This window comes from Paenibacillus sanguinis 2301083 = DSM 16941 (assembly GCF_000374825.1).
Taxonomy (GTDB): Bacteria; Bacillota; Bacilli; order Paenibacillales; family Paenibacillaceae; genus Fontibacillus; species Fontibacillus sanguinis.
On sequence record NZ_KB895382.1, the window covers coordinates 55,505 to 112,326 of the forward strand.

General features: G+C 49.9%; 64 protein-coding genes (2 of these 64 running past the window's edge). 27 read left to right on the forward strand and 37 right to left on the reverse strand.

Annotated elements, in window-relative coordinates:
* The 7 genes from C557_RS23465 to C557_RS0112395 all read right to left on the reverse strand — a co-directional run.
* A protein-coding gene (locus C557_RS23465; protein WP_018752184.1) for a minor capsid protein crosses the window boundary here: on the reverse strand, positions 1-284 show its 5' end (the start). Its footprint begins 712 nt before the window's first position; the window shows 284 of its 996 coding nt (coding positions 1-284); the start codon lies at positions 282-284; the stop codon falls past the left edge of the window.
* The gene (locus C557_RS23470; protein WP_018752185.1) at positions 284-1,645 is read right to left on the reverse strand and encodes a phage portal protein; all 1,362 of its coding nucleotides are present in this window, start codon (positions 1,643-1,645) and stop codon (positions 284-286) included. Before C557_RS23470 ends, C557_RS23465 begins: the two co-directional genes overlap by 1 nt.
* Before the next feature lie 13 nt (positions 1,646-1,658).
* Positions 1,659-3,131: a phage terminase large subunit gene (terL, locus tag C557_RS0112375; RefSeq protein ID WP_018752186.1), complete on the reverse strand. Its 1,473-nt coding sequence runs from the start codon at positions 3,129-3,131 to the stop codon at positions 1,659-1,661.
* 21 nt (positions 3,132-3,152) lie between these two features.
* Positions 3,153-3,722 (reverse strand): phage protein Gp27 family protein, encoded by a 570-nt coding sequence (locus C557_RS0112380; protein ID WP_018752187.1) that lies wholly within the window; start codon positions 3,720-3,722, stop codon positions 3,153-3,155.
* On the reverse strand, positions 3,719-4,033 hold the full coding sequence (locus C557_RS0112385) for a hypothetical protein (RefSeq protein ID WP_018752188.1): 315 nt from the start codon (positions 4,031-4,033) through the stop codon (positions 3,719-3,721). Before C557_RS0112385 ends, C557_RS0112380 begins: the two co-directional genes overlap by 4 nt.
* Positions 4,033-4,302, reverse strand: a complete 270-nt coding sequence (locus C557_RS0112390; protein ID WP_040676908.1) for a hypothetical protein — start codon at positions 4,300-4,302, stop codon at positions 4,033-4,035. Before C557_RS0112390 ends, C557_RS0112385 begins: the two co-directional genes overlap by 1 nt.
* Positions 4,303-4,648: 346 nt before the next feature.
* Entirely contained in the window at positions 4,649-5,071 is a 423-nt protein-coding gene (locus C557_RS0112395) for a hypothetical protein (protein WP_018752190.1), read from the reverse strand.
* Between the two features lie 126 nt (positions 5,072-5,197).
* Here C557_RS0112395 and C557_RS0112400 point away from each other — a divergent pair, with 126 nt between their 5' ends.
* Positions 5,198-5,587, forward strand: a complete 390-nt coding sequence (locus C557_RS0112400; RefSeq protein WP_169338229.1) for a hypothetical protein — start codon at positions 5,198-5,200, stop codon at positions 5,585-5,587.
* Between the two features lie 54 nt (positions 5,588-5,641).
* Here the strand turns inward: C557_RS0112400 and C557_RS0112405 are convergent, their stop codons facing one another.
* The 19 genes from C557_RS0112405 to C557_RS23485 form a co-directional block, all read right to left on the reverse strand.
* Complete coding sequence (locus C557_RS0112405) at positions 5,642-5,842, reverse strand: hypothetical protein (protein ID WP_018752192.1); 201 nt, start codon at positions 5,840-5,842, stop codon at positions 5,642-5,644.
* A 114-nt stretch (positions 5,843-5,956) separates the two neighbouring features.
* On the reverse strand, positions 5,957-6,235 hold the full coding sequence (locus C557_RS0112415; protein ID WP_018752193.1) for a hypothetical protein: 279 nt from the start codon (positions 6,233-6,235) through the stop codon (positions 5,957-5,959).
* Positions 6,210-6,623, reverse strand: a complete 414-nt coding sequence (locus tag C557_RS0112420; RefSeq protein WP_018752194.1) for a regulatory protein GemA — start codon at positions 6,621-6,623, stop codon at positions 6,210-6,212. The genes C557_RS0112415 and C557_RS0112420 overlap by 26 nt, the downstream gene beginning before the upstream one ends.
* Positions 6,616-7,242 (reverse strand): glycosyltransferase family protein, encoded by a 627-nt coding sequence (locus C557_RS0112425; RefSeq protein ID WP_018752195.1) that lies wholly within the window; start codon positions 7,240-7,242, stop codon positions 6,616-6,618. The genes C557_RS0112420 and C557_RS0112425 overlap by 8 nt, the downstream gene beginning before the upstream one ends.
* Positions 7,239-7,742, reverse strand: a complete 504-nt coding sequence (locus C557_RS0112430; protein ID WP_018752196.1) for a hypothetical protein — start codon at positions 7,740-7,742, stop codon at positions 7,239-7,241. The genes C557_RS0112425 and C557_RS0112430 overlap by 4 nt, the downstream gene beginning before the upstream one ends.
* Positions 7,735-7,998, reverse strand: coding sequence for an AbrB/MazE/SpoVT family DNA-binding domain-containing protein (locus C557_RS0112435; RefSeq protein ID WP_018752197.1), 264 nt, complete (start codon positions 7,996-7,998; stop codon positions 7,735-7,737). Before C557_RS0112435 ends, C557_RS0112430 begins: the two co-directional genes overlap by 8 nt.
* Positions 7,991-8,788: an ATP-binding protein gene (locus C557_RS23475; protein ID WP_205621618.1), complete on the reverse strand. Its 798-nt coding sequence runs from the start codon at positions 8,786-8,788 to the stop codon at positions 7,991-7,993. The genes C557_RS0112435 and C557_RS23475 overlap by 8 nt, the downstream gene beginning before the upstream one ends.
* On the reverse strand, positions 8,685-9,077 hold the full coding sequence (locus tag C557_RS24190) for a hypothetical protein (RefSeq protein WP_018752199.1): 393 nt from the start codon (positions 9,075-9,077) through the stop codon (positions 8,685-8,687). The genes C557_RS23475 and C557_RS24190 overlap by 104 nt, the downstream gene beginning before the upstream one ends.
* Positions 9,067-9,414 (reverse strand): hypothetical protein, encoded by a 348-nt coding sequence (locus C557_RS0112450; RefSeq protein WP_018752200.1) that lies wholly within the window; start codon positions 9,412-9,414, stop codon positions 9,067-9,069. The genes C557_RS24190 and C557_RS0112450 overlap by 11 nt, the downstream gene beginning before the upstream one ends.
* Positions 9,407-9,820, reverse strand: coding sequence for a hypothetical protein (locus C557_RS0112455; RefSeq protein ID WP_018752201.1), 414 nt, complete (start codon positions 9,818-9,820; stop codon positions 9,407-9,409). The genes C557_RS0112450 and C557_RS0112455 overlap by 8 nt, the downstream gene beginning before the upstream one ends.
* Complete coding sequence (locus tag C557_RS0112460) at positions 9,817-10,284, reverse strand: ASCH domain-containing protein (RefSeq protein ID WP_018752202.1); 468 nt, start codon at positions 10,282-10,284, stop codon at positions 9,817-9,819. The genes C557_RS0112455 and C557_RS0112460 overlap by 4 nt, the downstream gene beginning before the upstream one ends.
* Complete coding sequence (locus C557_RS0112465; RefSeq protein WP_018752203.1) at positions 10,281-10,817, reverse strand: hypothetical protein; 537 nt, start codon at positions 10,815-10,817, stop codon at positions 10,281-10,283. Before C557_RS0112465 ends, C557_RS0112460 begins: the two co-directional genes overlap by 4 nt.
* Positions 10,814-11,047 carry a hypothetical protein gene (locus tag C557_RS0112470; RefSeq protein ID WP_018752204.1) on the reverse strand — a complete coding sequence of 78 codons (234 nt, stop codon included), beginning with the start codon at positions 11,045-11,047 and terminating at the stop codon, positions 10,814-10,816. Before C557_RS0112470 ends, C557_RS0112465 begins: the two co-directional genes overlap by 4 nt.
* On the reverse strand, positions 11,044-11,922 hold the full coding sequence (locus C557_RS0112475) for an AAA family ATPase (protein WP_018752205.1): 879 nt from the start codon (positions 11,920-11,922) through the stop codon (positions 11,044-11,046). Before C557_RS0112475 ends, C557_RS0112470 begins: the two co-directional genes overlap by 4 nt.
* Entirely contained in the window at positions 11,919-13,862 is a 1,944-nt protein-coding gene (locus C557_RS0112480) for a transposase domain-containing protein (RefSeq protein ID WP_018752206.1), read from the reverse strand. The genes C557_RS0112475 and C557_RS0112480 overlap by 4 nt, the downstream gene beginning before the upstream one ends.
* A 594-nt stretch (positions 13,863-14,456) precedes the next feature.
* Positions 14,457-14,873 (reverse strand): hypothetical protein, encoded by a 417-nt coding sequence (locus tag C557_RS0112485; RefSeq protein ID WP_018752207.1) that lies wholly within the window; start codon positions 14,871-14,873, stop codon positions 14,457-14,459.
* A 1-nt stretch (position 14,874) separates the two neighbouring features.
* A complete protein-coding gene (locus tag C557_RS0112490; RefSeq protein WP_018752208.1) occupies positions 14,875-15,186 on the reverse strand; it encodes a hypothetical protein in 312 nt (103 codons plus the stop codon).
* Positions 15,187-15,200: 14 nt separating this feature from the next.
* A complete protein-coding gene (locus C557_RS0112495; protein WP_018752209.1) occupies positions 15,201-15,347 on the reverse strand; it encodes a hypothetical protein in 147 nt (48 codons plus the stop codon).
* A gap of 7 nt (positions 15,348-15,354) precedes the next feature.
* Entirely contained in the window at positions 15,355-15,756 is a 402-nt protein-coding gene (locus C557_RS23485) for a hypothetical protein (protein ID WP_018752210.1), read from the reverse strand.
* Between the two features lie 209 nt (positions 15,757-15,965).
* On the opposite strand from C557_RS23485, the gene C557_RS23490 reads away from it, so the two are divergent.
* Entirely contained in the window at positions 15,966-16,370 is a 405-nt protein-coding gene (locus C557_RS23490) for a helix-turn-helix domain-containing protein (protein WP_018752211.1), read from the forward strand.
* Between the two features lie 452 nt (positions 16,371-16,822).
* Positions 16,823-17,386, forward strand: a complete 564-nt coding sequence (locus tag C557_RS0112515) for a TlpA family protein disulfide reductase (RefSeq protein ID WP_018752213.1) — start codon at positions 16,823-16,825, stop codon at positions 17,384-17,386.
* 17 nt (positions 17,387-17,403) lie between these two features.
* Here C557_RS0112515 and C557_RS0112520 read toward each other — a convergent pair whose 3' ends face one another.
* Both C557_RS0112520 and C557_RS0112525 read right to left on the reverse strand, forming a co-directional pair.
* Entirely contained in the window at positions 17,404-19,035 is a 1,632-nt protein-coding gene (locus C557_RS0112520) for a response regulator (protein ID WP_018752214.1), read from the reverse strand.
* Between the two features lie 3 nt (positions 19,036-19,038).
* Positions 19,039-20,772, reverse strand: a complete 1,734-nt coding sequence (locus C557_RS0112525; protein ID WP_026263448.1) for a cache domain-containing sensor histidine kinase — start codon at positions 20,770-20,772, stop codon at positions 19,039-19,041.
* 433 nt (positions 20,773-21,205) lie between these two features.
* On the opposite strand from C557_RS0112525, the gene C557_RS0112530 reads away from it, so the two are divergent.
* The 9 genes from C557_RS0112530 to C557_RS23500 all read left to right on the forward strand — a co-directional run bounded on the left by C557_RS0112530 (position 21,206) and on the right by C557_RS23500 (position 31,881).
* Positions 21,206-22,843: an extracellular solute-binding protein gene (locus C557_RS0112530; protein WP_018752216.1), complete on the forward strand. Its 1,638-nt coding sequence runs from the start codon at positions 21,206-21,208 to the stop codon at positions 22,841-22,843.
* Positions 22,844-22,887: 44 nt separating this feature from the next.
* Positions 22,888-23,145, forward strand: coding sequence for a LacI family DNA-binding transcriptional regulator (locus C557_RS0112535; protein ID WP_018752217.1), 258 nt, complete (start codon positions 22,888-22,890; stop codon positions 23,143-23,145).
* Between the two features lie 46 nt (positions 23,146-23,191).
* Positions 23,192-25,267 (forward strand): pullulanase-associated domain-containing protein, encoded by a 2,076-nt coding sequence (locus C557_RS24195; RefSeq protein WP_018752218.1) that lies wholly within the window; start codon positions 23,192-23,194, stop codon positions 25,265-25,267.
* 35 nt (positions 25,268-25,302) lie between these two features.
* Positions 25,303-26,226: an ABC transporter permease gene (locus tag C557_RS0112545; RefSeq protein WP_018752219.1), complete on the forward strand. Its 924-nt coding sequence runs from the start codon at positions 25,303-25,305 to the stop codon at positions 26,224-26,226.
* Between the two features lie 15 nt (positions 26,227-26,241).
* Complete coding sequence (locus C557_RS0112550) at positions 26,242-27,162, forward strand: carbohydrate ABC transporter permease (protein WP_018752220.1); 921 nt, start codon at positions 26,242-26,244, stop codon at positions 27,160-27,162.
* Positions 27,163-27,206: 44 nt separating this feature from the next.
* On the forward strand, positions 27,207-28,835 hold the full coding sequence (locus C557_RS0112555; RefSeq protein ID WP_026263449.1) for an extracellular solute-binding protein: 1,629 nt from the start codon (positions 27,207-27,209) through the stop codon (positions 28,833-28,835).
* A 362-nt stretch (positions 28,836-29,197) separates the two neighbouring features.
* Positions 29,198-29,779 (forward strand): DUF4269 domain-containing protein, encoded by a 582-nt coding sequence (locus C557_RS0112560; RefSeq protein WP_018752222.1) that lies wholly within the window; start codon positions 29,198-29,200, stop codon positions 29,777-29,779.
* A 729-nt stretch (positions 29,780-30,508) separates the two neighbouring features.
* Positions 30,509-31,030, forward strand: coding sequence for a YfiT family bacillithiol transferase (locus tag C557_RS0112565; RefSeq protein WP_018752223.1), 522 nt, complete (start codon positions 30,509-30,511; stop codon positions 31,028-31,030).
* A gap of 17 nt (positions 31,031-31,047) precedes the next feature.
* Entirely contained in the window at positions 31,048-31,881 is an 834-nt protein-coding gene (locus C557_RS23500; protein ID WP_018752224.1) for a CPBP family intramembrane glutamic endopeptidase, read from the forward strand.
* Between the two features lie 96 nt (positions 31,882-31,977).
* Here the strand turns inward: C557_RS23500 and nrdG are convergent, their stop codons facing one another.
* Positions 31,978-32,490, reverse strand: a complete 513-nt coding sequence (nrdG, locus tag C557_RS23505; RefSeq protein ID WP_018752225.1) for an anaerobic ribonucleoside-triphosphate reductase activating protein — start codon at positions 32,488-32,490, stop codon at positions 31,978-31,980.
* Between the two features lies 1 nt (position 32,491).
* A complete protein-coding gene (gene nrdD, locus C557_RS0112580) occupies positions 32,492-34,672 on the reverse strand; it encodes an anaerobic ribonucleoside-triphosphate reductase (protein ID WP_018752226.1) in 2,181 nt (726 codons plus the stop codon).
* Between the two features lie 360 nt (positions 34,673-35,032).
* Between nrdD and C557_RS0112590 the strand changes: the two genes are divergently transcribed.
* The 3 genes from C557_RS0112590 to nagZ all read left to right on the forward strand — a co-directional run bounded on the left by C557_RS0112590 (position 35,033) and on the right by nagZ (position 37,709).
* Entirely contained in the window at positions 35,033-35,578 is a 546-nt protein-coding gene (locus tag C557_RS0112590) for a hypothetical protein (RefSeq protein WP_018752228.1), read from the forward strand.
* A 170-nt stretch (positions 35,579-35,748) separates the two neighbouring features.
* Positions 35,749-36,327: an LOG family protein gene (locus C557_RS0112595; RefSeq protein ID WP_018752229.1), complete on the forward strand. Its 579-nt coding sequence runs from the start codon at positions 35,749-35,751 to the stop codon at positions 36,325-36,327.
* A 65-nt stretch (positions 36,328-36,392) separates the two neighbouring features.
* Positions 36,393-37,709, forward strand: coding sequence for a beta-N-acetylhexosaminidase (gene nagZ / locus C557_RS0112600; protein WP_040676973.1), 1,317 nt, complete (start codon positions 36,393-36,395; stop codon positions 37,707-37,709).
* 26 nt (positions 37,710-37,735) lie between these two features.
* Here the strand turns inward: nagZ and C557_RS0112605 are convergent, their stop codons facing one another.
* A complete protein-coding gene (locus tag C557_RS0112605) occupies positions 37,736-38,050 on the reverse strand; it encodes an MGMT family protein (protein WP_018752231.1) in 315 nt (104 codons plus the stop codon).
* Between the two features lie 205 nt (positions 38,051-38,255).
* On the opposite strand from C557_RS0112605, the gene C557_RS23510 reads away from it, so the two are divergent.
* Complete coding sequence (locus tag C557_RS23510; RefSeq protein ID WP_154656227.1) at positions 38,256-38,999, forward strand: DUF1361 domain-containing protein; 744 nt, start codon at positions 38,256-38,258, stop codon at positions 38,997-38,999.
* Positions 38,996-39,571, forward strand: a complete 576-nt coding sequence (locus tag C557_RS0112615; RefSeq protein ID WP_018752233.1) for a GNAT family N-acetyltransferase — start codon at positions 38,996-38,998, stop codon at positions 39,569-39,571. The genes C557_RS23510 and C557_RS0112615 overlap by 4 nt, the downstream gene beginning before the upstream one ends.
* Before the next feature lie 143 nt (positions 39,572-39,714).
* On the opposite strand, the gene C557_RS0112620 is transcribed toward C557_RS0112615, so the two are convergent.
* Together C557_RS0112620 and C557_RS0112625 are read right to left on the reverse strand one after the other, a co-directional pair.
* Positions 39,715-40,524 carry a histidinol-phosphatase gene (locus tag C557_RS0112620; protein ID WP_018752234.1) on the reverse strand — a complete coding sequence of 270 codons (810 nt, stop codon included), beginning with the start codon at positions 40,522-40,524 and terminating at the stop codon, positions 39,715-39,717.
* A 62-nt stretch (positions 40,525-40,586) separates the two neighbouring features.
* The gene (locus C557_RS0112625; RefSeq protein WP_018752235.1) at positions 40,587-41,489 is read right to left on the reverse strand and encodes a LysR family transcriptional regulator; all 903 of its coding nucleotides are present in this window, start codon (positions 41,487-41,489) and stop codon (positions 40,587-40,589) included.
* A gap of 277 nt (positions 41,490-41,766) precedes the next feature.
* Here C557_RS0112625 and C557_RS0112630 point away from each other — a divergent pair, with 277 nt between their 5' ends.
* From C557_RS0112630 to C557_RS0112665, 8 genes are all read left to right on the forward strand, one after another.
* Positions 41,767-42,225: a chemotaxis protein CheX gene (locus C557_RS0112630; RefSeq protein WP_018752236.1), complete on the forward strand. Its 459-nt coding sequence runs from the start codon at positions 41,767-41,769 to the stop codon at positions 42,223-42,225.
* 79 nt (positions 42,226-42,304) lie between these two features.
* On the forward strand, positions 42,305-43,081 hold the full coding sequence (locus tag C557_RS0112635; RefSeq protein ID WP_018752237.1) for an SDR family NAD(P)-dependent oxidoreductase: 777 nt from the start codon (positions 42,305-42,307) through the stop codon (positions 43,079-43,081).
* A gap of 443 nt (positions 43,082-43,524) precedes the next feature.
* Complete coding sequence (locus tag C557_RS0112640) at positions 43,525-44,103, forward strand: TetR/AcrR family transcriptional regulator (RefSeq protein WP_026263452.1); 579 nt, start codon at positions 43,525-43,527, stop codon at positions 44,101-44,103.
* Between the two features lie 182 nt (positions 44,104-44,285).
* Positions 44,286-46,220: a bile acid Fe-S flavoenzyme BaiCD gene (gene baiCD / locus C557_RS0112645; protein ID WP_018752239.1), complete on the forward strand. Its 1,935-nt coding sequence runs from the start codon at positions 44,286-44,288 to the stop codon at positions 46,218-46,220.
* A 59-nt stretch (positions 46,221-46,279) separates the two neighbouring features.
* Positions 46,280-48,184 (forward strand): NAD(P)/FAD-dependent oxidoreductase, encoded by a 1,905-nt coding sequence (locus C557_RS0112650; protein WP_240472965.1) that lies wholly within the window; start codon positions 46,280-46,282, stop codon positions 48,182-48,184.
* A 226-nt stretch (positions 48,185-48,410) separates the two neighbouring features.
* Positions 48,411-49,808, forward strand: a complete 1,398-nt coding sequence (locus C557_RS0112655) for a DEAD/DEAH box helicase (protein WP_018752241.1) — start codon at positions 48,411-48,413, stop codon at positions 49,806-49,808.
* Positions 49,809-49,845: 37 nt separating this feature from the next.
* Positions 49,846-50,592: an ABC transporter ATP-binding protein gene (locus C557_RS0112660; protein ID WP_018752242.1), complete on the forward strand. Its 747-nt coding sequence runs from the start codon at positions 49,846-49,848 to the stop codon at positions 50,590-50,592.
* A gap of 2 nt (positions 50,593-50,594) precedes the next feature.
* Entirely contained in the window at positions 50,595-51,809 is a 1,215-nt protein-coding gene (locus C557_RS0112665) for an ABC transporter permease (RefSeq protein WP_026263453.1), read from the forward strand.
* A gap of 113 nt (positions 51,810-51,922) precedes the next feature.
* Here C557_RS0112665 and C557_RS25460 read toward each other — a convergent pair whose 3' ends face one another.
* Together C557_RS25460 and C557_RS0112670 are read right to left on the reverse strand one after the other, a co-directional pair.
* Positions 51,923-52,039: a hypothetical protein gene (locus C557_RS25460; protein WP_018752244.1), complete on the reverse strand. Its 117-nt coding sequence runs from the start codon at positions 52,037-52,039 to the stop codon at positions 51,923-51,925.
* 118 nt (positions 52,040-52,157) lie between these two features.
* Entirely contained in the window at positions 52,158-53,456 is a 1,299-nt protein-coding gene (locus C557_RS0112670) for an aminotransferase class I/II-fold pyridoxal phosphate-dependent enzyme (RefSeq protein ID WP_018752245.1), read from the reverse strand.
* A 287-nt stretch (positions 53,457-53,743) separates the two neighbouring features.
* Between C557_RS0112670 and C557_RS0112675 the strand changes: the two genes are divergently transcribed.
* Together C557_RS0112675 and C557_RS0112680 are read left to right on the forward strand one after the other, a co-directional pair.
* Complete coding sequence (locus C557_RS0112675; RefSeq protein WP_018752246.1) at positions 53,744-54,529, forward strand: helix-turn-helix domain-containing protein; 786 nt, start codon at positions 53,744-53,746, stop codon at positions 54,527-54,529.
* A gap of 116 nt (positions 54,530-54,645) precedes the next feature.
* The gene (locus C557_RS0112680) at positions 54,646-55,542 is read left to right on the forward strand and encodes a hypothetical protein (RefSeq protein WP_018752247.1); all 897 of its coding nucleotides are present in this window, start codon (positions 54,646-54,648) and stop codon (positions 55,540-55,542) included.
* A 65-nt stretch (positions 55,543-55,607) separates the two neighbouring features.
* Here C557_RS0112680 and asd read toward each other — a convergent pair whose 3' ends face one another.
* Both asd and C557_RS0112690 read right to left on the reverse strand, forming a co-directional pair.
* A complete protein-coding gene (gene asd, locus C557_RS0112685) occupies positions 55,608-56,429 on the reverse strand; it encodes an archaetidylserine decarboxylase (RefSeq protein ID WP_018752248.1) in 822 nt (273 codons plus the stop codon).
* Positions 56,430-56,511: 82 nt separating this feature from the next.
* Positions 56,512-56,822, reverse strand: the end of a protein-coding gene (locus C557_RS0112690) for a YheC/YheD family endospore coat-associated protein (protein ID WP_018752249.1). Its footprint extends 826 nt past the window's final position; only the last 311 of its 1,137 coding nucleotides appear in the window; its start codon lies off the right edge, out of view; it ends in the stop codon at positions 56,512-56,514.

A 56,822-nucleotide genomic window follows, 5' to 3' on the forward strand; every position in this document is an offset into this window, starting at 1 on the left:
TGCTGCTGTGTGCCAAAGAGGCGGTCAAAGTCCTTCTCCAGCCGTGCCAGCAGCTCCTGCTGCCTGGTCAGCTTGCCCGTTGCCCGCTTACGCGCCTCGGTAACAGGCACTTTACCATCCTCGCCATAGGTACGATACCAGGCGGCAATACGCTGCTGGACCGTTTTCATTGCCCGCTCGTACTCCCGCCGCAGATCAGCCAGCTTACGCTCGGTATAGTTATAGGCCTTGGTACTATCGGCCAGGCTACGCTGCATCCAATACTGATCCGATGGGAGAGCCATCAGCCATCACCCACACCGATCAAATCCTCATTTACATTCCCCAGCTCATCCTCCTGCTGAAGCTCGTCCAAGAGCTGCTGAAGCTCCGCTGGGGCATCCTTAACAAAGGGCAACAGCTCCAGCAGGGTTTGCTTGGACACGCTGCCGCGCAGCTTTAAAATGACATCTGCCAGCTCGGCCAGGTTGTCCGTCATGTTGCGGTCAAATTTGACCTCCACGCTGGACGGATCAAAGCTGCGAGATAAGCGCAGATTGAGCTGACTGGTGATGAGCCGGATCTTTTTCCTGTAAGCGGGAAGAAATTTATTTTCCTTAATCGCTGCTAACTGCTCCAAGCCAATCAGCTTGTAACGGATCGCTACGCCGGAGAGATTGCCCGCAAAGGATTCATCTGTCAAAGCCGGGACTTTGGCAAGAAAGAAAATATCGTCACGCACTCGGTTTTTAAAATTTTCGACGGCGGTATCATTGATCTGCTTCACAAGCCACTGCGCTTGGCCTTGCTGATCCAGTAGCAGCACACGCTCTTGCTTAAGAGTGCGAATCGCGTCTTGATCGTCATCACTGTCACCCTCTGCCTTGACCAAGCCAGCCCCGGCCCCGATCAGCACCAAGTAAGCATCTGTAAAGTATTCAAAGTCATTGGCCGTGTCCGACTGTGCTTTGTCATAAGCGTCAATCAGATCAATGACATCCTCGTAATCGCCGCTTTGCTCTTCGTTATTCCAATAGACGATCATCGGCACATCACCGAAGTAATGCGGCAGGCGCTCCTGCTCCCGGTAGATGCTGCCGTTCTTGGCATATATGATGATCTCATCCTTTGTGTAGACCTCAGCATAGTGGCTGTTTTTGTTGGTGATCAGATCCCGCTCTGTCCAGATCCTCACGGCAAACTCCAGAAACTCCCCAACAGAAAATGAATACACCGGAATAATATCCTCCGCCGAAAAGCGCTTGAACCGGATGTCTGCCTGTTCGTTAAGGTACAGCAGCTCATAGGAAATACCCTTTTTAGAGGCTTCCTTGGCCGTTTCAAAGTTTGTATCGGCCGCCGTGTTCTGCTCCAGCACCTTCAGCAAATGCTCCTGATACTCTTCATCCTCTGTACTAACCCGGATTCCTTCGCCCATAAAATAACCGGTTGCCATATCTGTGATGTACTTTGCAAATCCATGAGCGATTCTGTTGTTCGGCTTTTCCGGGGCCAATCTCCGGGAGCGAATCTCGTTCTGACTTCTGTAATACCCCTCCAGCTTTCGATAGTGAGGGAGCTGACGGGAGCAGAACACAGATATAATTTTTGTCACCAGCTCATTGGTCGGTGCAGTGCCTGGCCGCACCTTGATACTTTCAATCATTCGTCATTCCCCCTTAAATCCCCAAACGGCGGCGGGACAGCACGGTAGCCTTACGCCGCAGCTTAACGTCACCGTTAACCAGTTCTACTAACCCGGTCAGCGTGTCCGGTGCATCGTCATGCTCGTTCTTGCCCTTGCGCTGGTACTTCATCACCGCTTTATAAAATTCCGGCCATTTCTTTTCCCAGCCTTCTGGCATAATAACCTGTTCCAGTACATTGGATGCGTTGACCAGGATGCGAGTCCGCTTATTTTTCGATTGGTGAAACCAAGTCACTTGACACTTCCGGTTCTTCAGCTTTCGCAGTTGACTCTCTACATTACGAGCAAAGCCCCGGCCACCGTTATTGCTCTCAATGGCCGCCTCCCGTACTTTATGCAAATCCAGCCTCCGGGCGGTCTCTGGCTCCGTGGTCTCCATGCTGTCCTCGGTGTAATAGACATCCTTGACATAGGCATACTTGTCAATCACGTCCGCCGAAATGGAGCAAAGGAAATCCGCGCCCATATCAGCGGTATCCGTGTAGTTAATGACTCGTTCAACGGCATCCTCGTCTACCACTTCATAGGTTTTAAAGCCTGTAGCGTAGAGACTGCCGCGAATATCAATCGGCTCCTGCATGTAGTTGGCCAACCAGATATGTTCATCCAGTGTGGCTTTTTTCATTAACAAATCAGTGGTTGAATAGAGGTCTTCGCATAAACTTGTGCCATCCTCTGTCAACGCTGGCATACGCAGCTCATAGCAGCGGTCCGGGAACTCGGACAGCAGTTTGCCTGCCAGATCGTCCGTTGCCCAGCGTGTTTGTATGATGATTTGTAACGCGCCGTCAAGCATCCGCGATACAAAGGTATTTTTATAAAAATTGAAATGTGCTGCCTTTACATTCTCATTGACTGCTTCAGCAGCGTTTTTAATGGGATCGTCAATAATGCCGATATGCCCCCGCATCCCGGTCAGTGATCCGTCAAATCCCGTTGCAAGGTAGGACATATATGACCCTTCCAGCGCCCAGCGGGTAGCAGCTCCATCTCCGTGCTTGATCTTCAGCCCCGGGAAGAAGCTGTTCACCACATACGACGATTCGTCGCCGTGGATCTCTTCATCTCGAATCGCTTCCCGTACTGCCTTAGAAAAGGTCTCGGCCAGCGTCTGATTGTAAGAGACTTCGACAATCTGACTTTTTGGATTTTGCCCGTAAGCCCAGGTTGCAAACATAACTCCGGTGAAGGATTTGCCAAAGCCCGGCGGGAGATTGATAATGAGGATGTCTATGGGCTTGCCTGTATTTGGATTCAGCAGCCGCTTCTCGTAGGCAGACTGTATGGTGTTACATAATACGTCCTGATACCTACGATGAGATTTAAAAAAATCCGGGTGTATGGTGTTGCAATACTCCCGGAAATTTCTTTTGCCCAGCGAGATAACGGTTTTACGTTCCTGCTGGCCGCTATTCTGTTTGAAGTCTTGAATAATGCTATTCATTCAATCCACCTGCCATAGCCTTTATACAGCCGACTGGCCGACCTTCCCCAGCGTCTCGTCCGCAATCCGGATAAGCTGTTCCACAATTTCCGGATGACTCGCTTCCAGCTCCGCATAGACAGCCTCCTTGAATCGTTTGTGTGCCAGGTCAAACTCGCCTCGCAGATCGGCATATACTTTGTCCTTATACGCTTTAGCCCGGGATAACTTGATCATCAGGTCAATAGCCTTTTCGGGCGGCAGATCATCCAGTTCTTCCTCAAGCAAGGCAATTTTTTCAGAAAGCTTGCCCACCGCAATCTGTAATGCTCCCTCGGTCAGCAGCTCGTCGTCCTGCGTGTTCTTGGCAATCTTCATCATCTCGCGCACTCGGGTCTGTGTCTCCATGAGACGGTTTGCAAGTTGCTTACTCTCAAGAGAATACCTTCCGATGGTAGACTTGGAAACCTCATAGCCTTGGTTCAGCAGCCATACGCTAATATCAGAGTAAGTAATGCTTGTATCCAGCAGGCGGCGATCAACCTCGTCGCGGATCTCTTCGGGCAGCTCGTAGACCTTGTTATGCTTGCGGTACTTCTTGTACTGACTCATAGCAAGATGTCTTCATCCTGTACGCTGCCTTCTACAAGCTTGATCCCCGCCCGGGTGATATAGATTTTGTCATTGTCGTCCAGCTCTCGCAGGAAGCCATCTGTGCGCCGGATGTAAGGAGGAGACTCCTTGTCACTGTCATCCGCCAGATAGTGCAGATGCTTGTCCAGATCCGCGCTATACGTCAGGCCATACTCTTGCAGACCCAGCTTGAGCTGCTTTACCGTCACGGGATCAGGGTAAAACATGGAGACGATCCGCATAATCTGCCCCCGGTACTGCCTGTTTTTAAGAATTTCACGTTGATCCACTAGCTCCGCCCCCCGGATAATTTAATAATCTCGTCGTATATCTTATCAAGCTTCCGGTCCGTTTGAGCGGTGGCCCTGATAAAGTCGTCTTTATGTACGTATTGGTCCGCTGCCAACAGTCGGAATGCCTGGAATTCTGCTTCTGTTTTATCAATCTGAGCTTGCAGGATCTCATTCATCTTGTCCTGCTGGGCTTTGTGGCTTTTGAGAAAAAATCCAATGATACCAATCAATGTTGCTAACGCAAACTGCACCAGCCAATCCGGCACATTCATTCCTCCTAATTACACTACAAATTCCCAAACAATCTCCGACAGGATAAAGGAAAGATAGTTCAGGAGGAATACACAACCTGTAAACCAACTACCTTCGCCGTATCGCCCGCCGCAACGTCTACTTGCTACTTGTGCTAGGCTCCGCCAAATACCCCTACTACCCATCCTGCCTATCCCAAGGTAGTGCTAGTATCCGCATCAACGCCATTCGGTACGTACCGCTATGCCCGATATGGGAGGCGACCCGAAAACCAAAAAAGACCAGCTCGGCCTGATTGGCTTTACTGGTCTATCGTACTATGGTATTCGGGGCGAAAAGTCCGCACTTTATTTTGGCATTTTAAGGGGGTAAAGCGTGGCGGGGAACAAGGTTTTTCGCCCGGAGTAGCACGAAAAGTTTCCCCACGGCTTTGGCTTTGGTCGTAAAGTACAACGTCCGGCCAATGTGTAATTCCTGCTCGTAGATCCGCCACGGTGGTAATCGCACAGGCGAGAGATAGAAGGCCTTAATAATTCGCTGCTCTGCTGACGATAGCTGTCTGATGCAGGACATTACCGCCTCATTATACGCTTTTGCCGATTTTGCATCAAGCACGTAATCGGCCACAACGTCCAACTGACCATCGGCAGCTAAAGCAAAGCCTAGTTGATACTGATCCGGCTGCTCGTTCTGGAGACGCTTCAGCAGTTCCTCATTCTCCCTGTACCGCCTGAAGGCCTCTTTCACGGTTCGCCATTCCAGCTTTTCCTCTGACATCTCCACGTGTTCACCTCCAATTACCAATTATTGATTTTGTTACATGTATTTTAATAATGTGTATTGATTACACTATCGTCGATTAAAATAATCCGAAAGAAAGAGAGCGTGACAGATATGGGAATGAGCTTAATGGGACCAACTAAACAACAAACAATTGATGAAAAAAGAATGTTTGAGTTAAACGTTTACCCCGGGTACAGATTGAAATTGCAATTTGGATTCAATGCTGGACATCACAATACAGTTATCGTTTATAATCAGGAACTCACGGAAGTGCTCAGAAGGGATAATCGGAATGTAGGGAATAGTGATTGGATTTCCGAAAAAAACACGGGTCAAAACCCAATTAGACTCTTTGTTACGGGGTGGAATCTAGATCCACGAGACAATCAATGGAAACAATCCCCATACAGAGAGCTAACAAGATCATATGATATGGCATTCGTTCAAGTGGGTTTTGAAGATTGGAGTGACAATGATTATGACGATGCAGCAGTATTAGCCCAAACTATAATTTAGTTTCACCTTCAGCGATTGAGTTAATGAAGTAAGCCCCTTGCGGGGCTTTTTTCATTATCCCCTTGCTGGCCAATTCCACTGTTCGCAACCATGACCTTGACGTACATTCAAAGCGTTGCATTGCTTGCCGAACTCGCTCCAAACCGCTAAATTCACAATTGCATTTTCTTCATCCATAACAGCTACTACAACTCCTGCAAGGATTTTCCCCTCCATGTCACAGTAATGTACAATACGTCCGATGCTAGGTTTCATAGGATAGTCACCCCCTATCTTTATGCGCGAATGGGCGCTAATTCATGTTCGCTCCCCAGAGCATCATCGCAATGATTGCGATCATCAGCATCACTACTATTCCGGCATCTTTTATCACGGTGCTTCACCTTCATCCAGTCCAGCGTATTCCGTAAGCAGGTCCATATCATAATGCTCACATATCGCACGGATGCCCTGGGCAATATGGTACTGCTTATTCTCAGGGGTACGGGCATCATTGGCCTTCTCGATGCAATCACAGATGCATTCAATAAACTTACGTTCATTCTTTGCCTCTTCGGCCTGATTCCGCTTCATGGCTTCGTATCTGTCTGCCCGATCTTTCAGGCGTTGGAAGCTCTCATAATCAACGGTTACTGTAGCGTTCTTCATTCGCTTCACCCGCTTTTTCCATTTTACTGACCATCTTTTTGAGACTCTCAATAGCCCGCCAGGCTTGCGCCCGGGTGAGCCATTGAGGGGAATCGACCTTGTAGTAACGGCGCAGGAAGGCCTGCAAGCGCTTGGGGTTATCATTCCAGCCCAGGGCCAACTCTAGCTGCTCGATCTTCCAAAGCATTTTCTTAGAGGCCCGATCCCCGGTATGATTCTCCGCCCCTTGCAATTGGCGCAGCGCCAGCACCACCCGCCGCAGCTCCTGATCAGTGCAATCCCTCATGCTAGACTTCCCGGTCTCCCGGTAGAGGACAGCACGGATATCCTGCTCCTGCATATCCAGCTTGCGGCCAATCGTCCAGATCTGCTTTTTAGCGTCACTCATATTCGATACCTATCGCCAATTCCTGCTCCACGGTGATAGATCGCTTGATTTCGTCAAGTTGGAGAGGTGTCAAATTACCGAAGAATGATTCCACAAGCTGGGCGGTGCGATACCTACGGATCGCGTCCAGCTCTTCCTCGCGATCCCCTTCAATCCCAAAGGCCTGAAGCACATCCCTGTCCTTGCCATACACACCCTTGAGGCGCTTGTCTGCTGCCTTGATCTGCTTTTCATCCAGGCCCAAGCCTCGCAAGACTTCCTCCACGGTAATGTCCTTACCATAATCACCATCTGCAATGGCGATTAAAGCCGCTTTAAAAGCCGTTTTCGGCTCATGCTTAATCTCTTCAGTGCGCTTAATGTGATCCTTCGCAATGTCTCCAACTGCCCTGTAAAGTCGTTCATAATTGTTGAGCGAGAATTTAGCCTTGTAGGTGACATTGGCGTGACCGCTCATACCGTAGATACGGCGATACTTTAATGATTTATTTTGCATCTCGGCAAAGGCATGTGACTGAATGCGGGCTTTCAAGGCCTCCAGCTTCTTCTTGCCAGCTTCCAACTCTTTCTCCAGACTTACCGCCTCGTCAATCAGTATGCGTACTGCATCGTGGTTCATATATTTATCCTCCTTGCTTTGGTAGGTTCCAGCATCAATATTTCATCCTCGCCCCTGCGCAAGAAGAGGGCCAGGCAATCCCTCTTGTGGAGCTTGTATACACCAAGATAGCCGCCGCGCTGGGCTACCCAGCTTTCAGCCAAGGAACGGCTCAGCGTGTAGCTGATCCAATCGGTTTCATCTGGTCGGTGCGCCCGGTAAACGGTGAACGTACTCGGAAGCTCCCGGAAGGCTGCCCACTCGCTAGGCTTCATGAGTGAGGTTTGACGGCGGGGCCGCATGCTCCGAAACAGCCGCCGCCACATACGCAAATCCGACCAACCGGAATAGCTAATCCACAGCGTAGACAGCATAAACCAATACCAGTAGCTGCTAAAAACGTGCTTGAGGTTGTCAAAGGCTACAATCGCCCCAGGCGTACCCTCATGCTTCAGTATGCTATCTATAGCCGCCCGCTCCTTTGCAGTGGAGCCTTTCCAATCAGGGCTGATATCATTCATGGTCCTCTCCTGCCTGTACCGCCATACTAGAGACGCAGGAGCGGCAAACCAACCGGCCCAGGTACGGGATCAAATCCTGATCAGCCTGGCAAAACAGACATTGCCCTTCCGTGCGCTTCAGTACGACGTCCCCATGCTGGTTAACCGAAACTTGGAATTTCTCCCCAGCAGCCAAACCATACTCCCGGCGAAGAGCCGAAGGAAGGGTAACCCCTCCACTACGATTCATTTTTTTATCAAATTTCACCTTAATCATCCTTTCCAGGCTTAGCCTTGGTTTTAATCTTCTGTGCCTTGCGCTGATCTGCACCATCACAAAGCACGGCATGACACATTTCAGTGATCCGACTTCCAACGCGCGCCCAGCCCGGTATCTGCTCCAGTATCCGCAGTTCTACGTTGCTGGTCAGGATCGTGGGTAGCTGCTCATTGTAACGGCTATTTAAAATCATGAATAGTCGCTCCGTTACCCAGGTAGATTCCCGCTCGGCTCCAAGGTCGTCCAACACGACCAGTTCACTTGTCTTGAGGGCGGCCAGCCGCTGCTCTCCAAGCTCCTTATCGTTCTTCGGCCGCAGCATCTCCATGAGGTCCGGCACACTGCCGCAGATGGCAGACCGGACTTTTGGCAGTAGGGCGCTCAGTATCGCATAGGCCAGGTGCGTCTTACCCGTGCCGGGCGGGCCGATAAAGGCCAGCCCGTTGGTACTCTCATGCCGGATCTCGTCAAACCGCTCGACATAGCGCACGGCCATGTCATAGGCGCGACCTTTGAGCAAGGCGGGGTCAAAGTTTTGAAGCGTCTTGCCCTGGTATCGCTTGGGTACGTGCAGATCCGCAAACAGCCGTTGCACGTTGAGCCGCTCCCGGCGGTCTGACTCACATTGGCACTCCTTAAAAGTCCAGGCATCTATCATGACAACGCCCGATCCGTCACAGGTCTTATATGGGCAGGGGGTCGTCGTCTCCAATGTATCTGTCATCTCCCTGGCCGTAGTTCCTCCGGCTCGGGACGAATTCCGCAACACTTGCTCCAGCTTTTGCACGTCTCGCTTCAGCTCCTTTCTCCAGCGTCCGCATGATGCCCTGGGTGTATTGTTCCGGCTTGTCAGGGTACTGCTTGATATGCAGCCGTAGGGCCTGCATAACGATGTCCACACTAAACCGCTGCCAGTACACCAGTTGCCTACGAATCACGCCAGGAGAGATTAGCCCCGCCTTGCGGGTCAGAGCGGTCACGGCAAAATAGTCTGCTATGAGTTGCACCTGTTCAGGCGAGTAGCCCAGCAACTCCTCCTCAAATAATTCCCGCTTGAATTTGAACTTAGCTGACATGAGCCAGCACCGCCATTTCAAGTTGTGGGCTGCTTTCTTCAGGAATCTCTCCAAGTTCCAAGGCGTAAGCTTGCCAATGTATCAGGGCAGCCAGTTCCAGCGCATCCGCAGCCAGCGCCATATGTCCGACTTCCTTCGCATATCTAGCAAATTCTGCAAGACTCAAGACAATACAAGCGGCCTCAAGAGCGCTCCAGCAAAATAAACCAGCACCGTACAAATTGTTAACCAGGCGTGTATAGACATCCTGGCGGGCATCGGTAATCTCCATCGCCCGAAACACCAGGCAGCTACGTATGAGCTGCACTTCAACTGTGACAAGCTCCATTTCAACCATGTTGCGCCTCCTTTGCTTTTCTGAATAGTTCCGTCAAATCCGTCCGAACCCGCGGGCGATAACAACGATCCTTCAGTACCCCGCAGGCCCTCACCGTGGATTGCTGGCACAGCCTAATCTCGCTTTCCAACTGCCTATGCTGCTTGATGTAGTCATACAAAGGTTTCAATATCATGTTTTCATCCTTGAAGCGTCTACGCTCCAAACGGTTGTTCCGAATATTCACCGCATATTCAGCAGCCTTTTCCGGGCTGATGTCCAGTAGCTCCAGAGCATGGAGCAAATCATTGCTCTCCTTCTCCAATTCCTCCATCTGACGAAGGTTGGCTTCGTACTTGGCGGGAACCTCAACCACAGCTTTCCAGATGCCATCCACGTAATTAATCAACACCCTGGCATCCGTCATGCTGGCAGCCTCCAATACCACAGGCGTTGCTGCCCTTTAGCCGGGATCGGCTCGGCCAGCCGCATAACCTGGGATATCTCCCAGGCAAAGCGTCCCTCGTCATACCAGCCAAATTCAAACTCATTGCCTTCGATATGCCTTGCAACCTTGCCCTCACTGTCGATAGACCCCGCAAAGGAATCCCCGGCGATATTGATAGGATAGACTTCCTTCAGCTCACCGATTGCCAAGACCGCCCCCGTGGGGAGGGTATCGGCGGTATAGCCCAAGTCAGCCAGTACACTGCGGATCGGTTCCCGTTCACAGGCTTCCCGATCCACGTGCTTACCCGCATGTATGGCGAGCGGCCCCCGGTAGTCGGTAGACCACCCGCGAGACTCCAGCCGCTTAAACTCCCAGGCTAACAAAGTAGCCCAGGGCTGATGCACCGTAATGGTCTTCACCATGCGCAGCTTCATGATCATTCTGCATTCTCCTTCCGGTCAGCCCCTGGAGACTTGGTAACGATGCACCTGATCATATGGCCGTTACCTGTCTGACTCTCGCCATCCTCCAGACGGCGCACCGTATATTTGTAAATCCCCGATATGCTGTACTTATGAGTAACCTCGGCTTCTACAAGCTTGCGGCCATCCCGATGATGTGCACCGCCCAGCAGAACGGCGGGAACGAGCTTCACCACCTTGACGATATCTCCAACATCCGCAGACTCGCGTTCTAAGATAACGGCCTTGGCCCGCTTGACCGCATCCCGTTTCAATGCCGCCTTCTGCTTCACAGGCATCTTTGACACCCGGTAGGCATAGCGGGAGATACGGACCGTACGCAGCGCCTTGTCATACTTGCCGCCGTTGTCCGCCATCTCCTGGGCGATATCCTCCACGGCCCCAAGCCTGTTAAACCACTCGAATTTATTAGAAGAGAGAGCTGCTTGAGCAGCCCCCCTTTGGTCATCGTCTGTATGTTGTTCTAGCAGTTCAGTGTTTACCTGATTCATGCACGTTCCTCCTTCTTAAAGGTGAATCCACGCATTAGCAAGGTTTCTTTATCGGCCAGGACTTCATCATAAATGTCACCGATACCTACTTTAAGACCCAGCCTAAGCAAATCCAGAAACCGCCTTGCATTGGCCTGATTTGGCACGATGCCCTTACGGGCAAAAGCTGCTTTAACCGCCTCGCTGCTAACCTCGACAGGTACATGTATCACCAGCTTTTTACCGTTCATACGGCTATACCCATCGTCCGAGCCATAGCCCGGATGCCTCTCACCGATGTGTCCCCGTTGTTACTGGCGTTGGAATAGACATACACCGCGCCCCGTAGTCCGTATTTGCTATGGCAGATGTTCAGCAGCAAGGACAGAGTTTCCTCATCCTGGGAGCCAAACACACGCTTTACATCTTCGGGGACAAACTGGTCTGTCAGTAGGTGCTTGCGCCAACCAATTCGGGAAAAGAGCTGGGCAAACTCCGCTTGCTGGCGGCCCACCATCTTGCTATAAATCATTTCATTGCCAATCAGCACTATGGCGATGTTCGCCGTCTCCTGGATACCCCGAAGGTTTTCCAAAGTTGTGAGCTTTAAATGCTGCGCTTCGTCAATGATGATCATCTTGTCCGATCCGCTCAGACGGTCGCATAGATCCATGTACAGGTCATCTATGCAGCCGCTCTTCATGGACTTGAGTTCCCGGCCCAGCAGCTTGAAGAATGATTTCGGATTGCCCAAGGCCGGGGAAGCCGTCACCCGGATTACGTCTGTCTTCCCCTTAGACCATTCGCGCATGGTCCGGGTCTTGCCTATGCCTGCATCTCCATAAATGACACTGATATTACGTTTAATCCGTGCATACTCAAGGGTCTGCATGACTTGCTGGGCAATCGTGGTGAGCGCAAAAGGGATGTCCTGCGCTCCAAAGGAGGTATGCCGTAGTTCCTCCTTCTCCAGTAGGTCAGCCACTTTTTTCTCAATGCTCTCCGGGTTCGGGTAATTCCCGGATAAGTACCGGGAGAAGGTGCTTTCCCCGATCCCGATCAACTTGGCAGCCGTGGCTTGTGACAAGCCATGCTCCTGCATATACGCTAATATTTGGTCTTTCATCGTTTCATTCCCCTTTCCGCATTTGCGATCATCCGGGACATATCAACCACATTATCCTCTGCGCCTGCGGCCATAGCTGGGCGATAGTTGTCCAGTCTCACCGGGTCAAGAATCTCCGCATCATAGGTCCGTGACTGTTCCGCTTCAATGTTAAGCTCGGATGCCCGCATCATAACGTCCATCATGGACGGCGCTTCTATATCCAAGTGGCTCTCCAGATAGCCCTGGACATTCTCCCGCTGCTTGCGCTTCATCGCTTCGTTTCGCTTAATGGCTTCCTTGTCAACCTCGCCGCCATAACCGCCAGCGTCCTTCAAGGTGGCCTCCATAATAAAGCGGCCTTCCTCGTCGTCCACCCGTACCGTGGATAAATCCTCGGGATTATAGCGGACAAATACCTTTTGCTTCATATAATGCATGATCAGATCGGCGCTGTAGTACCAAAGCTTGGTTTCGCCAAATTTGAGATAGACCCCGTTGCGGTCCACGCTTTGCAATCGAGCAGTACGCAGCAGCATCAGGTTAAGCTCTTCCTTGGTCGCCACTCGCTTGGTGATCAGGTTACGCTCATAGGCTTCATTACGGGTTAATCCATCCACTCCAGCAGCCGTGCTTGTTCTCGTGTTGTACCAGCCTTCTATGTATTTCCACAGGCTGCTCTCAATCTCTGAGCGTAGCGGGATGTTGTCCGTTTTCTTCAATACACCTTCCAGGCGGTGCGGCTTACGGTCCGGGCTGCTCCCGGTGTAAGTGAGGATCAGCTTAGAGAACTGCTCTGAAAAGGTCCTAAAAGCACGTTCGATAATCTTCGCTTTGGCGTTCGCAACCTTGGCATTCACCATCTTGACACCCATACGCTCCAGCATCGTAGCTCCATAGCCTTGCTTGTCAGAGGTCTTCCGCTTGCCTCGCCCGCCAAAGTCGGAGACAAGAAACTCACGGCCATTATCAAGGTAGACCCATTTCGGGATACCGTAACGCTCCACGGCTTTCCTAAACGAGCTAATGACCCCGTCCGAATTGGAGCTTTCACATACCGTGATTGCCATCATCTTACGGCTGCGTACATCCAACCAGGCAACCACATGGGGGCGATAGACACGCCCCGTGAAGTCGTCCCTGACAAAGATGTCCAGGGTGTGAAAGTCAGCCACCCAAACCTCATTGCTGTCCATCCATTCATAGAGGCGCTGCACAAAGGGCATAGCCTCGTCTTCAAACCGCTTTTTGCCAAATCTAAAATAGTCGATAACAGGCTTAGGGATTTCCTTTGCCTTGCGGTAAAAGCTGTCAACAGAAGGCAGCGGCAGCAGTTGAGGCATGTCCAACTTGGCCCAAGCCTTCAGCAGCTCGTAACAGTGCATGGTGGTCGGCTGTCCTTCATCCAGCCACCACTGAAGAAATACGGACCAGGCTGTTTCTGAAATTGTGGTCTTGCCTTTGTCGGCCCGATCCGCCCGGCCATCTGCCAGGGCAACCTCGCCATACTCACGGTACAGCTTCCACTTATGCCGCAGCGTTCGCTCCGTGAGAGGCATGTCCGAATTCCATCGGTTATATTCCTCGACAAAATCCTTCGTGCGCATGGTGGTCTGCTTCGGGTAATCAGAGATGTATGCCCGCCATTCCTCCAGCACACGCCGCCAATGGGCGGCCTGTTGGCGCTGGCGCTCCGTCAGATCTTCCAGGGATTTATCTTCTAGCCGCTCCGCTGCTGGGGCTGGCTTGGGTATATTGGCTACCTGGTGCTGCTGATAGTACCTAGCTTGTGCCTTGGCAGACAGGTCAGAGAGAGCAATGCGATACTCGTAGCCCTTTGCTGATGTTTGTGCTGGGATCTGCGTGGCTTTCAACTTGTTGTTCTGAATTTTCCTTACGACTGATCTTTTTGCTAAACCTTCAAGTTCCGCCGCTTCTGATGTACTTACTAAAACTCCCAAACGGCTCCCCCTTTCCAAAAGCTACTCTGGCGTGATATACTACCGTTGGTTTATTTCTTAAGAGTCGCCCTCTACGGCGGCTTTTTTCATGCCCATTTCCCTTTCAAATTTTGGTAGAATGTAAATTGTCGAGATTTACAAACACTCCCAATGGAAAGGACTTAAAGAATATGCCAAGAGCACGTACTTCATGGACTAGTGGTATCGTAGGCTTAAAGCGAGACGAAACAGATATCATCGCAGATCATGGCTTAATTTGTTCATCTCTCCAGCAATCCTATGAAAGGTATTTTAAACCGGAGGTAAATGAAAAATTACGGCAATATGTTACACATAGCAATGAACTCAAATTGCCAATATTCCACAATAACAGAGTGTACATAACAACCGATGTCTACCGAGTGTCGCTAATGATGGTGGACCTTCACCCGGCTATCATTGAATATCTAAAGGGTTTCTTTGAGGACTACACTCCCGATCAAGCACAGGAGTTTTATTTCCTCTACGGTAACATATGGATTTTTGAAGGAAGCAACTTAACTCAATGGTCTTTGTTACAACCTCAGCATTTAGCTAACTTAATGGCAGTGTTCTCTAAAGAGAACTTGGTAGATTACAATAGTTCGAGATACTCTTGGAAGACTCAGCCTGTGATTGAGGCTCGGCGTTCTGGCTCTCAATAAATTCTTTAACAGCATCCTCTCTGATCTGTTGCTTAGCTCGTTCGAGCATGTCCTTGAAATTTCTTGATGACTCCTTTTCTTCTTCCCGGGTGTCTACATGTTCAGGAGTTGAAAAAATATCTACCTGGAGGAATTCACTAGTAACCACACTTTGAATGTCCAATAGGTCATAGACTAATTTAAGAACCACTTTAGCGCGGCAAACACTTGCTTTTTCTTCCTCGAAGATATCAAGAATTTGCCGCACTACTTTTTTGTCATCTGGATGAGCTAATTCAACATCTTCCAATACCCGTTCATACTTCTCAACGGTATTAATTCCTTCCATGCTACTTCGCCTCCCCGTGGTCAATATAAACAGATTGTGGTGCTCCATACTTGAGGATCTCACTTGCTAGTTGCTCCTTTGTGACTTCACATTTATTCCGGCCAGCAGTTTCTACCATTCGCCTAATATCAACTGTTTCTTCACCTAGAATAGATGGCTGTTCCAACACAGGCTCCCTATACACGCTGTAAAGATTAGCAACACTATCTGCAATAGCAGGAAGCGCCTTTAACTCGTCTGCCCCAGGCTCTGCAATAGTACGCTGTATCCAATTACAAAGTGCAATAATCGTGCTTTTAATTTCCTTTTCCACGCCTAACCCTCCCTTCACGCCGTTTTACTAAGCTTTGGGTCAATATCCAGCAGCTCACCGATCTTGCGCATATAGCTTTTACCGGAGCGTTCCCCGACCATAATCAGGTACAGATATTTGTAATTCATGCCTAGCTGCTGCGATAATTCATACTGCGTCATTCCAAGCTCATTCAGGCGGGTCTTTATCTGTACCCCTAGTTGCGTCAGTTCCCGCTTCCTCAAGGCTGTCACCTCCTTCACCAAATACCTGCATTAATTTGGCTTCCTCATAAAGACCTTGCATGTTCGATTGCAAATCTCTCAGATGCTTTTCCAGATTAGCTAGATATACAAGCTGGCTATTAGATTTAGCTAAGAAACGCTTTACTTCGGCTTCTAGATTCATACGTTCTTCCCTGACTTGGTTCAGCAGACGGTCATTAATCTCGCCATATGCTCCTACAAGGGTATCTGCTGTCTGCGGCCAGAGGAATTCCACTTCTTCAACTGCGCTCGAAATATGGGAGAAACCTTCCTTATAAAGAGACAACAGACGAATGTCAGTAATTTTCTGCATTGGATCGCTCATTTGATCCCTCCTTTGCAATCTAATATGCTCACATATTCAGTTATCAAAGGGCAAAGTAATACATGCTGTCAGTACATACATGATGTGTGGTAAACTTTGTGTGATATCTTTTTCTATCTTCTATCATTATAGATGTGAATTTACATCAAGTCAATATAATAAATGCTTTTTCACATCAATAAATTTAAAGAGAGAGGTGAATACACATCATGAAAACTATCGGGGAAAGAATTGCTTTTTTAAGGAACTCTAAAGGATTAAAGCAACGAGAACTCATGAATCTGCTTAACTTCAACAATTTAAGTAGATTTGAGAGAAATGAAATGAAGCCTGGCATTGATACAATTATCCAACTAGCCAACTTTTTTAACGTTTCAACTGACTGGATACTTACCGGAAGCGAGAAAATTAATGATGCTAATTCACATCAAAATATTTTACAGCCAGAAGATGTTGAGTTGTTGGCAAAGATACACCAATTGGGAGATCGTGATCGAATTAAAATTGAGGAAAGAATAGATGTTTTACTTGAAATTGCAGATACAGCAAAAGAATCGTATACATCGAAGAATGGAAAGGGCAGAGAGGAAGCCGCCACTAAGCAAGGGGCTTAATTTTTATACCCAAATGATAGACTTTTCTATCATTATCAGCGGAAACCCCGGTCCCACCTAATGAATTGAACTTTATAAATTCCTTGATACTATTGGGTTTTGAGGGTGGGACACTTATTTTGAGTCTGTCCCACATGTCCCACCTAAATTCAAGATGCTTTTTGTCATCCCATCAATATCTGACACCCTACCGCTAATATCGTTTAAAGCCTATGGCAAGCCTTTTTAAAGCTTTTGTAAACCTTTTAAAGCCTCTTGAAATTCAAAAATGAGCAGATTGCGAGTTTTTTTACTCAATCGCAATCTGCTCATTTTTTTGCAAACTATCTCATCCCATATTTCCATCACAAAAGCAGCCCATATCCCACGGTTTCCAAGGTCTTCCCGATCAATCTCAAGTTGTCCCACCTTCAAACGTTTTTTGCAATCTATCCTACAAAGTCACAAAAGAGATGACCAAAGTCAACCGTAACTGGCGCCGTCCCTTCACATGGCTGCTGGCCTTGGTGTTGGTTGGGGCTGCGTTGTGGGCTGTGGCCTCAGCCTGGCGTTCGGATGGCCAGGAAGCGGGGGCCAGGCGACTCGATGCGGGACAGGCCGCTCCACTCTTCGAGGCTGTCGATAGTGAAGGAAGCCGGATTTCGCTGGCCGCTAGTCAAGGCAAAGCGGTAGTGTTGAACTTCTGGGCTTCCTGGTGTGGCCCTTGCGTGAACGAGCTGCCCTTGATCGAGCGGCTGGCGCAGGAACAGGCTTCCAAGGTTAGCGTGCTGTTCGTGAATGTGGGCGAATCGCGGGGCACGGTCAATGAATTTCTGACCGGGCATGGCTTTGAATTTCCGGTAATTCTCGATGCTACGGGCAGAATCGCCGAGCTGTACGGCGTAACTTCTCTGCCAACCACTTACATTATTGATCCATATGGAAACATTGCCCAGCCGATCTTTGGAGAGATTACCAGCACAGCGCAGCTACAGTCCTACATAGATGAAGCCAAGTCGGCCTCTCCGCCCCAGTAATGCCAGGTTGCGGCCTTTTACGTCTGCGACAGAGGACGTGAGGGCTTGGCCTGACCCCTCGGCTGCTTTTTATATTCGTTGGGCGTGACCCCAACTTCTTGCTTGAACAATTTGGTGAAATAGGAGTAGTTGGTATACCCGACCTGATTGGCTACGGCATAAACGGACAGCTTGCTCGTTTCCAGCAGCCGTTTCGCTACGGAGATCCGTACCTGAATAACGTAGCTGCCCAGGGAGATCCCGGTCTCCTTCTTGAATAACCGGGCCAGATAGTCCGGATTCAGATAGACCACCTCTGCCAGATCATTGCGGGTCAAGTCCTCTCCGTAATGATTATGAATATATTGCTTGATCTCTTCGGCGACGGATTTGGGCTCGGCAGCGAAGTCGTGATAAGCCATCGCGGTATGAACCAGGTAAGTCACGTATGTTTCCATATCTTCAATCGAATAAAGTGATTGTGCCAGCAGTTGTTCATTAGCTTTGGCCGCATACAGTTTGTGGGCTTCAATGCCCTTGAGCTTAAGGAAGGCATAAACAAGCTGCACAATGTCCAGACGGAACAAGGCCAGCCCTGCGGTGTCCAGGGTTTGGAGGTCCAAGCATTCCCGCAGATAACGCGAGGTTTCCTTTAGAAACTCCCCGGGGTTGTTCTGATGCAGCAATTCTTCCAGCCGCATCAGATCGGGCGGCTGATACTCCGATTGTTTTGGACGCCAGTCCCGGTCCGCCCAGTATGCGCGGTTGCGTGTTTTGGGCAGGTTATCGTTCATATCCAACAACTGATGGAGTACGGGGCCGATGTTCTCAATCTGGTCTGCCAGCCCGATACAGCAGCAGGCATCACATTTCAAATAGGCGCCAGCTCGCTCGAACCATGAGCTCCATAGCTCCTCAAGCACGGCTGATTCCGGTGCCTGCTTCCATTTAAGAATGACCATCCAATGATAATCGCGGAACTCCAGTACCGTTTCAGCAGTGAACCGGGGGTTCTGTAGCAGCTCATGCAGAACGTTCTGCAGGGCGAAATCGAACAAACCCTTCTCCTCCCGGCCCATGCTGCCGTTATAAGGGAACACATGAATGAGTACCGGCTGAATCAGGTCGTTCATCGAGTAGAAAAGATGCTGGTCCTCCAGGGCTTGCACTACCGCAGCAGGCTTGATAGGAGCGGAGACACTTGCGCCAATCAGCTTGCGCCAGAAGTATTCCACCAGATTAGCCTGATTTTTTTGCCAATAACCTCCCTCCTGAATGGCCTTTTCCCGAGTTTGCAGCTCCTTCGCTTGCAGGATGGCCTTTTGCAGAATCAATTTGAGCTTATCGAATTCTATCGGCTTCAGGAAATATTCAAAGCTTTGCAGCTCGATCGCCTTCTGTGCGTAATTGAAATCGGCGTAATTGGTCAGGAAGATAGCTTGCACTGTGTAGTTTTCCTCCCGAATCCAGGCCAGCAGCTCCAGCCCGCTGCCCTGCGGCATCTCGATGTCGGAGATCAGGATTTCCACCGGATGCAGCTGTAATACCTCCCGGGCTTGCGCCACATTGTTGGCTGTAAATACGTTCTCAATGCCAAGCTCGGCCCAATCTATCTTCTTCTCCAGAGCAGTAACAACGTAGTAATCATCATCAACGACTAATGCATTCATCGGCTACACTCCTGTTCGTTCCGGTATGACCGGGAGAGATAAAGTGACGCAGGCCCCGCCATTTTGGCCATTAGAGAAGGATACATTGGCCAGGCCATGATACAAGGAATTCAAGCGTTGCATTGTGTTCATGATTCCGATATGCGTTCCCGCCGACTGATCCAGTGGCAACCCCTGCTGCAAATCATGCAAAATATCGGGCGGAAACCCTGGTCCTGTATCGGTTATACCGATCGTCATGCGCTGTTCCCCATCTTTCTCATCAGCCCTTACCAAGAGCTTCACCTGTACCTCCGAGACTCGGGATACCGCGTATTTGACTGCATTCTCCACAAAGGTTTGCAGCACGAGCGGGGGAATGGGCGTATCGGTCAATTCGTCCGCCTGCTCAATGTGATAGGCCAGGGCGTTTTGGTATCGATGCTTCTGAATATCAAGGTAGATTCTTACATGCTCAATTTCGTCGCCCAATTTCACAAAATCCCCATCATTCTGAAAAATATAACGAAAATACTTCGAGGTAGATAAGGCCATTTGCTCAATCTCTTCATGCATCTGCATTTGGGCCATGCTATAAATGTTGGTCAGACAGTTCAGGAAGAAGTGGGGCTTGATTTGCAGCTTCATATAATCCAGTTGGATGCGCTGCTTCTCCAGCTCCCGCTCGTACAGATCGATTTTGAATTTCTTGATTTGCCGGACCAGAGTGACAAATTGCTTCCCGGCCCGCTCTAACTCCACAATCTTGCTGCTCTCGAATTCCAGCGGCTCGCCATCTTCCGTCCAGAAGGCCAAATTGTAAGAGAAGCTCTTGATGGGCAGCAGGACCTTGTTGCGAAAATAAAGCAGGATAAAGCCCAGGCTGCAGATCAGAATCACCGCCAACAGGATGATCAGAAGCTGGGCCACCATAATCTTCTCGAACGCTCCGAACTGAATGACCAGTTGGACATGGAAGGAAGCATCGGTGAATTCTCCATCCACCGTCGTGCCGGCCTGGAACAAACTCGGCAGCGAAGAGGGACCTGGCATTTCCTCCAGCGGCTTGCCGTTGTTGGAGACAGGGCTGCTCAGATGCCGGTTGCTGCTGTCAATCAGCGAGACGAATCCGTTCTCCCCTAAGTTGAGCTGCCGCAAGGGGCGGATGAGGTTATCAGCCGAAACGAGACTGATCATGTAGCTGTCGTAATACGGAACGATATTCGTAATGTAGTAGGTATCTTCAATCTTCACCGGCGTCCATTTGGAATATATTTTCTCATATACATTCCGGTCGGCCTCCACATTGGTCATGATCTGCTCTTTAAGCTGAACATAATGAGCGTAGGGAATGCTGATCGGAGCGCAATTGAGGAAAAAATCCTGTTTCTTCAGATAGACAAAAAAGTTGTATTCCTGCCCATAATTTTTTTGCAGCTCGTTAAAGCGTTTATGCAAATTCTCATTCCCCTCGAAAAATTCGATGCTGTTCATGCCGCTTGTATTCATCGCCCGCAGGCTTTCGTCGTTCGCCAGGGTCCAGCCGATATAATGATTGATATAGGCAAAATCATGATTAATCCGGTTAATGTATAAGCTGGCGGTGTCCTGTAAATATCGGGTGGATTGCTGTTTGACGATGGAGATCGCCGAGATGCTGATAGCAACATCCACGATCAGGACAATCAAGGAAATCAGGAACATGATATGGACATAATGCCGAATCGGATACTGTTTGTTTCCTGTAGGTTTGTTCATAGCTCGCTCGCGCTGCAACCTTTCCCGCGCGCAATCCCGGCGCGTCCTAAAATGATGTGCAATGTATTTGTGAATGCGCTTTTATGAGGTGTTGTCTTTATTATAAATCTTTCATTTTAAAATAAAATACGCGATTCTTGCGCCCGGCCCGGAAAGTCCGAAAAGGACATAGGAAGGTCTGAATAACGTTATAACTTGCCTGTTCACCCGCGTCTGGATGTGGCTGGTAGAAGCTGGACTTCAGGCAAAGGTCCGGATTTTTACCGCAAAGGGTCCAGTTTGTAAGATGCTGGGGGTTTATACTAAAAGTGCGGTTCAAAAAGTCAGGTTTTCAGCACCCAAGCGTATGCTTTCAATGTGCGTTTTGACAAAACGCTTTAGGTTGGATGAAGCTGGGGACTGAGTAGTTATTCACCATGAACGGGGGGTTAATATGGAAAGGCTTAATATGAAAATGCCGACTGGTCAGCGATGGTCTATAGCCATGACGTTGGTATTGGCATTAGCCTTGGTCTTGACGGGCTGTGGGGGAACAGTGGGGGATGAAGGTGAACCGGCCAATGAGGGCGATGGTAACGCCAGTATAGAAAGCGGTTTCAATAAAGAGGGCTTGCCGATTGTATCCAAGCCTATTACTTTGAAGGTGTTAACGATGCGCTGGGGCAATATGGGCGATACCTTCACGAAGAATCAGTGGTTGCAGGATCTGGAGAAGAACACCAATGTCAAAATCGAATGGCAGGTTGTTTCCTCCAATGATTGGAATGAACAGAAATCCATTATGCTGGCCAGCGGCACGTTGCCGGATATTATTATCGGTGACCAGACGCTGAGCGATTCGGATATTATCAACAATCTGAACTACTTCCGTCCACTGGACGATTATATCGATACGTATATGCCTAATCTCAAGGCTGCCATGGAACAGTCGCCCGAGCTCAAGAAGATCAGTACGTTCCCGGACGGGAAAATGTATTCCTTGCCGGCGAGCCAGCCAGCCTCTCCGAAGAGCACCCGCCAGCCTGTCATCAACAAGCAATGGCTCGACAAGCTGGGGCTTGAGGTTCCGGATACGATTGAAGACCTTCATGCGGTCTTTAAAGCGTTCAAGGAGCAGGACCCTAACGGCAATGGCAAAAAGGATGAAATTCCGTATACCGAGGCAGGGCTTGGCGCCTTGCTTGATCCCTTTGGCATTACGGACCTCAATAACAACAACATGATGATGAAGGATGGCCAGCCGTTGTTCATTCCGACCTCTGAGGAATACAAGGCAGGCATCGAATGGGCCCATCAATTGTACAGCGAGGGCCTGATTGATAGGGAGCTCTACACTCAGGATGGCAGCATGACATCAGCCAAGCAGCAGAATATGGAGGCGCCAATCGTGGGCTTTAGCTATCAATGGACTCCTGATGCGGTTTTCGGCAAATGGGGGGACCAATATGTGGCGATTCCCCCTCTCAAGGGACCGGATGGTCAGCGTTATCAGAATGGTAATCCCAACGGCAACGGCTTGAGCCGCAACCAATTGCTCATCACAACGTTCTGCGAATATCCGGAGGTAGCGGCCCGGTGGGCTGACCAATTCTACACGGATGAAGCGAGCATTCAGAACTTCTGGGGAGCGATTGGCACCGTCATTCAGAAGAATGAGGATGGAACCTACACGCTGATGGATCCGCCGGAAGGAACGAGCGCAGACGCTTGGTATTGGGAGCAATCGCTGCGGAGCTTTGGACCGAAATATGTCAGTCCATCCTTTGAGGAGAAGCTAGTGCTTAATCCGGAGACCGGGGATGGGCTTAAGCTGGAGATCGATAAGCTGGGCAGCGAGTTCGTGACTACGCCGTTCCCGAGCGTAATGTACACCGCCGAAGAATTCCGTGAATTGCCGACCTTGACCACGGATATTGATAGCTATGTCGCTACGATGCGAGCGGGCTGGGTTACTAAAGGCGGGATTGATAAGGATTGGGACGGTTACATCAAGAAGCTGAACGACATGGGGCTGGAGCGGCTGCTGCAAATCCGCACCGAGGCTTACAACCGTTATGCAGGCGCTAACTGATTGTCTCTGTAACGTTGAAGGCGCCGGTCAGCGGAAAGTCGTTCGTGAAGGCCGGGATTAAGGAGGTTGCCCGCAGAGCTGGGGTATCTCCCGCCACCGTAACACGGGTATTATCCGGCCATCCGAAGGTGGGGCTGGAGCACCGGCAACTGATTGGCGTATTCAGCTTGCAGGGAAGAGCGGCCGAAGTGGAGGTGGGGCTTGCAGACGGTGTATATCTTAATCTGCTTGATCATCGTCAAGTAATGGTAACCAGCGGACGTTTGTACATCTATAATCAACCGATAATGATTGAACTGTAACGCTCCACCACGCTTTTCAGATGATGCTAGAGAGGGGAAATGAACAGTGACAAACCGTTTCAGATCTTTGACAGCGATGATGGTCGCTTGGCTTGTGCTTCTGACGTTTACTGCGGGCAGCTTGGGGGCTGCTTCACCTGTATGGGCTGCAGATGAAGGGAATTCGGCTGAAGAGTTGACCAGTGATATTCCGGCCAATACGATAAGGATACATTACCAGCGGGCTGATCGGCAGTATGGAGATATGGGGTTATGGCTGTGGGGAGATGCAGCCGTTCCGTCTGAAGAGGTGGGAGAGTGGCCCGCGGGGGCGGTCTCCTTCAGCAACCAGCAGACCTCAGACTATGGTGCTTACATTGATGTGCCTCTCAAGCCCAATGCGGCTCATCTTAATTTTATCGTGCTGAACAAGATCAGCGGTGTGAAGGATGCCAACGATAAATATGTGAGCTTATCTGCTGCCAGGCCCCAGGAGGTCTGGATCAAGGAAGGCTCTGATGTGATCAGCCTGGAACCTCCATCGGAACCAAGCCAGGGCCATCTGCGCATTTATTATGAACGTACGGATAATCAATATGGGGACTGGGAACTTTGGTTATGGGATGATGTAGCTATACCGTCCGAAGAGGAAGGCAGCTGGCCCGCGGGAGCTTCCGCATTTTCCGGGGAGCAAGTGGATGACCAAGGGGCTTATCTCGACGTGGCCTTAAGTGCGGGTGCGCAAAAGGTCAGCTTCATCGTCGTCAATCGGGTGACTGGCGATAAGGATGGAGTGGAGCGGACCTTCAACCAATTGGAACAATATCGCACCATCTATCTCAAGCAAGGTGATCCGGGGCTTTATACCTCGCCACCTTCAGATGGCGGGTCTGGGGGAAGCGAAGCTCATTTTCCGGAGTGGTCCAAGGATTCCGTAATTTATGAGGTCAACATCAGGCAGTATACGGAAGAGGGAACCTTTGCTGCTTTTGAAGCCCATCTGCCACGTCTGAAGGACCTGGGTGTAGAAATTCTGTGGCTGATGCCCATTCATCCGATCTCTGAGGAGAACCGGGTGGGCACCTTGGGTTCGTATTACGCAGTAGCCGACTATAAGGGTATCAATCCCGAGTTTGGCACCATGGCTGATTTTCAACATCTGGTAGACCGGGCGCATGAGCTTGGCTTCAAGGTTATGCTGGACTGGGTGGCTAATCATACGGGTTGGGATCATTCGTGGATTCAGAACAAGGCCTGGTATGTAACGGATGGGAATGGTGAAATTGTGGCCCCCGATGGCTGGAGCGACGTAGCGGAGCTTAACTTTGACAATGCCGATATGCGGGCTGCAATGATTGATGCCATGACCTATTGGGTTGATGAGGCGGATATTGATGGATACCGCGCGGACTTTGCCTCTGGCGTGCCTCAGGACTTCTGGGAAGACGCGCGGCAGGCGTTGGATGCTATCAAGCCGGTGTACATGCTGGCGGAGGACGATACCCAAATTGGCTTGCTTCATAAGGCCTTCAATTCAAATTATAATATGGGATTATTTTATAACATTATGAAGGGAATTGCCGGCGGGGGTGTGAGCGCCGAGGCCGTAAAATCCTTCCTGGAAGGCCAGCAGCAAAGATATCCTGCCGGCTCATATCCAATGAACTACATCACTAACCATGACACGAATTCATGGGAGGGAACGGTCTCTGAAATGTTTGGTGCTGCTGAGGATGTAAACGCCGTGTTGAGCTTCACCGTGCCGGGTATGCCATTAATTTATTCAGGTCAGGAAGCTGGACTAAACAAACGCCTTGAATTCTTCGAGAAAGATGAGATTGATTGGAGTGATCTGTCCAAGCAAGCTTTCTATCAGACGCTGGTTGACTTGAAGAAGAATAATCCAGCGCTGTGGAACGGGGAAGCTGGCGGGGCCATCAAATATCTGTCTTCATCGGATAGCCAGGTGCTGGCTTTTGAACGCGAGAAGGAGGGCAACCGGGTTATTGTGCTGTTGAACTTGTCCGGTTCGCCGCGATCTTCTACAGTGCAGCTTGACGATTTGGCGGGCAGCTATCAGGATGTATTCGGATCGTCCGGCACTGTGCTTGGATCAAGCCATACGTTTAGCTTGGCGGCGTGAGGTTATCAGGTATTCACCCAATAGGAGGGGATGTCATGAAAACAGGTGCTTCCAATCCGGGGCGGACCTTTGGACGAATCAAGCGGAACAGCGGACTGTATTTGCTGCTGTTACCCGCCGTGGTGCTCACGCTGCTCTTTGCCTACAAGCCGATGTACGGCGTGCTGATTGCGTTCAAGGATTATAGCCCGGCGCTTGGCATTAACGGGAGCCCCTGGGTGGGGTTCAAGCATTTTGAGAAATTCTTCAATTCCTATCAGTTCTCAACAACGATAAAGAATACGATTATTATCAGCTTGTATAGCATTGCCACGTTTCCGATTCCCATTGTGCTGGCCTTAATGGTGAATCAGATGAAGGCGGGCCGCTTCCGCCGCTTCTTCCAAACGGTTTCCTACATGCCGCATTTTATCTCCACCGTTGTTATGGTGGGCCTGATGCTGATTTTGCTCTCGCCAAGCACTGGGCTGGTAGGCCATTTATACAAGCTATTTGGCGGAGAGGCCCCCGATTTAATTGGGTCTGCCGGGTGGTTCAGCAGCCTTTATGTTTGGTCAGACGTCTGGCAGCATGTGGGTTGGGACAGCATCATCTTTATCGCTGCGCTATCTACGGTGGACCCCAGCTTATATGAAGCAGCGACGGTAGACGGAGCCAGCCGCTGGCATAAAGTGCGCTATATCGATATCCCGATGCTGATGCCAACGGCCATTATTTTGTTGATTCTGCGGGTCGGAGGTTTGCTGGGAGTAGGCTTTGAGAAGGTGTATCTGATGCAAAATGACTTGAATATCACCTCAAGTGAAATTTTGTCTACGTATATTTACAAGATTGGCCTGCTCAGCAGCCAGTATAGCTTCTCTTCCGCCGTTAACCTGTTCAATACTGTCATTAACTTTATGCTGCTTATTCTCGTCAATCAGATTTCCAAGAAATTTAGCGAGAATAGCCTTTGGTAAGGGAGGAGAAGGACAATGAACTCCGTAAACCCGGTAGTGCGTCCCGTCGCAGGGAAAACTCATCCTCAGTCATCCGATAGAGTGATGGATATCCTGCTTTATACTTTTGCGGTGTTATTTCTGATCGTGATCATCTATCCGCTGTATTTTATCGTAATCGCTTCCTTCAGTGATCCATCGGCAGTTGCTGGAGGTCAGGTCTGGGTGCTGCCCAAGGGCTTCACGCTGGACGGATACAAGGAACTGTTCAAGCATGAAAATATCTGGATTGGCTATCGCAACACGATATTGTACACGGTGGTAGGTACGGCCATTGGATTATTCGTCAATATATCTGCGGCCTATGCGTTATCACGCAAGGATTTGGTGGGACGAAAATTACTTTCGCTGTTCTTCATCTTTACGATGTTTTTCAGTGGAGGCTTGATTCCCACCTTCCTGACCATCCGTGATTTTCATATGTACGATACATTTCTGGTTATGGTGTTGCCTTTCTCCGTCATCGTTTATGATATCATCGTGGCGAGAACGTTCTTCCAGTCCAGTATTCCCGAAGACTTATGGGAAGCAGCCCAACTGGACGGCTGCGGTAATCTGCGGTATTTTGCGCAAATCGTACTGCCGTTGTCCAAGGCGATTATTGCCGTGCTGGGCTTATGGATTGCCGTAGGTTATTGGAACTCGTATTTTAACGCCTTGATTTATTTGAAGAATCCCGACCTGCACCCGTTGCAGCTCATTCTTCGCAATATCCTGATTACTAACCAAATGCAATCGGGTATGGGCACCGGGGAGGCAGCCCAAATTGCCCTTCGGATGGCCAATCTGATGCGTTATTCTGTCATTATTATCGCTACGGTACCGATCATGTGCGTGTACCCCTTCGTACAGAAATACTTCAACCAGGGGGTGATGATCGGAGCCGTTAAGAGTTAATCCGAATGCTATGCTATTTCATCAAAACATATGGGGGAATTCAGATGAACAAGAAGGCAGGAAGACGCTCGTCCAGGAAATGGATGTCCGTGATGCTTGCAGCTACGCTGGCGCTGGGATTAGCAGGTTGCGGAAGTGGCGATTCTGCGAATCCGGGCAACACAGGCAATACAGGGCAAGGCGAAACGGAAAACTTCAACAAAGAGGGTCTCCCTATCGTGACCGAACCGGTGACTTTGAAAGTGTTGACCATGCGCTGGGGCAATATGGGCGATACCTTTACCCAAAATCAGTGGCTCAAAGATCTGGAGGCCAATACCAATGTGAAAATTGAGTGGCAAGTGGTCTCCTCCAACGACTGGAGTGAGCAGAAATCCATTATGCTGGCAAGCGGCACCTTGCCTGATATCATCCTGGGGAACCAGACCTTTTCCGATTCGGATATTGTGAATAACCTTAGCTATTTCCGCCCGCTCGACGATTATATTGAACAATATATGCCGAATTTAAAGGCGGCGATGGCAGAAACACCAGAATTGAAAAAGATTAGCACCTTCCCGGACGGTAAAATATACTCTCTGCCAACCCGTCTGCCTGCTCGGCCCAAAACCAAAAACCAGCCGGTCATTAACAAGGCATGGCTTGATAAGCTGGGGCTTGCTATTCCAGACACGACCGATGATCTCTATAACGTATTGAAAGCGTTTAAGGAGCAAGACCCAAACGGTAATGGCAAGCCGGACGAAATTCCATATACAGAAACGGGACTGGCGCCCGATTTCCTGAATCCGTTCGGTATTACTGACATTAACGCCAACAGTATGCTGATCAGGGATGGCCAGCCGGTGTTCTATCCGGTCAGTGAGGAATACAAGGAAGGGCTGAAGTATGCCAGCAAGTTGTATGCAGAGGGCCTGATCGATAAGGAGTTGTTCACTCAGGATGCTACGATGACTTCGGCCAAGCAGCAAAATGCCGATGCAGCCATTGTTGGCTTCAGCAATCAATGGACACCGGATGCCGTATTTGGCAAATGGAGTGACCAATACGAGATGATTCCACCGATAGCCGGACCGGACGGGAAGCGCTACAACCCGGGGAATCCCAATGGCATGAGCTTCAACCGCAACGAAATGCTGATTACGAGTTCTTGCAAATTTCCGGAAGTAGCTGCACGCTGGGCGGATCAGTTCTATACGAATGAAGCAAGCATTCAAAATTTCTGGGGTGCGATCGGGACGGTTATTGAGAAGAACGATGACGGTACTTATACTTTAATGGACCCGCCGGAAGGGACCAGTGCGGATGCCTGGTATTGGGAACAATCGCTGCGTGATTTTGGTCCGAAATATGTGAGCCCGTCCTTTGAAGAGAAGATTGTGTTGAACAAGGAAGCCGGGGATGGCTTGAAGCTGGAAATCGATAAGCTCGGCAGCGAATACGTGACGGATCCGTTCCCTAACGTGATGTATACGGCTGAGGAATTTCAGGAGCTGCCCACGCTGACAACAGACATCGATAGCTATGTGGCTGCAATGCGCGCGCAGTGGGTGACCAAGGGCGGCATTGAAGAAGGTTGGGATGCCTACGTGAAAAAGCTGAACGACATGGGGCTTGATAAGCTGATGAAGATTCGCACGGATGCTTATAACCGGTATATGAGTGTAGATTAATAAGAATAGGTCCTGTCGCCTCCTTGATGTGTGGAGAGCGGCGGGGCTTTTTAATTTGTTCAGGGCTGTTAGTGCGATGGGACTAAGTGTTGATGAGCTAAACGAAGCAGGGATGATGGAAAGGGGCGGCGAACTAGAGAAGAATAAGAGAAACGAGATAAGCTAATAAGAATGAACCTATTGAAGCCTATCCGGTTCAGCAAAAAGACAGGGTATGATACACCAGACATAACTGCATTTGCCGAAAAATTTATAACACGGACAATCAATTGGTTCAAGATGAACCTATCACGGAGAATCATGCGCTGATATGTATCAGCCTTTCTTGATGGCGAGCAATGACAAGGAGGAAAGCGGTTAGGATGGATTTCTTGAATTACGATTACTTGCAGCAAGGGAATGGCCGTCAGCAAAAAGCCTACCAGGTAATAGAGGAATTACAGGTCATGAGTAGACTGGCTCCATATCATCCGGTATTGGCCGGAACGATTCCGCTGAATATTGATATCCCTGCAAGCGATCTGGATATTATTTGTGAAGTGCATGATGCTGAATCCTTTGCATTATTATTGGATCAGCAATTTGGAGCTTGTGACAAATATAATCGCTCCGGGAAGGTGGTCGCCGGAATGCCACGGATGGTAGCAAGGTTCAGCTATAGTAGCTTCTGGTTGGAAATCTTTGGCCAACCGTTACCGGTAACGAAGCAAAATGCCTATCGGCATATGGTCATTGAGCATCGGCTGCTGGAGTTAGCAGGTAACGAGGCGGCAGAAGCCATACGTCAGCTCAAGAAGAGCGGGCTCAAGACGGAACCGGCCTTCGCGGAGTATTTCGGCCTGGCCGGTGATCCTTACCAAGCCTTGCTGGATATGGCGGATTGGGAGGATACCCGGCTAGCCTTGTGGATCAGGGAGAAGGAACGTAGGGACAAGTGTCAATAGTGGGGATAACTACATGTTTAAGCATCCAAGCAGGGTACTGTCAAGTTTACAGAGAAGAAGATGTCAGTTAGGAAGAGTGGACAGCTTGAATCGGCCATTTAGAGGATGTCATGATGATCAACCGCCCCATTGAACGGGAAATCCTCAGACTGTTGAGAAAGGGCGTAACGTAACATTTTTATGGAGAAAAACCCTTATAGGCTAAGGGCTCTTCTATCCGAAATGTACGGAAGACCAAACTTTCTCAACAGTCTGGAAATCCTCCATATAAAGCTTGCTGCTTGGAGTGATGACACAGCATTATAGGGAATTCATCCATCTAATCTGGACTAAATCGTCGAAAAGGGGCTCTAAGCTCGAAATTATAGGGAGCTTTTCCAGCTAAACCTCAGGATTTGCTATTTTTTCAATAATTAGTGGGAGAATTTCCTGTTAGTGTGGATTAGTATTGTTAATTCACATTAGTATCGTCAGTAACAATACCCTCTTTACCCTCAGTAGTAAGGGATTGTATCGACCTTAAACCGTAAGCAACAGTGGGCCAAACATGCGTAATAAGCGGCAGCGCCTATGCTCACCAGTTGAATAGGAGCAGCGTCCGTGCTCATCAGTTGATGGGAGCAGCGTAGTGCTCATCAGCAATTGACCTTTAAGCAGTGCGTCTGGAGGTATGAACCACGATTCAGAAGGAGTATAATGAATCCACTCAATAAAGAGGAGGAATAGCAAATGGACCCTAGATATCCGATCGGCAAGTTTGAATTTGAAGGTGTTGTGACCCCGGCACAGCGGGAGGTATGGATTAAGGAAATTGCCGCTTTGCCTGCCAGGATAAGAGAGGCTGTTGAAGGACTGAGCGAGGAACAACTGAACTTGACTTACCGGGAAGGTGGCTGGAGCCTGCGTCAGGTGGTACACCATGTGGCCGATAGCCATATGAACGCCTATATCCGGTTTAAGCTGGCATTGACGGAGGATACCCCAACCATTCGGCCTTATTACGAGGACCGGTGGGCTGAGTTGGCTGATTCCTGGGCAGGGGTGGAGGTTTCCTTATCTTTGCTGGAGGCGTTGCATCATCGATGGGTAATTTTGCTAGAGACATTAAGTGATGGCGATTATGAGAAGCCGTTCTTTCATCCCGGTACGGAACAGACCACAAGCCTGGCCTATAATTTAGGCAATTATGCATGGCACGGCAATCATCATCTGGCCCACATCACCTCCTTGCGGGACCGGCTGCATATTTAAGGGATGGGAGAGTGAAAATGAAGCAAGCCTTTGCAATAACGGGGAAAATGGTGCTTACTGTGCTGATCTTTATCGTACTCGTTGTGATGGGGGAGATATTGCTGATCATTTCAGGCGGGCAGACGGGCTGGAGTGGGCAGCTAGTGACGAATATAGCGATGATGGGAGCTCCTCTCATCATGTACGCTATCTTTGAACGGAGGCATCGCTGGGGCCTGGGACTGCTCCAGCCTCGGGCGGCAGTGAATGCTGGCCTGGGGATGTTGACTGGAGTCGGGTTAATTACGGTAAGCTTTGCCGCAATTTGGGCTTTGGGAGGATTACAGGTTACTTCCGTCCATGGTGATGCAGCAACCTGGCGGTTGGTCGGTATTCAGTTCGTGGTTTTTACTTTTGTCGCCATTAGCGAAGAGTTGCTGTGTCGAGGATATTTGCAGGGACTTATCAAATACCATTATGGCTTGCGCGCAGCGGTATGGATTCCCTCCCTGTTGTTTGCTCTGCTGCATTTGGGCAACCCAGGTATTTTGGCAACACCGTTGCCGCTGTTAAATATATTTCTCGTTGGTATATTTTTTGCGATGACCCGAGAGATCACGGGGGGACTGTGGTTTCCGACAGGCTTCCACCTGACCTGGAACTTTGTGCAAGGGAATGTGTTTGGTCTAGCGGTTTCCGGTACGGAAGGAGGCTCCTTAATGACCTCTGAAGTGCAGGGCCATCCGGTTATTTCCGGCGGGAGCTTTGGTGCGGAGGGAAGCTTGCTGACAACGATTATTCTTCTGCTGGCCTGCCTGCTTGTGCTGCGTATACATCGGAGACTTGATCGCTTGCCCCGCATGGGGCGGTAAGTCCATATCCCAAAAAGAAGCTTCCCATCCTTACTGAGCTAAGGGGGGGGAAGCTTCTTCAAATTATTTACTCTCAGTCCTAACTCTCTTTAGGGGCTACTCGGGAAGGAGCCGAACGGCAGCCTGCCGGCGCAAGCTCTCTTGCACATCAAGCACCCGTTGATTCTCCGAACCTCGCCATTTTAGCTTCAGGTTCCGCTGCTCCAGAACGAATTTGCCATCGATCAGCACATCGCAATAAGTCAGCAATTCCAGACGGGCCGGGTCAGCTATCAGTTCATCAAAGGTATAACCCGACCAGGCCCAGATGTTCTTGTCCGGGCACTCCTTGCGTACACGCTTGACCAGCCCAAGCAGTCCGTCCACATTCTGAAAGGGCTCGCCGCCGAGCAGGGAAAGGCCTGAGACCCGGATATCCGGAACTCGCAAATCATCAATAACCTGCTGCTCAAATTCTGCTGTGTAAGCAAAACCGTAATTGAAGTTCCAACTGGCCGCATTAAAGCAGCCCTTGCAATGGTGAGTGCAGCCGGAGACGAACAAGGAATTGCGCAGGCCTCTTCCGTTCAGCACGTCAAATTTCTTATAATCCGCTATATGCATGGTCATGTCACATATGCTTCACGCGGGCGAGCACTTCCCGCTGTTTCCCTTCATTGAACGGGCGTTGGCTTGGTTCGGACAAATAGCCGCAGCAACGACGGATGACCGAGGAGGTCTTCGGATTGCGGTTGCCGCAATTCGGACACTCGAACCCGCTGCTGGTTGCTTCGAACTCCCCTTCGTAGCCGCACTCCAGACATTTATCTGTCGGGGTATTTGTCCCGAAGTAAGGCACACGTTCATAGGCATAGTCCCATACGGCTTCCAACGCCTCCGGATTCTGCACGAGTGAGTCGAATTCGCAATAGGTGATAAAGCCGCCATTGGCATAAACCGGATATTCCTTCTCGAATTCAATCTTCTCGAAGGGAGTTACCTTCTTGGCTACATCAAGATGGAACGAGTTGGTATAATAACCTTTATCGGTAATGCCATCGAGTACGCCAAACTGTTTCTCGTCCAGCTTGCAGAATCTATAGCACAGCGACTCCGCCGGTGTAGAGTACAAGCTGAAGCCGTACCCGGTTTCCTCTTTCCATTGCGTGGTCTTCTCGCTTAGATAACGCACGATGTCCAGTCCCTTTTGCCACAGCTTGGTATCATCGTAGATATGTTGCCCGTATAGCGACAGAACGGTCTCATGGATGCCTATGTATCCTAGTGAAATGCTGGCTCGTCCGTTCATCAGCAGATGATCGATGGTATCCTCCGGCTGCAAGCGGCTCCCTGCTGCACCTTCCATGTAGAGAATCGGAGCGACCTTGGCCTTAACGCCCCGCAGGCGTTCAATCCGGTACATCAAGCCTTCTTTACATACATCCAGCAGTTCATCCAGCAGACGGTAAAATTCAGTCTCAGAGCCCTTGGCCTGGATAGCTAGCCGTGGCAGATTCGCCGTCACGACACCCATATTGAAGCGGCCATCATGTAGTTCTTGTCCATTCTCTTCATAAGCGCCGAGGAACGAACGACAGCCCATCGGGAATTTAAAGGAACCGGTAATGGCGGTTACCTTAGGTACAGAGATTATATCCGGATACATGCGCAGCGTGCTGCATTTGAGGGCAAGCTGCTTGATATCATAGTTGGGATCGCCGGGACGAAGATTAACCCCTTGTTCCAATCCGAAGATCAGCTTCGGAAATACAGGTGTCTTCCCATCTTTGCCAAGTCCGCGGATTCGATTGCGTAAAATGGCAATTTGAATTTGCCGTTCCTCCCAGGAGAGTCCACGTCCAAATCCAAAGGTACTGAACGGTGTTTGCCCGTTGGCGCTAACCAAGGTGTTAATCTCATATTCCAGCGACTGGAAGGCATCGAAGGTCTCCTTCTCGGCCAGTTCCTTGGCATAATCGAAGCATTTCGGGAAGCGTTCATGCAAGCTTTGGTTGGTGTATGTGATATCCAGTTCGGCGATAGCTTCCTGATCCAGTGAATACAGCCACTTCAGCCCGTTGGCATAATGCTTGGCGAAGGACTTGGCCACGTAAGGAGCCAGAATCCGGTCAATCTCGTTAATCGTATTTCCTCCATAAATATGGCTGGCTACCTGGGCAATGATCTGCGCCGTTATGGCCGTCGCTGTTGTAATGGAGCGCGGAGTTTCAATCTGCGCATTCCCGAGCTTGAAGCCGTTCTCCAGCATGCCCTTAAGATCGATCAGCATACAGTTATAAATAGGGAAGTACGGACTGTAATCCTGATCATGAAAATGCAGGCTGCCGTTATTGTGGGCTTCCACCACCCTTTTGGGAATCATATAGGTTTGCGCAAAATCCTTGGCCATAATGCCGGCCAGCAGATCGCGTTGAGTTGGAATCGTAGCTCCATCCTTATTGGAGTTCTCCTTGAGCACCTCTTCATTGGTTAGCTCCAGAAGACCCAGCACCTTTTTATCGAGGCTGCTGCGCTCGCGGCGCTTCAAGGTGCGGATTTCGCGATAGCCAATATAGGCTTCGGCGGCATCCTTTCGGCGGCTGTTCATCAGGGCAGACTGTACCTCATCCTGAATATGCTCGATATCGACCTTCTCCAGCCTGGAGATCCTGGCAGTAACTTTATCGGCTACCTTCTGTGCCACATCCATGTCAATTTTCTTCTCTGTGCTATTCATGGCTGCGCAGATGGCGTCGATGATTTTCTGTTGATCAAAGGGCACTTCCGACCCGTCACGTTTTAAGACTATCATACTCATTCACCCTCTATATATTGTTGTGCTACGTGAGTATAGCACAATATATTGATCTAAAAATGTGATCCTGCTCATATTCAATTTGAATATGGAAAATTTTGTAAAAACCTCATTTGGGACACCGAGTGAGAAATTTTACAGTCGCAGGCTGAATTGGACTGGGCACTTATGGTAAAATCTCAAGCAAGTAGCGGAGCATACGTATTGAGTACGTGAGCAACGGAAGTCCCGGGTGAATTCAAGCTTCAAAGTTGAATCTATTCCTCGAACAGCTTCGTCCTGGGAAAACGATTTTTTGAACAACCTCTTGCAGGAGTTTAATTTTTTGAACACACATTTCAAGGAGGCTATTGCAGCTTGAGACAAAATATTCAGGTGCCCTTTGGTTATGAGCCCCCGGTGGCGGATCGCAGAGGCACGTTAATCTTCTATGATTCCTTCGAACATATGGAGGAGGCAGAATTGGAGCTTGCAGCAGCGGAGGCTGTGGCCCGCAGGTTCGTGAAGCTGGTGTTGTACCCGCTGCATGAGGAGACGGTGCGGAGAATGACGAAGCAGCCTGTCTCTGCCTTTTACCGCCGGGAAGACCGCTTGCATGAGTGGAAGAGAGCGCATGGCTCCTCCGCTGTTGCCATTGCTGTAGAGGGCTGGGAAGGCAAGCGCAAGAAATATACGCCTATAGATACGGCGCTCCGCCATCTGACGGAGAAATATCCTGCCCCGCATTTTATATATCTGACGCCTGAGACAGCAAATCAATTTGCTTCCTTTTCTTCCTTTGAGGGATGGATTACCAAGGTGCGTCTACTACTGACGGCGGAGTCTGCGGATCTTCACCCGCGGCTGCAGAGATTCGCACACCGCTGGGAGCTTGCGGGTAATGTACAAGAGAAGGAATGGTGAGAAGCCAGCAACACAGCCTTTAGAAGTGTGGTGAACAAGCTGCCCGAAGGCCGATATGGAGTTGATTAGCGAGTATAAGCCCATGACGCTGTAGGCGCCCTCTATTGTTCATCACGTTTTACGAAAGCGATAGGCAATGCAAGGTCTATGCACGACAGGAGGGGCAGAGGATGAAATCCATTTGCGTATTTGCCGGTTCCCGGTATGGGGAAGATGAGCAATATCGTATTCAGGCGGGAAATTTGGGTACCGTAATGGGCAAGCGTGGCTACCGTTTAATTTATGGAGGTTCGAGGCATGGATTAATGGGAGCGGTTGCGGATGCGGTGCTGGGCGCAGGCGGTGAGGTGATCGGAGTCATGCCCTCCGGCCTGATTCACGGGGAGAAGGCACATCCGGGACTCACTCAATTTATTGAAGTGGTGGATATGCACACCCGCAAAGCAACCATGAGTCAGTTAGCTGACGGGTTTATCGCTTTGCCCGGAGGCTTCGGTACGCTAGAGGAGCTGTTCGAGGTGTTGTGCTGGCTCCAGATCGGAATCCACCAGAAGCCGGTGGGTGTACTTAATGTTAAGGGGTATTATGACCCGTTGATCCAACTGGTGGAATCTTGCGTGAATGCTGGATTTGTTCCAGATGAGCAGAGGTCGCTGCTCAAACGTGCGGAGGAGCCTGGAGAATTGCTGCATCTCATGGAGAGCTTTATTCCATCCATTGCAGAGTCAAAATGGAAGCAGCAGGTGTAATACAGAATGAACAGGAGGCGATTCATATATATTCAAATACGACTCCACAAGCTGGAATAAACGATATGGGACGAATCGTGTTCTGCCTGCTATTGATTATCATGCTGGCCACAGGGTGTTCTTCGGGGGCTCCAGGCTCAGGGAAGCTTCCTCCAGGGGCCAGCTCCGGCGGGGAGAACAGTGAACAGAACACAGGACAATCCGGTCAAGGACTGCCGCCGCTTCCCTCGGAAAATACAGAGAATGCAAATAGCAGCAATCCTGCTTCTTCGCCCTCTGATCCCGTGGAGCAATGGTTGAATAAGCTGAGCACCGAGGAGAAGATTGGACAAATGGTGCTGCTCGGTCTGGAGGGGACGACACCGGATGAGACCGTGCGTTCCTTTATTCAGGATGACCATGTCGGAGGATTTATTTTTTACAAGGATAATATCCGGGATGTCAAGCAGGCCCAGGGTTTATTTAATGATTTGAAGCAGATGAACCGGGAGAATGCACAGGTTCCTTTGCTTCTAAGCGTGGACGAAGAAGGTGGCAAGGTTAGTCGTATGCCCCAGGAGATCGACAGCTTGCCGACGGCGCGCAAGATCGGTGATGCCCATAGCGAAGAACTGGCCAGGCAAATTGGCGGCATGCTTGGACGGGAGCTGGCGGACTTCGGGTTAAACATGAATTTTGCGCCGGTGCTGGATGTGAACAGTAACCCGGATAATCCGGTGATCGGGAATCGAGCCTTCGGCACGAAGCCAGATATCGTTAGTCAGATGGGGATTGCCGTAATGAAGGGGATTCGCGAGCAAGGTGTGATTCCAGTGGTTAAGCATTTTCCAGGACATGGGGACACCTCGGTTGACTCGCATCTTGGCCTGCCGGTTGTAGAGCATGACCTGACCCGGCTGCGGGACCTGGAACTGATTCCGTTCACTCGGGCGGTTGATGAGGGGGCGGATGTAGTGATGATTGCTCACCTTCTGCTTCCCCGGCTTGATTCCGAGCATCCCGCATCCTTCTCGCAGGTTATTATTCACGATTTGCTAAGACAGGAACTAGGCTTTGCCGGGGTTGTTATCTCGGATGATATGACGATGGGGGCAATTACGGAGCATTATGACATTGGGGAAGCTGCCGTGCAGTTTATTCAGGCGGGGGGAAATATCGTATTAGTGGGACATGATTATGATAAGGGCAAGCAGGTGCTCCAGGCCATTCGTACCGCGGTAGAAGAAGGAGAAATCCCACCGGATATGCTGAACCAGCGCGTATACAGCATCCTGGAGCTAAAGCGCAGATACGAGCTTGACGATGAAGCGGCCAAGGGGCCTGATTCCGTGCAAATGAACAAGGATATTCGCAAATTACTGCAAGAGTATCAGCTAAAATAAAGAGCAATATATCGATTGACGTTTTTTTATCCAGTCTCGGGGTGATGCTGATAACGGGTAAGATCAATTTGTCCGTTCGGCAGCACCTCGATGTCTTCTGCCTCCAGATTCCAAATCTGCTCCTGATAGCCCTCCTCGTCCTGCAGAGCGATTTGACCAGCAGCGTTCACCACGCGATGCCAGGGCAAATGATATTTGGCGCTCATGCTGTGCAGGATGCGCACGATCTGTCTGGCAGCTCGGGGGCTGCCCGCGGCGGCGGCAATCTGGCCGTAGGTCATCACTTTGCCTGGGGGAATGGCGGCGATAATTTCCAGGGCTTTCTGAGTGAATGGTTGCATCCGTGAGTCCTCCTAACGCTTCTCAATACATTATCTCTTTGTGTTATATCATATCCGGTGGGCTCCTGACGAGCTTCGGCCCTTGAAGAAGCCTCGGGGAACGAAGAGTAACTATCCACAAGACCGAACCGTAATATAAGTGACTAATCAAAACATGATAATTTAAACTACCTATAGCAGACGGTCGGACGGGAGGTGCGGGTTTTTGCGGCACTGGCAGCAGCTTGGTTACCCGAGGAAGGCGTATATGTACTTGTTCCTGTTCATTTTTACAATGATCGCTATGAATTACGTGATCAGTACCCGCTTGCCTGATGGCGGGAGACCACCTTATCTGTTCCTGATTTGGAACACGTTTTTGGCTTGGGTTCCTTTGGGACTGGCGGTGGTGCTTGATGGCATCAGCCTGCTGCGTTCCGGAACGCTCAAACTTCTTCTTGGCACTCCGGTTGGATTGCTTTGGCTGTTCTTCTACCCTAATACCGCTTATCTGATTACAGATATGCTGCATCCCTTTGCACGTTATCCAATCAATTCGCATGTCCGGTTCTGGCAGGACAATTTGTTCTGGGATCATTTGTTCACCCTGCTCTTTGTCGCTTTACTGGGGATTGCGCTGGGCTGCGTCTCATTGGCTTCAGTGCAACGGCTAATCGATAGAGCCTGGGGACGCATTGCGGGCTGGGTATTCGCTGTAGTGGTGCTCATGCTAAGCAGCTTTGGCATTTACCTTGGCCGATTTATCCGCTGGAATAGCTGGGATGTGCTGAGAACGCCCAAGCGGGTGTTAAAGGAGACGCTGGTATTTCTCGCAGAACCGGCTAATCTTGCTCATGTCATCGGATTTTGCAAGTGGATTTTTTTGATTACATTATTTTGTTATGTATTGCTTCATGGTTTTTACAATGTAAGCGGCCCATTAGCCGGAAAGAAACAGGAGGAATTATGACGGAGTTAAAGGAGCGGTTACGAAGCGAATTTCCGTCACTGGAGAGCGATCGCTTGTGGTTGCGAAGGGTGGTTCAGGAGGATTCTAAGGCATTATATGACTGCCTGGTGGACCCGAGTGTGCAAGCATTTATATCGTTCGCTCACGGTAAACCGTTGTTCCCTGGACGCTTATACCGTTACTTTGAACATTCTTACCAGACTTTGCGTGATCTTCATTTTGCCATCGAAGTCAAAAAGGAACAACGTTTCATCGGGTTATGCTCCTTACAGTATTGGACAGAGAAGGAAAGTAAAGCTCGGCTTGGCTACCTTGTTTCACCTGTATACCGGAACCGGGGATATGCCGCGGAATCGGTGCAAAGTGTGTTGCAATTCGGCTTCAGGACGTTGGGGCTAGGACGGATCGAAGCGGATTGCAGCGCCGACAATCCGGCATCGGAGCGGGTCTTGCAGAAGTGTGGCTTGCGGTACGAAGGTGTAAGGAGCGCAGGTATACGGCAAGTTGCCCCAGGGACTTCGGCGGAGATACGTCATTATATTGTGGAGCCAGCAGACTATGAAATGCTATAGAGAGGTTTTGTTACATAAATGAAATATAGCTGTGATCAAACCCTAATAGAAAGAGGGTACACTTATTACATGACCCCCTTTTGAATATATATTTTCTCTTAGAACCCGGTGCATGACGGCACGGGTTCTCTTTTTTTGTCATTTTACAAAGGCACAATAACCTTCTGCTGTTGCTTGAAATACACCCACTCCCGAAAGCCAATCTCCTTCAAGCGCCGGGCCACGTCCTCCCGCTCGTCACCTACCCGGGCAGGAATATGAGCATCAGAGCCAAAGGTCACTTCTACACCGAAATGCAGGGCCCGCTCCAGTATGGCATCGCTTGGGTACCAGCCGCCGCTTCGTTTCGTTTTCCCGGATGTATTAATCTCAATGGCTGCTCCACTTGCCGCAATGACCTGAAGGGTCCGGTCGATGGCAGATTCAGCCGGAATCTCGGTGAATTCTGGATAGTTGCCCTTCATAGCATCAATATGTCCAAGTATTTGAAACATGCCGCTGCGCGCAGATTGCGCGATTAATTCATAGTAGGCTTCCTTGGCAGCTATTTTTTCGGCATGGCTCAATCCTTTCCAGCGGTTCTCGTTGAAGATGCTGACTCCACCTACGCTGTGCACCGAGCCGATGATGTAGTCGAAGGGATATTGATCCAATGTTGTTCTGTATATTTCCGCATGCTCGGGAAAAAAGTCGGATTCGATGCCGAGCAGAACGTCAATCTTGCCTTCATATTCCTTCTTGAGCTTCAGCACCTCATCCACATATCCGGCGAAGGCCTGCTTGCCCATGGAGATTCGTGGGAAGGGACGGTCTTCGGGACTGCCGAAGTAAGGGGTATGATCACTGATCCCGATGACTGACAGACCGGCGGATATGGCCGCTTCGACGTAATCGCGAATGTTGCCGTCGGCATGACCACAACGGAAATGGTGGGTATGGAGATCAAATTTCATAGGAAGAACTCCTTTCTGCTTGTAATAGGATGGTTGAATCGGATTTACGGTTTTCTTTGATATTATTCCGAGCTGATGAAGTTGGTTTCGGGCATGCCCTTGAGGTCACCTAAAAATTGCTGCATCGCCGAGTTGATATACCGGCTGGACTTGTATATGACCCCTACGGGATGGGTCACTTCGAACTCAGGGATGGGCACAATCTTCAAGGAGCCTTGCCGGAGTTCACGGAGAATCGATTGATGCGAGATCAGCGCGGCACCCAGGTTGATTTCGACCATCCGTTTCACCTCTTCACTGCTGGAGAGCTCCATGACGATATGCGGCTCCATGTCATGCTGCTTGAACACTTCGTCCATAAACCGGCGTCCAACCGTATCAGGAGATAGCATAATCATGGGGACGTCGCGTAGTGATTCCAGCGTAGGCGTGGTTTGATTGGCTAGTGGATGAAGCGGCGAGACGACCAGATCGAAGGTATCGTAATACAGAACCGAGGATAGCACCTGAGGGTTGTTCTCGATCAAATAACCGATGCCGATGTCCACGAGTCCTTGCTCCACGTTTTGGTAGATCAAGCAGGAGGGCATGGATTGAATCGTCGTCTTGATAAGAGGAAATTGATCCTGAAAATAAGACAAAATCCGCGGTAAAATTTGAATGGCGATCGATGTGGTGGTGCCCAGAACGATATGTCCCTGCGGGGTATGTTCCATATCCGACAGCTTGAGCTTGAGCTCCTCTACAATGTCTAGCATACGTTCGGCCTGCTCCAGAAATACTTGTCCGCGATCGGTTAACGTTACCGGTTGGTTCCGATCGACCAGCACCGTCCTGAACTCGTCCTCCAGACTTTTGATTTGAGCCGAGACGGCAGGCTGGGTCAGGTTTAATAGTTCCCCGGCCTTACGGAAACTTTTCGTTTTGGAGATAGTAATCAACGTTTCCAACTGACTGATATTCACCAGATTGCCTCCCTTTCTTTCCCGCTCCGCTGTGTCTTAGCGAACCTTCAGCGGCTTTTGTGCAATTTTATTAATTATAGGTGATTTTCCTTAATTAAATCAATGACGCAACCGTTTCCGGGTCTTTGGATAGATATGAGCGCATTAGTTAGCTTGAATTTCAAATTTCGATTTTTAATGACTTATTAGTAGGAATAAAGTATAATGAGTTTTAGCCAAAAGATGGGTCTTTAGTATGTATCAAGTTATTCTCCTAGTGAAAAGGGGCGCATAAATTTTGAAAGCAGAAGTAATTAATCCCTTTCTTGAATCGGCGCGTTCGGTCATTGAGCAAGTTGTTCAAATATCCCCATCCACCGGGAGCATGGGTGTGAAGGACGTGATTCCTGTACAGGATCATATCTGGATCCAGATCGGCATGACCGGCCACTTTAGCGGCATGGTTGTGTTTGGATTGCAAGAAGCCGTAGCACTCCGCATAGTTTCCGCCATGATGGGCGGATTTGTAATCACGGAAATGGATGAGATGGGTCAAAGTGCGATTTCCGAGCTGGGCAACATGATCAGCGGGAATGCCAGCACGATTTTGTCCAATCAGGGATTTGCCGTAGACATCACCCCTCCGCAAATAGTCAAATCTGAATCTGCTACGCAGATGCCACCACGCAAAGCATTATGTATTCCGTTACTGATGGATGGAATTGGCGAACTGGACATTCAAGTGATGATTTCTTAAGATAGACTTCATAAAGACTTGAACCGCTTTGCGATCAAAAGAGGACTTTTTGAGCTACCTCTGAAGGGAAGTTAGGGATATGTCATTGCAGGACAAAGTTGTGGTTGTCACCGGGGCTTCCAGTGGAATCGGCGCGATGGCGGCTCAGATGCTGTCTGAGCGCGGGGCTATTGTTGTTTTGGCAGCTCGTTCGCTGGACAAGCTGGAGCAGGTGGCACTCAACCTAAAGAGTCCTTACCGTCTGGTGAAGATGGATGTCGGGAACGATGCCTCCGTTGAGTCCGGTTTTAAGGACATCTTTGCCAAGTTTGGGCGGGTGGACTGTCTGTTGAATAATGCCGGCTATGGCAAGTTCGAGTATCTGGATCGGATGCCAACTTCGGAATTTGCCGAGATGATGAACGTGAATTATGTGGGCATGGTTCGGTGCACACAGGCCGTGCTTCCTGCAATGAAATCTGTACGTTCCGGGCGAATCGTGAACGTAGCCTCCATCGCTGGCAAGATCGGGACCGCGAAGTCTACGGCCTATACGGCTACCAAGCATGCAGTGATCGGATTCAGCAGCGCTTTGCGTCAGGAGGTTCGGGAATACGGCATCACCGTTTCGACCATTAATCCCGGCCCGATCGATACGGAATTCTTCAAAATTGCTGACCCGGGCGGAGGTTACGTCCAGAATGTGCGCTGGATGATGCTGAAGCCGGAGCGTGTAGCCCGGGCGATGGTCCAGGCTGTGGAGAAGGGGACGCTTGAGATTAATTTGCCCTGGATTGCTGGAGTAGGAACCAAGTGGTATCATATGTTTCCCCGTCTGGCGGATCGGTTAACTTATAAGATGATGAATAAGAAATAGCCTGTGGACAAACAGGAATATTTTGTGAAATAGATAATGGCTCAATCTAAAAATCAGTGCTTGCCAACATGGATGTATAGAGCGGAGGGTCGTAGGGATTCTGGAGAAACTTAAAGCTTTCTGAAAGAAAGCTACATCGAAAGCCTACGCTTGTTCGCCTTTGCGAGTGGATTTCAACCTTATAAGAATTTATTGAATCAGGAAAATCCATGAACAATAGCGATCGGAAGAACCCTACGAACCCGCAGCACCTCATCGTCCACATTACAAGCACTGATTTCGGTTTTTAGCCTAGATAATTAATCAAGATATTTTAATAAGGCGATTGCTTTTCTGCTTATAACAGAAGGGCGATCGCTTGTTTTTTGGCAGTTGCTTATGAAATTTTGCGCCCGTTTGGTAGAATGAAGTTACCAATGAATCGCGTGCGAGAGAGGTGCCCTATGAGAGATTTAAAAAATATAGAAGAGCGAATAATAGACAGAGCGTTATACCTGATGGGCAAGAAGAAGAGCTGTGATATTTCGGTCAGAGCCATCGCCAAGGAAGCGGGAGTTAATGTTAGCGCTATTAATTACTATTTCCGGAGTAAAGAAGAGATGTTAAGGCTGGTCAAAGAATTTTATATTGAGAACACGCTGGCAGTTCTTTCTATTTTGCGAAGAGAAGAGAGCGCGGAAGATAAACTATTGCTTGCTGCGAATGAAATTATGGAATATTCGCTGCGCTTTCCCGGTAACAAAGTGATACGTTTGCATTCCCGCTATATTGTTGACCATGATGAGGTTTCTAGCCGGGTTATTGCCTTGACCGATGAACTCGGAGTCAGACTGAAGCATGTATTTCGGCAGGTCGTCAAGTCGACGGAGCCTTCCCTTCAATATAAATACTTTATGTTTATCTCCTCCATCAATTATCCGACAGATTACGAGGAGATTGTAGAATTCGACGGTTCAATTCTTGTTGAACCCGAGCATCGAATGGACTATCTTCGGCTACTGCTAAGAACTCTGCAAACGTAATAGTCGCGAATTATTCAAACATTTTGTTTTAATCATATTGTTTAATATTTGCGCTTCCGATATATTTAAAGTTGCAGGTAGGTCTGCACTCTTTTTCTTATTAGGAACTTTGTGATTTTTTTAACAATGCATGTGAATGTATGTGAGTTTTTTCACGTAAACTACGGAAAGGAAGAATGCTAATGAAGTACAATACGCTTTTTAGCCCTGTCCGGGTCAAAGGGCTGGAACTGAAGAACAGAATCTTGTTCCCTGCAATGGGAACGAAGATGCCGTCCGAAGATGGTCAAGTCTCGCAGCAACTGATCGATTATCATGTTGCCAGGGCGCGGGGAGGCTGCGGCCTTAATTTCACGGAGGTTTGCTCTGTTTACAGCAAGGCGGCTCCTCGCAATTTCTTGGCTATTACCAATGATCGCTATATTCCTGGCTTGAAGCGCTTGACGGATGCAATCCATGAGGCTGGCGGCAAGGCGGGCATTCAGTTATGGCTGGGCGGATTTGCTGTATCCAGTGACCCTGAACAGATGATCATTATCCCGAGTTCTGTACCTGTCGGCAATGACGTGACGATACCTGGTGCTGACAGGGAAACCTTACGCGAAGCAGCCTTGGCATTTGGAGAGGGTGCAAGGCGTGCGGTGGAGGCAGGGTTTGATGCCATCGAATTTCATGCTGGTCATAACTATACGCCACATTCATTTCTTAGTCCATATTTTAACCATAGAACAGATGAATATGGTGGAAGCTTGCCGAATAGAGCTCGATTCCTATTGGAATGTATCGCAGCTATTCGCAGCAATATTCCGGATGAAATGCCGCTGTTTATGCGGATTGATGCCCATGATGATTATTTGGAAGGCGGCTTGACCATTGAAGAGGTCATTGAATTTTGTAAAATGGCGGAGAAGGCTGGTGTGGATGCGCTCGATGTGTCTCGTGGCAATTTCTCAACGGCTGCCATTAAATACGAGGTTCCGCCGATTGACTTGCCTAAGGGCTTTAACGTTGAAAATGCCGCGAGGATTCGGCGAGAGACCGGTATATTCACAGTAGCGGTAGGACGAATTAATGATCCGGGCCAGGCAGAGGATATTCTCGCAGCAGACATGGTCGATATGGTTGTCATGGGACGCGCTCAACTGGCTGATCCGGAATTTTGCAACAAAGCTCAAGAAGGAAGACCAGAAGATATTGTTTATTGTATTGCCTGCAACCAGGGATGCTATGATGGCTTCGTATCCAAGGAAGTACCGTTTATCACTTGCTTGAGAAATCCGGCGCTCGGAAGGGAAGCCGAGTATCAGCTTGCAGCTACCACATTGGCAAAGAGGGTAGTTGTGGCTGGAGGCGGCATTGCAGGGCTGGAGGCAGCTATCGTCCTGAAGCAGAGAGGGCATACGCCGATTGTATGCGAGGCTTCGGGAACACTTGGGGGCCAATTTGCGCTTGCCGGAGAAGCGCCGCGCAAGGAAGAAATGAAAGACGCAGCCCTTTTACGAGGGCAGCAGGCAATCAGGATGGGGATAGAGGTACGTTTGAACACCCCGGTTACACCGGAATTGTTGGACGACCTGAAGCCGGATGAGCTTGTCATCGCAGTTGGCTCCGCACCTATGGCATTGAAAATCCCTGGCGGTGATATGCCCTTTGTATATAATTCTCATGATGTTCTGGCAGGTAAGGTTCAGGTTTCGGGCAAAGTCGCGGTCATTGGTGGTGGTCTGGTTGGTCTGGAAGTTGCGGAGTATGTGCACGGCATGGCAACAGGTATCACTGTGGTAGAGATGCTGGACAAAGTTGCCAAGGATCTGGGTGAACTACGTGCAATTTGCGTAATGGAAAGCCTTAAGGAGGCCGGGGTAGAACTGGTAACGAGTGCCAAATGCCTGGAAATCAAGAAAGGAGCTATCGTAATCGAGCAGGATAGCGCTACAACCGAAATTCCTTGCGATACCGTTGTGGTGGCTATTGGAGCGCGGTCGAGGGACTATGGCCCAATTCAAAAATATTGTGAGGAGCACGGTATTCCTTGGCATGCAATTGGAGACGCTGTACGGGCTCGCAGAGCGTTGAACGCAGTGGCGGAAGCTCACGAGACTGCCAGAGCAATCTAGCGGATTTCTTATTTTTACGTTGTTAGCTAACTAAAGGAAGGGGAATTCTCGTGTTAACAATGCAGCCCATCAAAATAGGCAACTTGAGTTTAAAGAACAGATTCGTGATGGCGGCTATGGGCCCGGAACTGGGGAACTTCGACGATCGGACGGTGGATTATTACTTGCGGAGGGCGCAAGGTGGAGCCTCCATGATTCTAATCAACGTCATTGCCACAGAGGCCATTGAGGGACATGGTCCTTCAGCTACATTGACGGCTGACAGCTTTGACGGCTTTAAGCGTCTGGTTGATGAAGCACACAAGTATGATTGCAAGATCTGTATTCAAATTATGCCCGGGGCAGGTCTGGGGATGAAGGCGAAGGGCAGGGAGAAACCAGCCAGCGCCTCGTCAATGCCATTGTATCCGGGATCAGAGTTGTCCTATGAGGCATTAACCAAAGATGAAATCAGCTTTATTCAGGGTGAGGTGTGCAAGACGGTAAGGCTGGCACATCAAGCGGGCGCTGACGCTGTAGAGCTTCATGCTTACGGCGGTTATCTGACTGATAAATTCATGACACCGCGTTGGAATAATCGTGAAGATGAATATGGTGGCAGCTTTGAGAACCGAATGCGGTTTTTAAATGAGCTTATTGAGGGGATCCAGCAAGAAGCAGGCTCTTCATTTCCGCTTATTGTAAAGTTTACGCCATGTCATTTCATGCCTGCGGAGCTGGGGTACCGTGAGATGGCGGAAGGGATCCAAATTGCCCGTATGCTGGAGCAAAAAGGCGTTCATGCCTTGCATATTGATGCGGGTTGCCATGACAACTGGTATATGGCGATGCCGCCGATTTATCAACAAGAGGCAGTTCCCCAATTGTTGGCAGCCAGAACCATTAAAGAGAAAACATCGCTCCCTATCATCACTAATGGAAGACTTGGAGATATTGGAAAGGCTGAATCCGCGATTAAAGAAGGATACACCGATATTGTTGGGGTTGCTAGAGCGTTCTTGGCTGACCCTGATTTCCCCAATAAAGTGTTGGAGCATCGCACGGATGAAATTCGCTCCTGTATTTATTGTAATGAAGGTTGTATTAAAAGTGTGGTTGAGGGCCAGAGCATCCGATGTGCAGTCAACCCTTATGCTGGCTTTGAGAGCATAAAGAAGCTGGAGCCTGTGCAGCAAGGGCAAAAGGTGCTCGTCATTGGTGCCGGACCGGGAGGATGTCAGGCTGCGCTAAGTGCCGCCGAAGCTGGGCATGATGTGGAAATATGGGAAAGAACAGATAAAATCGGAGGGAATTTTCATAATGCTTGTCTACCCGCTTTCAAGCGGGATGGGGAGAAATTATTACAGTATTACAAGGTAGCACTGAAAAATTATAAAGTTAGAGTGAAATATGGCAAAGAGGCAACAGCCCATGAAGTGCTGGCATACAACCCCGATCTTGTCATTCATGCGACAGGTGCTTCACCTTTGAAGCCGCGATCCATCCCTGGGATAGACAAGCCGCATGTTGCTGCGGCTACGGATGTTCTGCAAAATCATGTATACATTGGAGATCATATCGTCATCATTGGAGCGGGACTGGTTGGTTGTGAAACGGCTCTTGTATTGGCCCATGCAGGCAAGAAGGTTACTCTTGTAGAAATGGCTGAAAAGGTGCTGCCTGAACCGGTATTTATCCAGAATGCCATGATGCTTGAGCAAATGTTGCAGCATCCGGGTATTACCGTTCGCACCTCTTGCCGGCTGGCATCCATTGAAGATCGTTCTGTCGTGCTACAGCATGCTGAGGGGGAAGAATCTCTTCTATGCGATAATGTAGTTTTAGCTATGGGCTTCCGGCCTAATAAAGCGTTGTTTGAGGAATTAGAGGATCAATTGCGAATTGTAAATGTGGGAGACAGTGTACAGGTGCGTAAAGTGCTGGATGCTGTTCATGAAGCCCATGATGCTATTGCCATGTTATAGCTGAATATTGACATTATTTAGAAGGCCAGTTGCCGATAATAGCAACTGGCTTTTGTGTTTAGCGTGCCCGGTATAGGCGTCACCTCTAGTGCGAAAGTTCTGAACGGGGGAACGCCCTCACTCGATAATTTTCCTTGAGGATTTGGAGTGTTTGCCGCTTATCGCATATAATGAAAATAATAGTATATGATGACATGTACTTTTCAAAAACAAAGGATGGAATTCAATGACAATAACAACATTTGCCGATCTGGGTATCGTAGAGGCGCTGACGGCAAAATTGAAGGAACATGGAATTACGGAGCCGTCTCCTGTACAAGCACAAGGAATTCCAGCAGCGTTGGCGGGCCGGGATGTTTTGGCCCAATCGCAAACGGGGACAGGGAAGACTCTGGCTTATTTACTGCCTTTGCTTCAAGCCATTTCGCCTACAGAGAAAACATTGCAAGGGCTGATTCTGGCTCCAACCCAGGAGCTTGCCATGCAAATTCAGCGGGAAGCGGAGAAATACGGAGAAGCGCTTGGCATTCGCTCCCAGGCACTTATCGGCGGAGCTGCGATCAAACGGCAATTGGAGAAGCTGAAGCTGCACCCGCAGCTTGTGATAGGCACACCGGGTCGTATCCGGGAAATTCTTGCTCTGCGAAAGCTGAAGCTGCATACTTTGCGCACCGTTGTAGTGGACGAGGTAGACCAGATGTTCCAACTGGGCGGTACAGCCGACGTTGAGCATATCCTGCGAGGAACACTGAGGGAGCGGCAGCTCCTGTTCCTGTCGGCAACGATTAACGGAGAAATCCGTGCTTTGGCGGCCAAGGAAATGAAGGAGCCGTTGGAGATCGGCATCGAGCCGGAGCAACGGACATCCAAAACCTTGGAGCATGTGTATTTTGTTTGCGAAGCAAGAGACAAGATTGACATGTTGCGCCGAATCGTGAGGCACTTTAACCCGGAGCGCACAATGGTATTCATTAATCATACCGATCAGATTGCCGAGGTTGAAGCAAAGATGAATTATGTTGGCCTGGATGCGGGTGCCTTATATGGAGATGCGGACAAGACGGCGCGCAGCTTGACGCTGAAGCGGTTCCGGGAGGGTAAAATTCGTGTGCTTGTAGCCAGCGATGTAGCTGCCCGTGGACTGGATATTGAAGATTTGGCACTTGTCGTCAATCTGGACCCTCCAATCGATGCCGAGCATTACGTGCATCGTTCTGGCCGTACGGGCCGAATGGGGCGGAAGGGCCTGTCCGTATCGATTATTGCGCCACAGGAAGAATTTATTATGCGCAAATTCGCGCGGGAGCTGGATATTGAAATTGAGCTTAAGCAATTGTATGGCGGGAAGCTGGCAAGGCCTGAGGATCGCCCTGTAGGCAATGCTCCATCGCGTCAGGAGATCCGTGAAAGAGCGAATCAAGGTGGGGAACAGGGTGCTTTAGGCAAAAAAGGGGAATCCCCTCTGACCAAACGCTCGGGCAACTCGGCCCCAGGCGAGAGGAAGTCAGGAGCGGGGCGGCAGGCCACAGCACCAGGTGCGGCACGCAAGAAGGAGCGGTTACAGGACCGGAAGAACAAGGGTGCGCCTAAATGGCTGAAGAACAAGCCGTCACAGGATCAATAGGTAGCGTTAACGCTATTAACGGTAGGAGGAGTTAGGATTGAGTGAATCGCCAGTATTGCGGGTTGACGAATTAAGCGGCGGGTATAGCGTGGGGCGTCCCGTGCTTCACGATGTGACTTTTCAAGTACAGCGAGGGGAGATGGTTGGACTCATCGGGCTGAACGGAGCCGGCAAGAGCACGACCATGAAGCATATCCTGGGGCTGATGACCCCCCACCGGGGTGATATTCAGATATCAGGGCAGACGAGGAAGAATCAGCCTGAGCAATATCAATCCTCGCTGGCTTTCGTTCCCGAGTCGCCACTGCTCTATGAGGAGCTCACCGTCAGGGAGCATCTGGAATTTGCCGCAAGGGCCTATAATGTAGAGCCTAAGGCATACCGCGAGCGATCGGAGCGGCTGCTCAAGCTATTTCATATGGAGGAAAAGGTTGACAGCCTGTCCATGCATCTGTCCAAGGGGATGAAGCAGAAGGTGATGATTATGTGCGCTTTTGTGGCTCGTCCGCCATTGTACGTCATCGATGAGCCCTTCCTCGGACTGGACCCGCTCGGCATCCGTTCGCTGCTGGACTTTATGCAGGAAATGAAGCAAAATGGCTCGTCCATCCTGCTTAGTTCCCATATCTTGTCTACCATTGAGCATTATTGCGATCAATTTATCGTGCTGCACCGGGGCAAGGTGCTGGCCCAGGGAACGCTGGCTGAGCTTGGGGAACAAATACATACGCCGGGTGCCGGGCTGGAGCAGATCTTCTATGACCTTGTGAAGGACGGCGAATAGCTATGGAACTTCGCGCGTTGCATCGACGGCGGAGGGCGCTATTCTGGAGCAAGGTGCTCCCGTATTTGCCCTATGTGCTGCAAAGCGGGGTAGCGGTGCTTCTGCTAATTATTAGCATTGTTTTTGCTGCCTGGTATACGTCATTCCTGCGGGATTTGCCACCTGATCTGCCCATTCGCTGGATTATGCTGTTTCTGTTGGGACCACTAACCGTTCATGCCGGTTTCCGTACTTATCTGCAGCCGGCCGACATTCTGTTCCTGTTGCCCCAGGAAAGTAAAATGAACTCTTACTTAACACCGGCATTTCGCAGCGGCTTGATCTATAAGGTGCCGGGATTGGTCATTGCATTGCTGTTGATCTGGCCATTATATCAGCGGAGCGAAGGGGTGCTCCACCCCTTGTGGCTGATGCTGCTTGTCCTGGTGCTGCTCAAGGCACTGAGCACCTATGGCGCTTGGCAGGAGCTGCGTATAGCGTCATCGCGGGCCCGCACGGGATATCGATTGCTGCGCTGGTGCTTCATTCTGCTGCTTGTAGCCATCTGGGTTTGGCAGCCAGCCTGGAAGAGCGCTTTGTTTATGCTGCTGCTCAGCCTGAATTACGTGCTGCTCTTGCGGTTCCCGTTAAAACACACAGTGCCGTGGGATCACCTCATCGCCCTGGAACGCTCGGGAGCAGCCCGCACCATGCTGGTGCTGGGCTGGTTCGTTGAGGTTCCCGCTGACGGGCAAAAAGTGATTCGCCGCCGCTACTTATCTGCGGTTGGTAATCGGCTGCCCTGGAATTCTGCCGAAGCTTACCGATACTTATTAATCAAGACCTTTACCCGCAGTGAGTTGCTGGGAATCGTCGTGCGACTGACCTTGCTGGGTATGGTACTGACGGGCTGGAACGATCAATCCTGGCTTGGTGCTGCGCTCTATCTGCTGTTTGTGTTCCTGATTGGCACGCAGCTTGCTTCATTGCGGCAAACTCATCAGGATTCACCGGCTGCTTCCTATTACCCGCTGCCCGCAGGGGCACGCAAGGCTGCCGTATTGCGCCTGGCAACCAGCTTGCTGCTGGGCATTGCCGTTCTACTATGGCTGCCTATGCTTGCGCTACCGGGTGGTGATCCGGCGTTAACCTGGGGATCGCTGGCAGGGGGACTTCTTCTGGCCTGGGGCATGCGATCGACATGGGCACGCAAATGGCGGGAAGAGGACGAAGAGTAGGGATACCGGACATCTAGGATTGAGCTTATGAACCAACGCCACAGTTGAAAATGTAAATGGAAACGGACCGCTTCCCGAAGGAAGCGGTCCGTTCTTGTTAGCCGTAGGAAATTTTATAACAGGATGGTGCGACTAATGATGACCAATAAAATAAAGAGAACGAGAATGGCTCCTGTGCTTGTGTACAGGCCACCACCGTATCCACCTCTTACTTCCTCTACACCGCTCATGTTTCTTCCCCTTTCATACACCCTCTCAGGTGTCATATATGTTGTACACCCTATTGTATGAATCCGAGGGGAGCCGTGATTGGGCCATGGTATAGAGCAGAGAGGAGTGCCAGCCTATTTATTGATTCTGCAAATCGTGCACACCTCGGTAAATCAGTTCGAATAGTTCTTCCAGATGCTCTTCAGCGATACAAGAGAACGCAATTCGCAGATCACTTTCGCCAAGCGCAATCGTGCCTACTCCATATTGATGAATCAAGTGCAGCCGAAGTGCTTCAGCCTGAACCGTCTTAAGCTTGAGACACATAAAATACCCCGAATTAAACGGATAATACTCCCATGCCTCATCGTATCTGCCACTATCCAGCAGAGACTTGACCTTATTGGCCCGGCGCTTCATCACCTGGAACTTCTCCTCTTTCTGAGCGTAGAATTCAGGTGACTTTAATGCTTGCAATACAAAGGTCTGCGAAGGGTGCGGGCCGCTTGATATGGTCGAGCGTATGATACCCAATGTTTTCTGCTCCAGGGCTGCGAGTACATCTTTATGATGATCGGAAAAGGTGATGAACCCGACGCGAAATCCCCAAGCGTATTCCTCTTTGGTAGCGCCGTCTACCTTAATGGGCAAGAGACGAGGATGCAGGCCGCTCAGCTTGCCAAACAAGGATTCCTGCAAGGAGTCCTCGAAGAACAGTCCGAAGTAGGCGTCATCCGTGACAGCTACGACATTGATTCCGGCTTCAGCAGCTTCAAGCAGCGCGGAGATAATCTCTTCGCCTTCCTTCGGACCCGGTGTGTAGCCCGTCGGATTGTTGGGGAAATTGAGCAGGACGATCGCTTTGCCCTTATCCTTCTGAGCCAGCAAGACGTCCCGCAAACCAGCACTGTTAAAGGTCATCTGCTCGGTAAATAGCGGAAAATGAACAAGCTCGGCATGGCGGCGGACCCCAAAGGTCAATTCATAATTTTCCCAGTTCTTATCCGGATAAATAACAGCGTCCCCTTCATCAGCGAACAAGTCGGCCACGATGCTCAGGCCATGAGTCAGGGCATTGGTCACGATAGGGTTGCCGAAGCTCTTGTCAGACAACGAAGGGTTGTCCTGCAGCATCTTGTCGCGCCAGACCGAGCGCAATTCCGGCTTGCCTGCCGGCGGGGCATACGGATACAAATCCTGTGGCTTATAGGCAGACAGCGTGTCTTGGATGACCGCAAGATGCATCGGGCCGCCCTGTTCGGTAGCGATGCCGATCGTCGCATTATATTTCTTGGCATGGGCCGAAGCTTCGCTGGATTGGCTCAAGATGCCTTCCTTCGGGAAATAAATCTCTTTGCCCAGCGTGGACAGCATGTCGTACACATGATGATTGCCGGATTTGATACTCTCGTTTAACTGCTCCGCAAGTGGGGTCATCACATTTCATCCTTCCGATCGGTTTTGATATTTTAAGGAGGTAACGTTTTAAAGCTGCCTAACATTATATCATCTCGACCCTCAGGCGTCACGGTCAATTCACGGGCACTGATCTATTTGTCTGTGATGGGCAGGACAATATCTGATTCCATCTCTGGAAGAAAGAAAGCTGCTGGAGGGCATCCGCCGGATGAAAACGGCCTGGAATGATATCCAAGCAGGGCGATATCGGGGTATAATATAAACAACTTAACAAGCGGTCAGCACTTTTTACGGGAGGGAAGGACATGCTACACATTTCACCATCCTCATTTGAATTAAAGCCAGCGTTCGCCAAAATTGTGTGTGAGCCCGGATGGAAATGGCATAAGCGAGAGAAGCCGTTACAGAACTATGATTTGTTCTATGTATGGAGCGGGGAAGGGACGGTTGTGCTTAATGATCAGGCCATCCCAGTGAGCAAAGGCAGTTGCTTCCTGTTCAGGAAGGGAGATTACACTACAGCCACCCATAATCCTCAACGTCCGCTTGTACTGACATACATCCATTTCGATGTTCATGAGCCGGTAAGCGAGGTGCCGGGTTCTTACCGTGTACTGGAGGAGACACTTGATTTTGAATATATGCTCGCCCGCTATGTACGTCTGTTCCTGATCAAGGCGTATGCGGCGGAAGAAGAGGCCCGCTTGATTCTCAAGCAATTGCTGATTTATTTGCTGCGGGAAGAACGGGAAGTGCCCACCGAGCGGAAGGTCAGCAATCAATTGCATGAGGTGATCCATGAGGTAGCGAACTACGTGCTGCAGCATCCGGGTCTTCCGCATAAAGTGCAGGATCTGGCAGCCCGGGCGGGATTGTCGCCGCGTTATTTCTCGATCAAATTCAAGGAGATTATCGGGATGTCGGTTCAAGCCTATATTATCAAGTCACGTATCGATCGGGCCCAGCATCTCTTGCTCCATGCGGGAATGAATGTGACCGAGGTTGCGGATGCGCTGGGCTATCGCGACATTTTCTTTTTTAGCCGTCAATTTAAGCAGTACACCGGGAAAAGTCCCTCCGAAATCCGATAAGCGGCTCGTTCATTGCGACTTAAGTCCAGGACCCTTGCTGGCCTCCCGACCGTGGCGACACGAGATGAGTTGGATATAATGTTGCTTAGGTAAGGCAAGAACAGGGGGACGGAAGAATGAGGAGCAAGTTTGGACAAATCGCTTGGCTTACAGCGGCTGGACTATTGCTGGCTTTGACTGCGGGTTGTAGCAGCGAGCAGGATGCCTTTTCGGAAAAGATAGGAGATATGGCCTTGAATACGGTAGACAAGGTGCAGGATTCGCTGGAGCTTACTGTCGATAATTGGGCGGAAAATATGACATCTAAGCAAGTGACACATGAGCTTAGTCATACAACGGACATCGGCAAAGCTGATAAGCTGATTATTGACAATCAGGTGGGCAGCGTAGAAGTGGTGCAGGGTACAACGGACCAACTGTCAGTGGGCGCGGTGATTACGGTGCAGCAAGGCCGAATTAGCCAGAAGCAGCAGGAGGAACTGTTTGAAGCCAGCACGGTATCGGTGACAACCAAGAAGGGGATAACCGAGGTTCGCGTACACGCGAAGGACGATGCAGGCCAGAGCTTGTGGTCTTGGGCCAATAAGACATTAAAGACCTCTGAATTTACAATCGATTATATCGTGCAGGTTCCGGCTAGCGTGCAAGAGTTTGATATTGGTGTCGCCGTAGGCAACATCAAGGTAGCCGGGGTGACGGGGAAATATCGCTTGGAGGGTGATGTGGGCTCCATTAGTGTGCAGGATGGCGGTATTGTCGGCAAGTCCACGATTGCGACCGAAACAGGCAGCGTGAATTTGTCTCTTGCTTCTCTTGAACCGGACAGTACCCTTCATGTCAATGCTGATGTAGGCAGCATCACCGCCAGTGTGGCCGATTCCATTGGCTATACTCTGGAGACAGCTACCGAACTTGGCCAGATTACCGGAGCGCCGGAGGGAACCAGCGAACAGAACGGCGGCGGGCCACGGGTATCGCTGACGACTTCTCTGGGCAGCATCAAGGTAGAATAAATTAAAGCAGCAACCGGATATGAACCTTCTCCAGGAGAGGGATTATATCCGGTTGCTGCATTTGCTTATTGGTTTGTTGGTTCAGAAAGCCCTGATGAAGCAGGTGCGGCAAAATGGCCTAGCGCTTCACCCATGCATACTTTGCGCCCCACTGCAAGTTCGGATAACGGGGTAAAGGAGGCATTCTGGGTGAGCAGCACCACAGTTGATCCAAATTCGAAGTAGGCAAGATCATCACCTTGCTTCCAGCCTTTGGCGGCTTCGTCGGTATATTTGATACTGCTGACATTCATCGCTCCAACCTTGACGAGCGCCAACTCGCCACAGGCATGAGAAATGTAGGTAATCAGCCGTTCATTGCGAGACAATACAGTCCTCATATGACGCATGCTAAAATCATTAACCGGATAGACCCGACCTTTGATATGATCGCTCTCCAGCTTTATGCCCGTCACGGGCGCATGAATTCGGTGATAGTCGGTTGGGCTTAAATACAGGACAAAGGCATACCCGTGCTTGTAAGCCTCCACCCGGGGAGAGTGATTCAAGAGTTCAGCCAGGGAATAGTCTTGGCCCTTGACATTCAGCAGGGTTCCGTCCTGGATGACCCCCATAAACGTAACAAGAGCATCTACCGGACTAATGAGCACCCCCGGTTCCTCATGGAGCGGGCGCATGCCTGGCTTTAATCGGCGGGTAAAAAATTCATTCAGGGTCCGGTAATCCCCGATTTCCTTCTCCGCTTCATGCAGAGGGATGCCATACGATTTTGCGAAGAAAGGGATTATGAACCGGCTGCCACCCGAATGCGAGAAACGGCCCATCAGCTTGGAAATCCATTTGCGGGAGGACAATTCCGTCATCCATTTCATCCATGTCGCCGCCAAAATGCATCCTCCTCGTCCAAATGTTGCTTTCCGCTTATATTGACACAAATCAGGATTGAAATCAATAAATGGCTGCTTGCCGTCAGGTTATTTTAGCGCTTCCCTTTCCGCAAGATGTCAATACACCCCTGGCAGGATGGTCGAGAAGATAACGTGCAAAGGCCATCGGTTGCCGATACGTATCCTTCCAAATCCCTTCCATCCCCGCCTTGCGGAAGCCGTAGCGTTGATCGCGTCCATTGCATTCAATAAAATAAGGCCGTCCTTCCTGTGTCAGGCCGATATCGAGGCCCACATCGGCGAGTAGAGGCAGACGGTCGGACAAATAGCGGCAGATGGTGAGGGCCAGGGCCTCCACGTGACCGAGTACCGCCGGAACAAGCGGAGCTGGCA

Excerpts from the sequence above, each read along its gene's own strand:
- C557_RS23470 (WP_018752185.1), bottom strand. The coding sequence starts at position 1,645 with ATGATTGAAAGTATCAAGGTGCGGCCAGGCACTGCACCGACCAATGAG.
- terL (WP_018752186.1), bottom strand. The coding sequence starts at position 3,131 with ATGAATAGCATTATTCAAGACTTCAAACAGAATAGCGGCCAGCAGGAA.
- C557_RS0112380 (WP_018752187.1), bottom strand. The coding sequence starts at position 3,722 with ATGAGTCAGTACAAGAAGTACCGCAAGCATAACAAGGTCTACGAGCTG.
- C557_RS0112400 (WP_169338229.1), top strand. The coding sequence starts at position 5,198 with ATGGGACCAACTAAACAACAAACAATTGATGAAAAAAGAATGTTTGAG.
- C557_RS0112405 (WP_018752192.1), bottom strand. The coding sequence starts at position 5,842 with ATGAAACCTAGCATCGGACGTATTGTACATTACTGTGACATGGAGGGG.
- C557_RS0112415 (WP_018752193.1), bottom strand. The coding sequence starts at position 6,235 with ATGAAGAACGCTACAGTAACCGTTGATTATGAGAGCTTCCAACGCCTG.
- C557_RS0112420 (WP_018752194.1), bottom strand. The coding sequence starts at position 6,623 with ATGAGTGACGCTAAAAAGCAGATCTGGACGATTGGCCGCAAGCTGGAT.
- C557_RS0112425 (WP_018752195.1), bottom strand. The coding sequence starts at position 7,242 with ATGAACCACGATGCAGTACGCATACTGATTGACGAGGCGGTAAGTCTG.
- C557_RS0112430 (WP_018752196.1), bottom strand. The coding sequence starts at position 7,742 with ATGAATGATATCAGCCCTGATTGGAAAGGCTCCACTGCAAAGGAGCGG.
- C557_RS0112435 (WP_018752197.1), bottom strand. The coding sequence starts at position 7,998 with ATGATTAAGGTGAAATTTGATAAAAAAATGAATCGTAGTGGAGGGGTT.
- C557_RS24190 (WP_018752199.1), bottom strand. The coding sequence starts at position 9,077 with ATGTCAGCTAAGTTCAAATTCAAGCGGGAATTATTTGAGGAGGAGTTG.
- C557_RS0112450 (WP_018752200.1), bottom strand. The coding sequence starts at position 9,414 with ATGGTTGAAATGGAGCTTGTCACAGTTGAAGTGCAGCTCATACGTAGC.
- C557_RS0112455 (WP_018752201.1), bottom strand. The coding sequence starts at position 9,820 with ATGACGGATGCCAGGGTGTTGATTAATTACGTGGATGGCATCTGGAAA.
- C557_RS0112460 (WP_018752202.1), bottom strand. The coding sequence starts at position 10,284 with ATGATCATGAAGCTGCGCATGGTGAAGACCATTACGGTGCATCAGCCC.
- C557_RS0112465 (WP_018752203.1), bottom strand. The coding sequence starts at position 10,817 with ATGAATCAGGTAAACACTGAACTGCTAGAACAACATACAGACGATGAC.
- C557_RS0112470 (WP_018752204.1), bottom strand. The coding sequence starts at position 11,047 with ATGAACGGTAAAAAGCTGGTGATACATGTACCTGTCGAGGTTAGCAGC.
- C557_RS0112475 (WP_018752205.1), bottom strand. The coding sequence starts at position 11,922 with ATGAAAGACCAAATATTAGCGTATATGCAGGAGCATGGCTTGTCACAA.
- C557_RS0112485 (WP_018752207.1), bottom strand. The coding sequence starts at position 14,873 with ATGGAAGGAATTAATACCGTTGAGAAGTATGAACGGGTATTGGAAGAT.
- C557_RS0112495 (WP_018752209.1), bottom strand. The coding sequence starts at position 15,347 with ATGACGCAGTATGAATTATCGCAGCAGCTAGGCATGAATTACAAATAT.
- C557_RS23485 (WP_018752210.1), bottom strand. The coding sequence starts at position 15,756 with ATGAGCGATCCAATGCAGAAAATTACTGACATTCGTCTGTTGTCTCTT.
- C557_RS23490 (WP_018752211.1), top strand. The coding sequence starts at position 15,966 with ATGAAAACTATCGGGGAAAGAATTGCTTTTTTAAGGAACTCTAAAGGA.
- C557_RS0112515 (WP_018752213.1), top strand. The coding sequence starts at position 16,823 with ATGACCAAAGTCAACCGTAACTGGCGCCGTCCCTTCACATGGCTGCTG.
- C557_RS0112520 (WP_018752214.1), bottom strand. The coding sequence starts at position 19,035 with ATGAATGCATTAGTCGTTGATGATGATTACTACGTTGTTACTGCTCTG.
- C557_RS0112525 (WP_026263448.1), bottom strand. The coding sequence starts at position 20,772 with ATGAACAAACCTACAGGAAACAAACAGTATCCGATTCGGCATTATGTC.
- C557_RS0112530 (WP_018752216.1), top strand. The coding sequence starts at position 21,206 with ATGGAAAGGCTTAATATGAAAATGCCGACTGGTCAGCGATGGTCTATA.
- C557_RS0112545 (WP_018752219.1), top strand. The coding sequence starts at position 25,303 with ATGAAAACAGGTGCTTCCAATCCGGGGCGGACCTTTGGACGAATCAAG.
- C557_RS0112550 (WP_018752220.1), top strand. The coding sequence starts at position 26,242 with ATGAACTCCGTAAACCCGGTAGTGCGTCCCGTCGCAGGGAAAACTCAT.
- C557_RS0112555 (WP_026263449.1), top strand. The coding sequence starts at position 27,207 with ATGAACAAGAAGGCAGGAAGACGCTCGTCCAGGAAATGGATGTCCGTG.
- C557_RS0112560 (WP_018752222.1), top strand. The coding sequence starts at position 29,198 with ATGGATTTCTTGAATTACGATTACTTGCAGCAAGGGAATGGCCGTCAG.
- C557_RS0112565 (WP_018752223.1), top strand. The coding sequence starts at position 30,509 with ATGGACCCTAGATATCCGATCGGCAAGTTTGAATTTGAAGGTGTTGTG.
- C557_RS23500 (WP_018752224.1), top strand. The coding sequence starts at position 31,048 with ATGAAGCAAGCCTTTGCAATAACGGGGAAAATGGTGCTTACTGTGCTG.
- nrdG (WP_018752225.1), bottom strand. The coding sequence starts at position 32,490 with ATGACCATGCATATAGCGGATTATAAGAAATTTGACGTGCTGAACGGA.
- nrdD (WP_018752226.1), bottom strand. The coding sequence starts at position 34,672 with ATGATAGTCTTAAAACGTGACGGGTCGGAAGTGCCCTTTGATCAACAG.
- C557_RS0112595 (WP_018752229.1), top strand. The coding sequence starts at position 35,749 with ATGAAATCCATTTGCGTATTTGCCGGTTCCCGGTATGGGGAAGATGAG.
- nagZ (WP_040676973.1), top strand. The coding sequence starts at position 36,393 with ATGGGACGAATCGTGTTCTGCCTGCTATTGATTATCATGCTGGCCACA.
- C557_RS0112605 (WP_018752231.1), bottom strand. The coding sequence starts at position 38,050 with ATGCAACCATTCACTCAGAAAGCCCTGGAAATTATCGCCGCCATTCCC.
- C557_RS0112615 (WP_018752233.1), top strand. The coding sequence starts at position 38,996 with ATGACGGAGTTAAAGGAGCGGTTACGAAGCGAATTTCCGTCACTGGAG.
- C557_RS0112620 (WP_018752234.1), bottom strand. The coding sequence starts at position 40,524 with ATGAAATTTGATCTCCATACCCACCATTTCCGTTGTGGTCATGCCGAC.
- C557_RS0112635 (WP_018752237.1), top strand. The coding sequence starts at position 42,305 with ATGTCATTGCAGGACAAAGTTGTGGTTGTCACCGGGGCTTCCAGTGGA.
- C557_RS0112640 (WP_026263452.1), top strand. The coding sequence starts at position 43,525 with ATGAGAGATTTAAAAAATATAGAAGAGCGAATAATAGACAGAGCGTTA.
- baiCD (WP_018752239.1), top strand. The coding sequence starts at position 44,286 with ATGAAGTACAATACGCTTTTTAGCCCTGTCCGGGTCAAAGGGCTGGAA.
- C557_RS0112650 (WP_240472965.1), top strand. The coding sequence starts at position 46,280 with ATGCAGCCCATCAAAATAGGCAACTTGAGTTTAAAGAACAGATTCGTG.
- C557_RS0112655 (WP_018752241.1), top strand. The coding sequence starts at position 48,411 with ATGACAATAACAACATTTGCCGATCTGGGTATCGTAGAGGCGCTGACG.
- C557_RS0112665 (WP_026263453.1), top strand. The coding sequence starts at position 50,595 with ATGGAACTTCGCGCGTTGCATCGACGGCGGAGGGCGCTATTCTGGAGC.
- C557_RS25460 (WP_018752244.1), bottom strand. The coding sequence starts at position 52,039 with ATGAGCGGTGTAGAGGAAGTAAGAGGTGGATACGGTGGTGGCCTGTAC.
- C557_RS0112670 (WP_018752245.1), bottom strand. The coding sequence starts at position 53,456 with ATGACCCCACTTGCGGAGCAGTTAAACGAGAGTATCAAATCCGGCAAT.
- C557_RS0112675 (WP_018752246.1), top strand. The coding sequence starts at position 53,744 with ATGCTACACATTTCACCATCCTCATTTGAATTAAAGCCAGCGTTCGCC.
- C557_RS0112680 (WP_018752247.1), top strand. The coding sequence starts at position 54,646 with ATGAGGAGCAAGTTTGGACAAATCGCTTGGCTTACAGCGGCTGGACTA.